This is a genomic window from Acinetobacter sp. 1130196, from assembly GCF_000588095.1.
Lineage (GTDB): Bacteria > Pseudomonadota > Gammaproteobacteria > Pseudomonadales > Moraxellaceae > Acinetobacter > Acinetobacter nosocomialis.
Map to the genome: position 1 here is coordinate 1 of NZ_JFWX01000016.1, position 57,671 is coordinate 57,671.

Sequence of the window (57,671 nt, forward strand, 5' to 3'; positions counted from 1 at the left end):
TCTATATTACAGGATATTAAAACTATTCATGAGCGCCCAGCCGAAGTTCAAGAAAGAAAAATACCGGGTCATTGGGAAGCTGATTTAATTAAAGGTAAAGACAATAAAAGTTCGATAGCAACACTTATTGAACGAAATACACGGCTCTGTATCTTGGCAACATTACCTGATGCAAAGGCAGAATCAGTGCGCAAGGCTTTAACTGAAGCTCTGAAATATTTACCTGCAGAACTGCGTAAAACGTTGACCTATGACCGTGGACGCGAGATGTCAGAACATAAAATACTCGAAGAAGATTTAGGCATAGATGTATATTTCTGTGACCCACATTCACCTTGGCAAAAAGGCACATGCGAAAATATGAATGGTTTAATTAGGCAATATTTACCTAAAGGGATTGATTTAAATCAGGCAGATCAGCATTATTTAAATCAAGTTGCCATGTCACTGAATACTCGTCCTAGAAAGGCGTTAGATTGGCTTACACCATTAGAGAAATTTGCTCAGCTTGTTGATTATCATATGGCTTTTGAAACTGTCGCACCTCATGTTTGAATTCGCCAGATGAGGGGCGAACTCCTAAAGATGTTAATAATTCATGGTCTTTGTCACAATTATAAATTTTGAAAGAAAACGTCTTATCATCATCTAATACTTTGATAATTTTTTGAATTGTGACTTGATCTGATTCATCTACCATATCTAACAAGTGGTTAGAATGTGTGGTAAAAAAATAGTAATGCTGTGTTTCATTTAAGTAGAAATTCATTAACTGACGCACCATTCCTGCGTGCATGTGTAGTTCAGGTTCTTCTATAAAAAAAGCATGAGTCTTATCTTTTTTAATAAAAGCCTCATAGGTCATAATGATAGCTTGTTGTAAACCATCTCCTAATTTATAAATTGGAAATTGTTCTTCATCACCAATTTTAATATGGACTACGTCATTTTCATTTCCATTCTCATCTTTACCAAACATCGGAATTAATGTAACTACATCATTATCAAAAAAATATTGACTCAATTTTTCTTCATATTTTTTGATAAGTTCACGTTGTTCAGGTTTACCAAGTAAGTGAATTTTTAATTCATAGTATAAACATTCACCGGTAATTATATTTTCAGCATTAAACCTAGACTTATCTTGAAAGTAATCCTTTTGGGCACGTTCCAGATAAGGTTGTTTATTATTTATATCTGTTACAGGTCGCATACCTCTTAAAGTAGGGATATAAAATTTATCTTGAAAAAGATCATTTATCTTTTCTATATCATCTTGACTAAAATTAATATCTTGATAATTGGCTTCCGAGCGATAATTCGTTGGTAATCTGGAAAACATTTGATCTATTTTTGAAATATAATATATAAGTTGGTTGAAATTACCTATTTTAGAGTTTGTGAAAAAAGCATCATAATATCCTTTCATTTCTATTAATTTTTCACGATGTTGAGAAAAATCGTTAATTAACATAAAATTTTTCAATCTTTTGATATTTTTTAAAATTTCAATATGTCTAAAAAAATTGCTAGGATAATCGGAAATAAATAAATTTCTAAGAAAACGGCTTTTTCCAGAATTATTTTTACCGATAAAAAAATTTAGACGCTTTATTTCAATAATTTCGCCATAGTCTTCCACATTGTCAGAAGAATATTGATCTAAATCATGCCCCCAATAGTATAATTTTTTGTTCATTTGAAAACTCTGAAATTTATAGGCTAAGTTAATTAATCATATAAATTTAGTATATAAAACTATGAAAATATTAACAATGATGAGAAAATTGCTTAATTGAAAGTTGTCTTTTCTACACATGCTAAATCTAATTAAGGATTGCGAACCATCCTAATAAATTTTTTTCAAATAACTTTGAGAAGAAATATGAAAAATATTGAAATTTTAGAAATAAATGAAATTGGCGATTATGAAGAAGGCTTATCGCTACTGTTAGAAGATTCTATTAATAGCGGAGCTTCAATCGGTTTCTTAGCTCCCGTAGAAAAGGACGATGTTTTAAATTATTGGGGTGAGGTCAACCATAAATTAGCACAAGGTAGTAGCCGTCTATGGATTGCCATTCAACAAGGAAAAATCGTAGGTAGTGTCCAATTATCCTTAGTAAGTAAAAAGAACGGCGTTCATAGAGCCGAAGTTGAAAAACTCATGGTGCTCACATCTACAAGAAAACAAGGGATAGCAACATTACTAATGAATGAACTAGATGTTTAGTCCCAGATTTTAATGGTGCAATATTCTCAGATAAATGGAAGGAAGCACTATGGGACAAGTTCTACACAGCAGCGCCACAACGACACAGGCAGTGCGTCGAGCAATACAAAATAGTCAAGAGAGCTTAAGAACGCTAGCCAAGCGTTACGGCATCAATCAAAAGACCGTCGCAAAATGGAAGAAACGTACTTCAGTAGATGATCTTACAACCGGCCCAAAGAATCCTCGCTCAAGCGTGTTATCGCCTGAAGATGAGGCGGCAATTGTTGCTTTTCGAAAACGCACTTTGTTGCCGCTAGACGATTGCCTTTATGCATTGCAGCCGAGTATTCCTTATCTGACACGCTCGTCGTTACACCGCTGCTTACAGCGGCATGGTATTTCACGACTGCCTGAGGTACAAGGTGATCGCCCTGTCAGGAAGCGCTTCAAGAGCTACCCCATTGGTTACTTTCATATCGACATCGCTGAGATGCAAACAGCACAGGGTAAGCTTTATCTCTTCGTTGCCATTGATCGCACTTCCAAGTTTGCGTTCACTGAATTGCATACTAAAGCCAGTAAGATGGCAGCCGCGGAGTTCATGCGCAATCTGGTTAAGGCTGTGCCCTATAGAATCCATACGGTGCTAACAGATAACGGCATCCAGTTCACGAACCGCACCTGTGATCGCTACGCCTCTGAGCACATCTTTGATCGGGTTTGTACTGAATGTGGCATTGAACATCGTCTTACCAAGGTTAAGCATCCATGGACCAATGGACAGGTCGAGAGGATGAACCGAACGATTAAAGAAGCTACTGTCAAACGGTTCCATTACGACGATCACACTCAGCTATGCATTCACCTTGCTGATTTTATTGCTGCATACAACTTCGGCCGCAGACTCAAAACACTCAGGGGCCTGACTCCCTACGAATTCATCTGCAAACAGTGGACAGATGAACCTGAACTTTTTAAAATTGATCCGATCCATCAAATGCCGGGACTAAACAACTAGAAAATTTTGCACGAGAAAAGGGCTTGCGATTACTTGTTTTAGATACACGTGAAGGCGATGTGTCCGAACTTTTATATAGCAAAATTGGATTTGTTCGTGTAGGTGTAATTCCAAGTTTCGCATTAAGCTCAAACGGGAACTATGACGGCACAGCCATTTATTATAAGCAGCTTGTTTAGTTGCTATAAGTATCTATAGAGCAACTCATTGATCACTTAATTTTTATATTCAAAGTCTTTTCAAATAAATATTCAGTTAAAAATTTCTAGCTGAGAGGGGTATTATCTTCAATCTTTTGCGCTGATTTTAGAAAGGAAACAACTCTCAACTAGAAAATTTAGTCAGAAACTATCTGAGTTTATAAAGTGCTCATATCAATGACAAAACGATACCGCACGTCAGAACGTTCTAGGCGCTCAAATGCCTCATTAATTTGATCCATACGAATCATTTCACAGTCAGGTAAAATATTTTGACGGGCGCAGAAATTCAACATTTCCTGAGTTTCAGCGATACCGCCAATCATAGAGCCTGCAATTCGACGGCGGCCCATAATCATTGGAACGGTAAACGGCTCTTCAAGTAACCCTAATTGCCCAACCACTACAAAAGTTCCATCAATATCTAATAATGGAATATAAGGGTTAATATCATGTTTTACCGGCACTGTATCCAAAATCACATCAAAGCCATTCAATGCTTGTTGCATGGCAGCCTCATCTGAAGTATCTAACAAATGATGGGCACCCAATTGCAAAGCATCCGCTTCTTTATTTTTTGAACGGCTAAGTACCGTGACATCTGCACCTAGGCCTACAGCAAGTTTTACTGCCATATGACCCAAACCACCAAGCCCGATAATACCTACACGAGTACCGGGGCCAACATTCCAAGTACGTAGAGGAGAATAGGTAGTAATGCCTGCACATAGTAAAGGTGCTGCACGCGAAATATCTAAACGGTCCGGAATGCTTAAAACAAAATGCTCCTTCACGACAATATGTTTGGCGTATCCACCATAGGTATTTTCACCTGTGACACGATCCTGACCATTATAGGTTTCGGTCAGGATTTCACGGCACATGTGCTCTTCACCTTTTTGACATTGATCGCACGCCATACAACTATCAATAAAAGTTCCCACGGCGACATGATCACCAATTTTGAACTTGGTCACATCTCGACCAATGGCAATTACTTTGCCAACAATTTCATGACCGGGAACCAACGGGTAGACCGCGCGTCCCCAGTCGTTTTTTGCCATATGTAAATCTGAGTGGCAGACGCCTGAATATAAAATCTCGATTGTCACGTCATCGCCATTTGATTCGCGACGTTCAAATGTGAAAGGCACAAGGGACGTGCCTTGCTCTACAGCAGCATAGCCATAAGTTTTCATCTTTAAATCTCAACTTTTGAATTTATGAGCCAAGAACTACTCGAGGGTAAATAAGATCTTTGAGATCGAAGCCATTTTGCTCATTGACAATGCCAACCACTTTGTCGCTTTGATACAGTTGGTAGGCATAATCCGCTAATTGTTCAGCGCTAATAAATGCTTCTGGACTAAATAGGTGGTCGCCATCTATGCCGCCATTAACAGAAGCTTGGCCTACAAATTCGGTTGCCGTTGCACCCGGTGCCAAGACTTTAACTCGCATTTTTTTGCCTTGAGACTGCATAGCTAAAGCTAGACCTTCGGTAAACGAGGCAACATAAAACTTGGTGGCGCAGTAGGTGACTGCAATATCAAATTGGGCGTATCCACCAATTGAAGCGGTATTGATTAAGGTTGAATCTTTGTCTGCATAATCTTTTACATACAGCAAAGATAAATCCGTCAAAGCCTTAATATTCAGGTTGATCATATCGTTGGCTTTCTCTAGGTTAACATCCCATGGAAAGCCATAATCACCAAAGCCAGCATTGTTAATGAGGACATCAATCTGGAAAGAATTTAACTTTTCATAAAGTTGTTTTGCACTGCCATCTTTACTTAAGTCGGCAGTTTCAATATGTACTTTAATGGCAGGATATTTCGATTCAATATCTTGTTTGATTTGCTCAAGTGCCTCAATGCGGCGGGCAACAATAATTAAATTAAAACCTTCAGCCGCAAATTTATAGCTCAGCGCTTTACCGATACCCGAGCTGGCACCAGTGATAAGAACAGTTTTCATAGATATATTCAGCTTATAAAGAGAGGGTGAAACACGAGGTGAAGGGAGTGGAAAGTTTCCCTGCTTGAGAAACTTTCCAATTTATGAATTAAAGATGTTTTTGAAAAAATGGAATAATTTTTTCTAAGGCTTGAGCAACAGGTTCAGGTTGATCATATAAGTCATAATGACTTGCATCTTTAACCACAAAGAGGTTTTTATCTTTAGAAGCCGCTTTGCTATATAGCTCATAACCGTCACGATATGAACCGAAGCCTCCCGGAACTCCACCAATCACAATTTGTAAGGGTTGGGTGAGTAGGTGATCTGCCAAATGAAACGCATCAAACCCAACAGCAGCCGCTAAACCTGAAAAGCGAAGTTTATTTGGTGAACCTTCTGCCTGACCGCGCGGGGTTTTGTAGTAATCTACAGCTTCTTTAATATCAATATCATGAATGCCAGCTTGTTCACGCTCTTGTTGTGAGTTTGGAATGTACTGGGTAATAAATGGTTCGGCACCACGAGCTTCCGCAGTACGCTGTGCTGCAATGGCTTCTAAAGTTTTAATGGCAGCTTCAGGTGTTTGGTCGCCTTCACGCATTAAACGACCATAGTTTGCTGCAACCACAGTTGCGACTGCTTTAAAACGGCGTTCAGTCATAGCAGCATTAACAGCATAACCGCCACCACCACATACGCCTAATACACCAATACGGTTTTCATCGACATAAGCAAGCGTTGTTAAATAGTCGGCTGCACAGCGGAAATCTTCTACACGTGTTGCAGGGTCTTCAAGGAAACGTGGTTCGCCACCGCTAGCACCTTGATACGATGCATCAAATGCTAAAGTAATAAACCCAGCTTCAGTAAGTTTTTCACCATAGATTGCGCCGGCAGTTTGTTCTTTACAGCTACTAATTGGGTGGGCGCATACAATCGCTGCATATTTTTTGTTTTCATCAAAATCTTTTGGAAAACGTATGGTTGCAGAAACATCAATATCTTTATTTTTAAAAGTTACAGTTTTCATCATTTTTCTCCAAGAGAAGAACTATCTCGATGAAACCAATATACCCCTAGTGATTCATTATGATAATCCACTATAATGAGATAGCACTTATATTGAATACTTATAAATAATGAAAGAAAATCTGAATGATTTGCATACATTTATTGTGGTTGCACAGGAGCGAAGCTTCACTCGTGCGGCTGCAAAACTTAGAACTTCACAATCAGCCATTAGCCAAACGCTCCGTAATTTAGAGGACCGAATTGGTATAAAGCTATTATCAAGAACTACCAGAAGTGTCGCACCGACAGAAGCAGGTGAATATCTGCTTAGCTTGATTCAACCTGCCATCGAAGAAATAGAACATGGCATGAATCAGCTCAGTGCTTTAAAAAATGATCCGGCAGGAACATTACGTATTAGTGCCGATGAATATGGCATCCAGACTGTTTTATGGCCCGCCGTTGAAAAAGTTATACAACAATTTCGAAAAATCTCAGTCGAAATTACCTCTGATTATGGTCTGGTCGATATTGTAGATGGTCGTTTTGATGCAGGGCTTCGAAGAGGCGGTTTGGTTTCTAAAGACATGATCGCTTTACAAATTAGTGAACCTATACAAATGCTGACAGTGGCTACCAAAGAATATTTAGAACGTTATGGTCATCCTAAGCAGCCAAAAGATTTAGTTGAACATCAATGTATCAATTTAAGGTTACCCACACATGGTGAACTCTATCGTTGGCAATTTACCAAAGGAAATAAAACGCAGAGTGTTAACGTTAACGCTAAAATTGTTTTCACAACCTTATCTCCCGTGCTTCAAGCAGTAAGAAGTGGAGTAGGCATCGCTTATCTACCTATTGATATGGTTCAGCCTTATATTGAAAGTGGTGAACTGAAAGAAACGCTAAAGGACTGGCGACATAGCTATGAACCGTATCACCTGTATTATCCGCATAGACGTGAGCAAGCGCCTTTATTAAATATCTTAATCAATGCATTAAAAGAAAATTTTAATAAGGTATAGCGCTTAATCAGATTGATCTTCTTAAGCGCACTTATTTGAAATAATAAGTATTAATTCATTACTGTGGTAATCACGGACATTCCCGGACTTAAGCGATTTAAATCTTTTTGATTTGGATCAATCGCAATTCGCACCGCAATGCGCTGTACCACCTTGGTAAAGTTTCCTGTCGCATTATCCGGTTTAATAACACTAAATTCAGAGCCGGCAGCAGGTGAAATTTCTTCTACATGACCTGTGAATTTTTGATGGCCCAACGCATCGACCGTAAAAGTAGCTTTTTGGCCAATACGCATGTTTTTCATTTGGGTTTCTTTAAAATTGGCAATCACCCAAGTCTTTTGGGGAATTAAAAAAAGCAATTGAGAACCCACTGATACATATTGTCCAACACGTGGATTGACTTCACCCAACTGTCCATCCATAGGTGCATAAATCACACTATAATTTTTAGTTGTTTTTGCCTGATCCAGTTGAGCTTGGGCATTATTAACCTCAGCCTGTAAACCGACTTTAGCCACTTGCGCCGTTTTTAAAGCCTCCTTTGCAACCGACAAATTTGCTAAAGCTTGTTTAAGAAGTGCCAAATTATTTCTTTCATTGGCAAAAGCTTTATCTTGTTCGGATTGTGAGGCAGCACCAGAGCTTCCTAATTGTGAATAACGTTTTGACTCAGCCACAGAAAGATCATATTCAGCTTGAATCTGATCCACTTTTGCTTGCGCTGAGGCAATATCGGCCTGACGCTGTGCAATAGTCTGTTGTTGATTGGCCAAATTATTTTTTGCTTGTTCAACCATTGATTGTGCCTGAACTACTTTTTGATCATAGGTTTGAGCATCAATAATCAGGAGCGGTTGACCTTTTTTGACATGATCAAAATCTTTCACTAAAACACGTTTTACATAACCATTGATTTGTGAGGATAAAATCGTGGTTTGACCTTTAATATAGCTGTTATCGGTTTGTTCACTGTTTAGAGCAAATGGCGGTAAGTGCCATGCCCTGAAAATAAACAGTACTCCGACCAGTAGTACAATTGCCATAATAATAAGGGTCGATTGCTTCGGTTTAATTAATTTGGAACTAAACTGAGCTGAAGAACCCAGTGTTTGTGCTTGTTCAGCCATTTTAATTACTCACTCATGCTTGTTTGCGTGCGCTATAACGCGTCCATAACAATGAAGTCACGCCAAAGATAAATACGAGGGTTGCCAGTAGCGCATTGATTTTGATTACGTCATTAAATGCGAGAACTTGAGCTTCACGGGTAACAACTTGATTTAAAGATTTTTGTGCATAATTCTGCTGAAAATTGGGATCGGTACTGTTTTGTCGAGCCTGATTGCTATATATCTGAAGCCGAGACTCTACCGTAGCATTGGTTGTATCTAGATTTGTGTAGATCGCATTTTGATGTAGACGAGTTTGATGTTGCTGGTAGGTTGAAAAGAAAGACGTACCGATTAACCCACCTAAGTTTTGAGTAATTCCCAATAACACCGCAAAAGTCACCACACTCCATTGGCTGTGTTGTAGTACACGGAAGTAGCCAATCAATACGAGTGGTCCCATAAAAATACCGCCTGCGCAGCCAATCAAAAACTGCGAAAGGTAGAGATTATGAGGTCGAATATCATGCGTGAGGCCAAGATCTAAACCGCAACCGATCAGAATAAGCAGTTCTGCAACCAGTAATTGCTGCATTAATAGGTGTTGTTTAAACGTTAAGATACTTGCAACGCTTCCAACGAGAACACCCAGCCCAATCATGCCGTAGAGTCCTACTAATTGTTCGGGTAATAAGCCCATCGCTTGTAAAAAATGTCCGACCGCATAGTTTTGTTCTGACATGAGAATGCGAATTGAAAAGGCACCGATCATAAACGTAAGCGTCGATTTCATGACAAGCCATTGGGTCACGATGAGCGGATGTTGGCGATGATGTTCAATCACAAGACCAATGACTAAGAGGACAAAGCCCAAAGCAAGGGCATAAGCAATCCAAGTGTTGTTAAACCACCAAACAATAGGGCCTTGAACAAGTACTGCACTGAATAAAGCTATGGCAGGAAAGATAAAAAGAAGGGGAAAAATATCGGCTTTTTCTAATACGGCAGCTCGGATACTACGCGGTAATTTGAGGCTGACCACCATTGCTAAACAGCATAGATAAAGTCCAAGTTCAAAATAGGCTAAATCTGTCCATCCTTCACCGTGGGTAATGCCGGGTGAAATCATCCATGCCAAAGGTAAACCAAACTGTTGTAGGCCTAAAATGACATAAATACCTTTCAGTGCTGACGGTTTTTTAAAAGACTGAATAACATAGTGTGCGCTCATCGAAGTCAGAGGAGCTGCGACAATACCTGCAAAAAATCGAACCGCTAAAGCCATTTCATAGCTATTTACAAGTAAATGTAAACCAATACAGATACAGCATAAAACTAAACTGATTTCAGCAAATAAACGAAGTCCAAACTGTTGCCTAATTTTAATGACATATAAATTTGCAGCAGTGTTTCCAATAACGAAAGCTGCAGGTAGCCAAGCTGCTTCACTTGGGGTAAGGCCAAATTCACCTTGAAAGAGCAAAGCATTGGAAATAATTAAACCATTTCCTAGACTTGCCGAGAGTGCGATAAATACACCAATAAACAAGTAAGCCACTCTCAGGTGATTCGGATGCTCAATTGAGGCAGGTGAGCCAATCAATGCTGGACGTTCTGTCTCCGTCCAGTTAGGCATAGGCTCTAAATATTTTGGCGTTCTTTGCATAACTGAAGCCTCTGCTTCACAAATTTAAGGCGTAAAAATCTACCGACGCATTTAAAATGCAATCGTTTAGATAAGTGAGAACGTAAAAAAGAACGAGAGCTGGGTACGCTTCGTTCTTAAGAAATGAGCATATTTCTAGGCTTATTCGAGCTTATGAAAATTTGTATGAAATAGCGCATATAAATTTGTACGGAAAAGATTATTGATATTGATTGTCTCAATATTTTGTAGCATGCCGTTATATAAGACACCCATCCATGTGGGTGCAATGAGTAATAGAGAAAACTCTTTTGTATTTACAGGCGCAATTTCTTTGCGATCTATAGCAATTTGGATTAATTTTTCAAATTCAACCAAATATGGGGAAAGGATGCGTCGAAAGTAAATTTCCTTAATATTTGGAAAATTTTCACCTTCTTTTAAGACCAATCGTGAAATGCCATCTCGGCCAGATTTTTCAACAGTACCCACAATTTTATCTAGATGTTCTAGCAAAAAAGAATAAACAGTTTGATTTTCCTGTAAATCTGTAGCCCGAATTAAACGAAGATCTTGTTGTAAGATATCTTCAATCACACCTTCAAAAAGTTCTTCTTTGGTTTTGAAATAAGAATAAATCGTACCATTGGCAATGTTTGCTTTCTTTGCAATATCGCTAACTTTGGCTTTAGCAAAACCCACCTCTGCAAAATGGATACGTGCAGCTTGAAGAATAGCTTCTTTGGTTGCTTGTGTTTTTTCGAGGCTAGGGCTACGTTTACGTTTTACAAGCTGAGGCTCAGTCATAGTTAATAAAAGTGATTATTTATTCATTTTTATTGTATTTAAAAATGAATATTAAGTCAATTTTATAAATTTATAGCGCTTAATGGTGTTTGGCTTATGCAAACCGAAGTTTTTTTAAACTGCTACAGAACACGAAACCTCTTACTTAATAAAGAAAAAAATGTATAACATTAAATGTTAAAAGACTTATTACACATCGCATCTATGAAGAAAAATACAAAACTTGATCAAGATAAGTTGTTTATTAAATTACTATTTAAGTCCTCATCGGAAGTAACCGAAGACGAGGTTGAATACTATCGAAAATATCCCGATCAAATTGATCAAGTCACAGCACCTATAAACATTCATAAAGTATTTTTGTGGACGGGTGCTTTTTTAGGAATTGTGGTGGTCGCTATAGCGAAATTCTTCAAATTTTCTGGCACATTAGATTTTTTGTCTGAAGGCGTGCTCGAGTTTGTGATAGATATTATTTATGAAACCGGCATTGCCTTAATTGGGGCAGCAGTCACAGCTTATGTGTTAGGTGTACTCTTAAACAAACAACAGGAAAACGCCACAAAGTGGCGAGAAGAAATTCGTAGAAAAATAAATGAGAGTGAAGAGTTGTAACGCTAAGGTTTTTCTCGCTAACCCATAGAAATTTTTATGGTAAAAATACTTTTTGGACCCTGACTACTGTATTCAATAGTACCTTTCATTGCCACAATAATTGCGTGTACAACAGCAAGTCCTAAGCCTGTACCACCAAACTCTTTATTTCTTGATTCTTCTAATCTAAAAAAAGGTTTAAACAAATCATCTCGGAATTCGGTTGCAATTCCCGGGCCTTCATCTTCAATTTTCAATGTCCAGTTTTGTGAATCAACTACTGAAGAAATTTTAAGTTTACCTGCATTTGAATAACGAATAGCATTGTCAATTAAAGCAATTAAAACTTGCTCTATACGACGGCGGTCACTAAAAACAGGAGTCGTTGTCAGATCTAGTTCTGGCACTAGCTTCGCTTGTTGCAAGCGATCTTCAAATGCATTGAGAACCTTTTCAAGTACCGACTTAAAGTCAAACAATTCATAATTTAATCTGAGTTGCTGGTTTTCGACCAAACTTAAAGTCCGTAGGTCTTCGACTAAGTGTGATAATCCTTCAACTTGGTTTAAAAGGCTTTTAAAAAGAACTTCATCAGGTTTAAAAACACCATCAATAATTCCCTGTAATCGACCTTGTAAAATGGTTATGGGAGTTCTTAGCTCATGGGCTATGGCAGCATTCCAAACTTGCGCATTTTTAACAGAAACTTCTAGCTTTTGAGCCATATTATTAAAGTTATATAAAAGTTCTGACATTTCAGCAGAATGAACTCGATTGTCATAAGCTCTAGCAGAGAGATCGCCTTGACTAATTTTTTTGGCTGCTTCTGCTAAGAAATTAATCGGTATAATGAAACGCTTCGCAAGATGCATACCGATCACTAAGGAAATCATACTGCCACAGAAGATTACAGTACATAACCAGATCCAATCTACGAGGTGGAAGCTTGTCCAGTCTTCTTGAATTGAGCTTAAAGTAATCCAGCCTTTTTCAAGCGCATAATTATAAACCAGATACCCCATTAAAATAGAAAATAGGGTAACACTTAAGTTAACGATACTTAATGCGATAAAAAGCTGTTTGCTAATTCCTAACTTATATTTCATAACATATTCTCTAGCTATATTTTTATATTATTTAGACATCATCTTTCACAGCTAGTGGATTATCCAGTCTATATCCCACGCCACGTACATTAATGAACATTTGAAGGATTCCTTGTTCTTCTAATTTTTTTCTCAGTTTACTGACATGGCTATCTACGGTTCGTTCTAGGGCATCGCTATCATTCATACAATGATTCATGAGTTCACCACGTGTAAAGACTTTATGTGGTTGGTCAATCATGAAGGAAATAATTTTATATTCGGTCAGCGTTAAATTAAGCAAGATTTTCTTATTCTCAGAGTGTATATAAACACTATGAGTGTCAGTATCAATTTCAATATTTTTATAGATCTTATTTTTATTAGAAGCTTTATTTGCAAATTGAGTTCTTCTTAATACTGCCTGAACTCTAGCGACCACTTCATTTGGGTTAAATGGCTTAACCACAAAGTCATCTGCACCTATGCGTAGTGCCATCACCTTATCAATATCTTGATCGAGCGCCGTTAGCATAATCACGGGAGTTTGAGCTTTTTGACGTATTTTATTTAGCACTTCCCAGCCATTTAGCTCGGGTAATTTAATATCAAGTAAAATTAAATCAATAGGTTGGCTAGCGTGCAATTCAATGGCCTGTTTTCCATTCATGGCACGAATCACACTCATTCCTTCACGTCTTAAATAATTTTCAATAATGTCGCCAATATCGTAGTCGTCTTCTACCACAAGAATAACTTTATCTTGGCAATCAAAAGAAAAAGAATGATCGAACATAGAAAATCTATCTATTAAAGCGCTTCAATCCATCATACGCTAAATTATCCGTGTTTCTCCACACTTCCTCCACACTTTAGCGATTATCCCTACACACTCATCAAAAATAATACGACCATCAAAAAACTCCCTAGGTTCGGACAGTATGCAAAAGCATCTTTTACTTCCTTTATTTTTATCTATTGGGCTTATATTACAGGGGTGTGATTCAAAAGAAGCAACTCAACCTGAGCCACCGCCGGCTAAAGTCAGTGTATTAAGTATTCAACCGCAATCGGTAAACTTTAGTGAAAATCTTCCTGCACGGGTACATGCGTTCCGTACGGCTGAGATCCGTCCACAAGTGGGAGGCATCATTGAAAAGGTTTTATTTAAACAGGGTAGTGAAGTTAGAGCAGGGCAAGCTTTATATAAAATTAATTCAGAAACTTTTGAGGCAGATGTAAATAGTAATCGGGCTTCGTTAAATAAGGCTGAAGCAGAGGTTGCGAGGCTCAAAGTTCAGCTAGAACGTTATGAGCAGCTCTTACCAAGTAATGCAATTAGTAAGCAAGAAGTAAGTAATGCCCAAGCTCAATATCGTCAAGCTTTAGCTGATGTCGCTCAAATGAAAGCAGTATTGACTCGACAAAACTTGAATCTGCAATATGCAACAGTTCGAGCGCCTATTTCCGGCCGGATTGGACAATCTTTTGTTACTGAAGGTGCATTGGTTGGTCAAGGTGATACCAATACCATGGCAACCATCCAGCAAATTGATAAAGTCTATGTTGATGTAAAGCAATCAATTAGTGAATATGAGCGTTTACAAGCTGCTTTGCAAAGCGGTGAGCTATCAGCAAATAGTGACAAAACCGTTCGTATTACTAACAGTCATGGGCAGCCTTATAACGTAACAGCAAAGATATTATTTGAAGATATTAATGTTGATCCTGAAACGGGCGATGTTACGTTCCGTATAGAGGTAAATAATACTGAACGAAAATTACTTCCTGGCATGTATGTGCGCGTCAATATTGACCGTGCTTCTATTCCTCAAGCGTTATTGGTTCCGGCACAAGCGATCCAACGTAATATTAATGGTGAGCCGCAGGTATATGTTATTAACGCTAAAGGCACAGCGGAAATTCGTCCTATCGAAATTGGACAACAATATGAGCAATATTACATTGCCAACAAAGGCTTGAAAATTGGCGATAAAGTTGTTGTTGAAGGCATTGAACGCATTAAGCCAAATCAAAAATTGGCAATGGCTGTATGGAAAGCCCCAGCCGTTGTAAATGACGCTCCAAGTATAGAAAAGAAAGCTTCTACAACTGAAGGAGCTCAATCATGATGTCACAATTTTTTATTCGTCGTCCTGTTTTTGCATGGGTTATCGCGATCTTTATTATTATATTTGGATTGCTAAGTATTCCTAAATTACCAATCGCGCGCTTTCCAAGTGTAGCTCCGCCACAAGTAAATATTAGTGCGGTTTATCCGGGTGCTACAGCTAAAACTATTAACGATAGTGTCGTCACCTTAATTGAGCGCGAATTATCGGGTGTAAAAAATCTACTCTACTATAGTGCGACAACAGATACCTCCGGTACAGCAGAGATTACTGCTACGTTTAAACCGGGCACGGATGTCGAGATGGCTCAGGTCGACGTTCAAAATAAAATCAAGGCTGTAGAAGCTCGTTTACCGCAGATTGTGCGTCAGCAAGGTTTACAGGTGGAAGCTTCATCGTCCGGATTTTTAATGCTGGTCGGGATTAACTCTCCAAATAATCAATATTCCGAAGTTGATTTAAGTGATTACCTTGTTCGTAATGTTGTAGAAGAGCTAAAACGTGTCGAAGGTGTAGGGAAGGTTCAATCTTTTGGTGCCGAGAAAGCTATGCGTATTTGGGTCGACCCAAATAAGTTAGTTTCTTACGGTTTATCAATTAGTGATGTGAATAATGCAATTCGAGAAAACAACGTCGAAATTGCACCCGGTCGACTTGGTGATTTACCCGCTGAGAAAGGGCAACTCATTACTATTCCACTGTCTGCACAAGGGCAATTGTCTAGTGTCGAGCAATTTAAAAATATCAGTTTAAAAAGTAAAACTAACGGTAGCGTTATCAAGTTATCTGATGTTGCAAATGTTGAAATCGGTTCCCAAGCCTACAACTTTGCTATTTTGGAAAATGGTAAACCTGCGACTGCGGCAGCAATTCAGTTAAGTCCCGGTGCGAATGCCGTGAAAACTGCCGAAGGTGTTCGAGCAAAAATTGAAGAGCTAAAGTTAAATTTACCAGAAGGCATGGAGTTTAGTATTCCTTACGACACCGCGCCGTTTGTTAAAATTTCAATTGAGAAAGTAATTCATACATTACTTGAAGCCATGGTTCTGGTTTTCATTGTGATGTATTTATTTTTGCACAATGTCCGCTATACGCTTATTCCAGCAATTGTGGCACCTATTGCCTTACTCGGTACTTTTACCGTAATGCTACTTGCCGGTTTTTCAATTAACGTACTCACCATGTTCGGTATGGTGCTTGCCATCGGGATTATTGTCGACGATGCGATTGTCGTGGTTGAAAACGTAGAAAGGATTATGGCGACTGAGGGATTAAATCCTAAAGAAGCAACATCTAAAGCAATGAAAGAGATTACCAGCCCGATTATTGGTATTACACTGGTATTGGCAGCAGTATTTTTACCAATGGCATTTGCGAGTGGTTCTGTAGGGGTTATCTATAAACAGTTTACCTTGACCATGTCGGTGTCTATTTTATTTTCAGCGCTATTGGCACTCATTTTAACACCGGCACTTTGCGCTACGATTCTAAAACCAATTGATGGGCATCATCAGAAGAAAGGCTTCTTTGCATGGTTTGACCGCAGCTTCGATAAAGTCACTAAAAAGTATGAGTTGATGCTGCTTAAAATCATCAAACATACTGTGCCAATGATGGTGATCTTTTTAGTGATTACCGGTATTACCTTTGCCGGAATGAAATATTGGCCAACTGCATTTATGCCAGAGGAAGATCAGGGCTGGTTCATGACTTCATTTCAATTACCTTCAGATGCAACTACGGAACGTACCCGAAATGTAGTCAATCAATTTGAATATAATTTGAAAGATAACCCCGATGTAAAAAGTAATACCACTATTTTAGGTTGGGGCTTTAGTGGTGCAGGACAAAACGTAGCGGTGGCTTTTACTACCCTTAAAGACTTTAAAGAACGAACTGGTACGGCATCAGAAATGACGAACGCCGTGAATACCTCGATGGCAAATAGTACGGAAGGTGAGACCATGGCTGTATTGCCACCTGCTATTGATGAGTTAGGTACTTTTTCTGGTTTCAGTTTACGTTTACAAGACCGTGCTAACTTAGGTATGCCAGCTTTATTGGCTGCTCAAGATGAACTTATGGCAATGGCAGCCAAGAATAAAAAGTTCTATATGGTTTGGAATGAGGGGTTGCCACAAGGTGACAATATTTCTTTAAAAATTGACCGTGAAAAGCTGAGTGCACTTGGTGTTAAGTTTTCTGATGTTTCAGACATCATTTCTACATCAATGGGTTCAATGTATATCAATGACTTTCCTAATCAAGGACGCATGCAACAAGTCATTGTACAAGTTGAGGCCAAATCACGTATGCAATTGAAAGATATATTGAATCTGAAAGTCATGGGTTCAAGCGGTCAATTAGTATCTTTATCTGAAGTTGTGACGCCACAATGGAATAAAGCACCGCAACAATATAACCGTTACAACGGACGTCCATCTTTGAGTATTGCCGGTATTCCGAACTTCGATACTTCATCGGGTGAGGCAATGCGTGAAATGGAACAATTGATTGCGAAATTACCGAAAGGTATTGGTTATGAATGGACGGGTATTTCTTTACAGGAAAAACAGTCTGAATCTCAAATGGCCTTTTTACTTGGTTTATCCATGTTAGTTGTTTTCCTTGTATTGGCTGCACTCTATGAGAGCTGGGCAATTCCACTTTCTGTGATGCTGGTTGTGCCACTCGGTATTTTCGGCGCAATTATTGCCATTATGTCTAGAGGCTTAATGAATGATGTGTTCTTCAAAATTGGACTCATTACCATTATTGGTTTATCGGCAAAAAATGCAATTTTGATTGTTGAATTTGCAAAAATGCTGAAAGAAGAAGGCATGAGTTTGATTGAAGCCACTGTTGCAGCAGCTAAACTTCGATTACGTCCAATTTTGATGACTTCTCTTGCGTTTACCTGTGGTGTAATTCCTTTGGTGATTGCTTCTGGTGCAAGTTCGGAAACTCAACATGCTTTGGGTACAGGAGTTTTTGGCGGCATGATTTCAGCAACCATTCTGGCTATTTTCTTTGTTCCCGTATTCTTTATCTTCATTCTGGGTGCAGTAGAAAAGCTATTTTCCTCTAAGAAAAAAATCTCTTCCTAAATTCAATGCATCAGAGGGAATACTAAATTTCCTCTGATCTACACAGCTACTCAACTCATTTTGTTATTTGGAGAATACTATGTCGAAATCGGCAACTGTATCTCGTGGACTCGTTATTTCTACACTCTCAATTGCACTCGTTGCATGTGTCAATATGCAAGCTCCACAACCTGCAATTACATCTCATATTCCACACAACTTTTCTCAAAATACTTCTGGAAAAACGATTGCTGAACAAAGTTATAAAGAGTTTATTTCTAATCCGAAATTAGCACAGGTTATTGAAATAACTTTAAATAACAACCGTGATTTACGTACTGCCACATTCAATATTGAACGTGTACAGCAAGAATACCAAATCACAAAAAATAGCCAGTTACCCACCATTGGTGTAATGGGAGGTGCAGCAAGACAAGTTGATCCGTCTATTAATCCTAATAACCCAGCTTCTACATTTCAGGTTGGTTTAGGAATGACCGCATATGAACTAGACTTTTGGGGACGTGTGCAAAATTTAAAAGATGCGGCATTAAATAATTATCTAGCAACACAAAGTGCTAAAGAAGCAGTTCAAATTAGTTTAATCAGCAATGTCACGCAAGCTTGGTTAAACTATGCTTTTGCTCAAGCTAATTTAAATCTTGCAGAGCAGACTCTAAAAACACAACTCGATTCTTATCATCTTAATAAAAAGCGTTTTGAAGTTGGTATTGATAGTGAAGTTCCGTTAAAACAGGCACAAATTTCGGTTGAAACAGCACGAAATGATGTGGCCACGTATAAGACTCAGATTCAACAGGCAAAAAATTTACTGGATTTGCTAGCAGGTCATCCTGTTCCGCAAAATTTACTTCCTGATCATACAATTCAAAATATTACCTTTGAGAAAACCTTTGCAGCCGGTTTACCAAGTGATTTATTAAATCATCGTCCAGATCTTAAAGCTGCCGAATATGAGTTACGTGCTGCCGGAGCGAATATTGGTGCTGCCAAGGCACGCATGTTCCCGACCATCAGCCTGACAGGTTCGACGGGTTATGCATCGTCTGAACTGAAAGATTTATTTAAAACAGGCAATTTTGCATGGTCGATTGGACCTAGTGTTGATCTACCAATTTTTGATTGGGGAACACGAAAAGCTAATATTAAAATTGCAGAAACTGACCAGAAAATTGCATTGGCTAAATATGAAAAAGCTATTCAATCGGCATTCCGTGAAGTCAATGATGCTTTGGCTACGCATGCACATATCGGAGAAAGGTTAGATGCACAACGTCGCTTAGTCTCTGCGACTGATGCAACCTATAAACTCTCCATGGCACGTTATAGAGCAGGCGTTGATAGCTATTTTACGGTTTTAGATGCGCAGCGTTCTGCCTATGCAGCACAACAAGGCTTACTTGCGCTTGAACAGATGAAATTCAATAACCAAATCGAAATATATAAAGCTTTAGGAGGAGGAATATCTAAAAGCTAACTAGTTGTGGTCTAAAAAATAAGCTGATATAGAGATTCCTGATCAGCTTATTTTTACTTTAGATGATTAAATTTTGCTATGACATCATATATTCAGCGCTTAAGTTCATATGAACTATTAGGTTAAATTTAAGCAATAGCTGTACACACGTACTATATCAGTTTTTCCAGGCGTGTAAAGAGATTTTTAAAAATTTATTATTAAATTTCAATGTAGTACAAAGATTTAGTATTTTAAGCTTTAGCGTGGGCAGGCTAAGAATTTTGAGACTAAAAGGTGATTTAGAAAAAGAAATTTGTATAGCAGCCAGTAGCCATAATACGGCTCGTAAATTTAGAATTTAGTAAGGTAGCTCGGCTCACTAGGGGAAATATAAAAGTGTAATTACATTTTGTAGAAAGCTGCCAGAACTATTTTGGCTAAGATTAGAAATAGGGTTAGCCAGTTTAAGTCTTTAAGAGTGGCACGGCTTGGTAAGTTGCTTGAGCAACAGATACCAAGCTAAAAATTTACTGTAGTAAAGAATAAACGGCGTAGCAGTAATGTAGAGTAGCCAGAGTCATATATATGGTAGGTTTTCAGATATTCTATTTAACATAATATACATTATACGAACTGTTGTGTAATTTACACCTAGGTCTTTGATCCTCCTTATTTTTATACACTGGTGCTGTGCTTTGCTTAGCCAACAATGAAATTTTTGGCTAAAGTCTGATAAAAATATTATGTCTTATCTTTCACGCTCCATTTTAGCTATTGCACTACATCCTAGAAAGCATGGCATTTTTATAAATTATTTCTTTACTTTTTTAAGCTTCATTGTGCATTAACGCCAAAACTGTGATTTAACTAAAAATTCAAAATTTGAATTAAATTACAGATATGAAACTTAATTGTTAATTGAATAACCAAATTTAGGCAGCTTTCTTCTCTACAACTGTAAAATAATTTTCTTATATCTAAATGCTACTTATTTAAAATTAAATTACCTAGATTTCAGCAAAGTTACAACTTGCCTCATACAATGAGAGTTTATTTAATTGTGCTAAACAACTCTACTTACTGTTTAAAATGTATTCAATATTGTTCTTATTAACTTAAAGCTTTTATATTTTAATTTATATAAATCACCACAAATTAGAGTTAAAGATCTAATTACATAATTGTTTTTTAGTAAAATATATTATTTTATTAAATAATATAAATTTTTAAATCATCGAGTTTTTTAATTTTTTTAAAAAAATAAGAATATTTTAAATTAAAGCATTCATTATCAGTAATTTAATTTTATACAAACTAAGATTCATTATTTGTTTAAAATGTGATTTTATTATCATTTTTAGCAAAATAGCTATAAAGCAATAACTATTTATATAAATAAAATAATTAGTGAGATATGCGTCACATGTTATTTATTATTTTTTTATTAAAATGAATTTTCATATTGTTTTTAAATAAAAATTATTGTATCTCTTATATTAACTATTTAATAAATAGGTATATATAAAATGAAAAATAATATATTTAAAATTGTAGTTTTGGCGGTACTTTCCACTTCCCCACTATTTTGTTATGCGAATAACACAATAATGATTAAAGGAAATATTGTTGAAGATACTTGTTCTACAGTAAATATTGAAAAAGAATGCGCTCAAATCAATTCTTTGAATACAACTATTGATACTCAATATTTAAACAAAGATAATGTATTCAACTTAGCGCGACATACTGAAAAAATGGATACGAGTATTGAAACTATAAGTGCTAATAAAAAAGTAGTGCTTGTTAACTATCATTGAAATGAACGAGCTTTCAACATCAACTCAGTCTTAACTCTTTACGGTTACTTGAGTATGAATGGCCTTATAAGAGTGAATTTTTGACTTTATAGTGCAATACTTAGCTAGAGTTAACAATTCGCTCTTATTTGCTTAATAAATGATAAATTTTTCACGTTTTTTCATGCATAAAGATAAATTGTTCTATATAATTACTTCATTAAATTTTTCTTAAAATAATTTTCTTTAATTGTATTTTTCTTTTGCAATTATTCTTAATAGAACTTCTATCAAATATTTCATATTTAAAAACAAAATCTTAACTCAAAAAGAGCATTTGTCATGTTTACTCTAAATTCATGGTATTTTTTCTTATTCTTTAAAAAATATGTGATCTAGTTTGCATTTTGTTTAAAAAAATGTTAGTATCGCCGCATTACTTTTCAAGATGTCAACCTCTGGAAAAGTAACAGATTAAACTTTTATCCAGACTTTTTGAGAAAACACTATGAAAAAACTTGCTTTTATCGCTGCTCTTTCAGTTGTAGGGATTGCGAACGCTCAAGCTGCTGATGGTACAATTACAATTAATGGTTTAGTTACAGACAAAACTTGTGACATCGTTACACCTGCTGGTAAAGATTTCACAGTTACTCTTCCAACTGTTTCTAAACAAACTTTAGCAGCTGCTGGTAACGTTGCTGGTCGTACTCCTTTCCAGATCAAATTAGCTAACTGTTCAGAAGGTAAAGTTGCGACTTACTTCGAACCAGGTGCAACGGTTGACTTCAATACTGGTCGTTTACTTAACCAAGACGCTACTGGTGCTAAAAACGTTAACGTTCAACTTTTAGGTAGCAACAACCAAGTAATTCCAGTTCTTGCTGCTGGTGCAAATGGCGCTCAAGCAAACTCTCAATGGGTTGACGTTGCAGCAGCTGGTAGTGCAGACCTTAACTACTATGCTGAATACTATGCAACTGGCGCTTCTACTGCTGGTAAAGTCAACACTTCTGTTCAATACACAATTATCTATCAATAATTGATGGATGATAGGGTTTCTATATCCGTATAGAAGCCCTATTTTGTGTAACGCTTTCCCGAACTTCCTTGGCTGAGAATCCTGAAATGAAATTGAACAGTTATAATTTTTTGTTAGGTTTGGCATTTGCTTCAGCGGTAGCCGCCCCTGCCTCTCATGCAGAAATTGTAATTCATGGCACTCGTGTAATTTATCCATCAGATGCCCGAGAAGTTACGCTACAAGTTAGCAATAACGGTTCAAAACCAGCACTTGTCCAAGCTTGGATTGATGAAGGCGACCCAAAAAGTACTCCGGATCAATCAAAAGTTCCTTTTATGATTGCTCCTCCAATTTCTCGTGTTGAAGCAACAAAAAGTCAGACTTTTCGTATTACTGCTCTACCCACTGCTTCTCAGTTAAATCAGAAGCAAGAAACTGTCTTATGGTTAAATGTTTTGGATATTCCTCCAAGACCTACCTCAAAGGGCTCAGATGCGACACCTGATAATTTTCTGCAATTAGCAATTCGTTCACGTATTAAATTCTTCTATCGTCCAGCTTCGATTAAAGATGATGCGAACTTAGCGGCAGATAAGCTTCAATGGGTTAAATCTGGTCAAAACTTAACGGTAAAAAATCCAACACCTTTTCATATCACCATGACTTCTGTTTATCAGAAAGTCGGCGATAAAAAAGTAGATTTATTACCTGAAGGGCTAATGGTTAAGCCTTTTTCTGATGCATCCATTCAGCTTAAGAATGGCAATCTTCAGGATATGAGTTTTATTAATGTGAATGACTACGGTGGCCGAGTCGAACACTCAATAAAACTTCAATAATCAGATTTATATTTTTTAATAAATTTTAAGCACCTATTATGTGAGTAGGCGGACTTAGCTATGCCAAAAAAACGGCAAGAATCTTATAAATTATTAAAACGCCATATTTGTTATTACTTGGCTTCCGGTGTTGTTACCATGACAATGCCTGTATTCGTGCACGCTGAAGAAACAGCTGCGAGTGCTCCTGTCGAAGCTGAGTTTGATTCTGCTTTCTTAATTGGCGATGCAAAAAAAGTTGATATTTCTCGCTTTAAATATGGCAACCCTGTTTTACCTGGCGAATATAACGTTGACGTATATGTAAATGGTCAATGGTTTGGTAAACGTCGTATGGTGTTTAAGGCGGTAGACCCAACACAAAATGCGGTCACTTGCTTTACAGGAATGAATCTTCTTGAATACGGCGTAAAACAAGAGGTTTTGTCTAAGCATGCTCCCCTTCAAAAAGAAAATAATAGTTGCTACAAAATAGAAGAATGGGTTGAAAATGCATTTTACGAGTTTGATAACTCTCGTTTACGTGTCGATATTTCAATCCCTCAAGTCGCATTACAAAAAAATGCGCAAGGTTATGTCGATCCGAGCGTATGGGATCGCGGTATTAATGCAGGCTTTTTATCTTATAACGGTAGTGCTTATAAAACGTTCACTCAATCGAATGATAGAAGTGAAACCTCAAATGCGTTTATGGGTATCACAGCCGGACTAAATTTAGGTGGTTGGCAGCTACGTCACAATGGTCAGTGGCAATGGCAAGATACACCTGCTGAAAATCAATCTAAGTCAAGTTACGAAGAAACAAGTACTTATTTACAGCGAGCATTCCCGAAATATCGTGGTGTTTTAACACTTGGTGATAGTTTTACAAACGGCGAAGTATTTGACTCTTATGGCTATCGTGGTATTGATTTCTCAAGTGACGATCGAATGCTGCCGAATAGTATGCTTGGTTATGCCCCACGTATTCGTGGTAATGCTAAAACTAATGCAAAAATTGAAGTACGTCAGCAAGGCCAACTTATCTATCAAACAACGGTAGCACCGGGTAACTTCGAAATTAATGACCTGTACCCTACTGGATTTGGTGGCGAGATTGAAGTTACCGTTATTGAGGCGAATGGGGAAATACAAAAATTTTCTGTGCCTTATGCATCTGTTGTTCAGATGTTACGTCCGGGTGTAAACCGTTACTCACTCACTGTAGGTCAATTCCGTGATCGTGATATTGATCTTAATCCTTGGGTGGTTCAGGGTAAATATCAACAAGGTATTAATAACTATTTAACGGGTTATACCGGAATTCAGGCTTCTGAAAATTATACAGCTTTATTGCTGGGTGCTGCTTTTGCAACACCTATTGGTGCTGTTGCATTTGACGTTACGCATTCTGAGGCGGACTTTGAAAAACAAGCTTCGCAGTCTGGTCAAAGTTTCCGTTTAAGCTACAGTAAATTAATTTCACCAACCAATACGAACTTAACACTTGCAGCTTATCGTTATTCAACAGAAAACTTCTATAAATTGCGTGATGCCCTTCTTATTCGTGATTTAGAAGAAAAAGGTATCAATACTTACGCTGCGGGTCGCCAACGTAGTGAATTCCAGATTACCTTGAACCAAGGACTCCCTGAGGGTTGGGGTAACTTCTATATGGTAGGTTCATGGGTCGATTATTGGAACCGTAGTGAAACAACTAAACAGTATCAGATTGGTTATAGCAATAATTACCATGGCTTAACTTATGGTTTGTCTGCGATCAATCGTAAAGTTGAATACGGCGCAAGTAACCAATCACGTGATACTGAATACTTAATGACATTGTCTTTCCCAATGAACTTCAAGAAGAACTCAGTTAATGTCAACATTACTGCATCTGAAGATAGTCGTACAGTGGGTGCAAGTGGAATGGTGGGTGATCGCTTTAGTTATGGTGCTTCTATGTCGCATCAGGACTATGCAAACCCAACATTTAACGTAAATGGTCGTTATCGTACTAACTATACAACTGTTGGCGGTTCTTATAGTGTGGCTGATTCTTATCAACAAGCTATGGTGAGCTTAAGCGGTAGTATCGTTGCTCACTCAAAAGGTGTGTTATTTGGACCTGAACAAGGTCAAACAATGGTACTTGTACATGCACCTGATGCAGCTGGCGCAAAAGTAAGTAATACCGTTGGTCTAAGCATTAATAAAGCAGGTTATGCCGTAGTTCCATATGTTACTCCATACCGTCTTAATGACATTACCCTTGACCCTCAAGAAATGTCTAGCAAAGTAGAACTTGAAGAAACAAGTCAACGTATTGCACCGTTTGCTGGTGCAATTGCTAAAGTAGATTTTGCGACTAAGACAGGTTATGCAGTTTATATTAATAGTAAGACTGCAGATGGCAACAGCTTACCTTTTGCAGCACAAGTCTTTAATCAAAAAGACGAAGCTGTAGGTATTGTTGCACAAGGTAGTATGATTTACTTACGTACCCCACTTGCTCAAGATCGTCTGTATGTAAAATGGGGAGACGAAAGCAATGAGCGTTGTTCGGTTGAGTACAATGTTGGTAATCAGTTGCAAAACAAGCAACAAAGCGTGGTAATGACGGAGGCTGTCTGCAAATGAAAAGAATATTATTAACGGGTGCTCTATTTACCGCGGGCTTAGGTGTGTATGGTGAAGCTAATGCTGCATGCTATATAGTCAATTATGAAGCAAATGATGTTCTTATGGCGGTGGGACGTGTTGTCGTACGTCCTAGTGATCAAGTAGGTGCGATTTTAAGAAAAGCGACTTTTCCTATTACCCGGACTAGAACACAAGCAAATAATTGTGATAGCCGCGATGTTGCCGTTGCGGAATTAACACAGGCTTATCCGTTAAGCTCCTTAGGCAATAGCATCTATACAACCAATATTCCTGGTATTGGTATTCGCCTATACCGTGAAGCAGATAATAATACCAATTTTTCTGGTTATTACCCTTATCAACGTGGTGGAATCTCAGGTAATCGTTACTTAGCAGATGGCTATTTTGTTGTGGAAATAATTAAAATTGCCTCACAAACAGGTTCTGGGACTTTAGTTCCTGGTAGATATAGTAGTTATTATATCCGTGGTTTTCCAGATAAGCCTTTCTTAACAAGTACTGTTAATGCCAATGCGATTACCATTGCATCTTCTTCATGTGAAATTCAAGGTAATATCAATAAAGTTGTACAACTACCAACAGTTACTAAAGCTGGCTTTAAAGGTGTTGGTTCAACTCAAGGTGAACAAACTTTTGATATGAACATCCTATGTAATGGTGGTATTAACCCTACTGGCTATGAAGAGAAAAATCTTATTAGTTTGACCTATGACTTTACTCAAGATGGTACAAACAATCAGGTTTTAGCGAATACAGCTGCAGCTTCTGAAAAAGCAAACGGTGTAGGCGTTCAGTTACTTTGGAATTATCAAAATAAAAATCAGGTTATCAAAAAAGGTGACAAGCTGGCTTTAGGTACATTGTCTTCTAACCAGACACTTCAATATAACGTACCGATGACTGCCCGCTACTATCAAACAGCAACGAATGTTACACCGGGTAAAGTTCGTGCTATGGCAACTGTAACTATTGAATATGATTAATCATATTCAATAGTTTTTAAATTTAACAATATCAAATATTTAAGAATTAATAATAACTTTTTCTTTATCCATACTTTCTAAGAATTTACTTAACTTTATAGGAACATCTATGAAAAAAATAGGCATAGTTGCTGTTAGTGCAATTACCTTATGCTGGGCCATGTATGAGGTATCATCTGATAATACCAATACAGCATTACGTAATGAATCTAACCAAAAAGTCGCATCTAAAAGAATTTCATCAACTACAAAGAATGAAAAATTGGCATCTCAACCCCTTTTGACTCAAATGAATTCCCCTAATTCTTCTACCCCAATCTGCCAATATCATTTTGATGCAACTCAAGAAGATTATGACCTATGGAATAATGAACATCCTGATTATTTTCCTATGAAAATATTTCCAATAATAAGTGGGCAAAAATTTAGCCTTAAAGTAGATCCTATACTAGAAAATGAATATGGCAATATAGATTATATAGCGAGAAGTAAAGCAGGTCTCAACTCGACTAATGATATTGGCGATTTCTCTATACCTAATAAGGGCATTATTGCCTTTGAAATGGAACTAAAAATTCCAACTGTAGCCGTTGGTAACTCTTCTTATATCTCTAATATTGATTTTACTGGCGTAACAAATAATGGATATACCGTTAGATCAAACTACGGGTTTCATACAGGGACTTATGACCCAGATTTTGGCGAGAATCCTCCAACTTTAAATTACTCTTTAGCATATCGAGTTAGTGATAATAGCGGACCTGATCATCCTTACTTCAAAAGTCAAAATATGACAAATAATATGAATGGATACCAACGCTTGGGTATATATATTAATCAGAACACGAAGCAAGTAGGCTTTATTTTAAATGGAGTTGATCAGGGGTATCAATCTAATTTGCCAGCTCCGCTTGCGAATATACGTTTTTCTATTATGAATGGTATAGCAATATATTCTGAACAATTATTTGGACAAGAGTTATCTAGTGAACTTATAACTGATCGAGATGATCTTCAATTTATTTACCCACCAGATACAACTGATATTTGTGGTAATACCATTTAAAATATAAAACTATGAAGCGTAAAAAAGGGCTAAATCATAGCCCTTTTTATTTCCTTTAAAAATGAATGACAGTACGAATTGATTTACCTTCATGCATTAAATCAAAAGCAGTATTAATGTCTTGTAAAGGCATGGTATGAGTAACAAAAGGTTCAAGTTGAATATCACCTTTCATAGCATCTTCGACCATTTTAGGAAGTTGTGAGCGCCCTTTCACACCACCAAATGCTGTACCCAACCATTTACGGCCAGTAACTAACTGGAACGGACGAGTTGAAATTTCTTGGCCTGCACCCGCTACACCAATAATGACAGATTGTCCCCAACCACGATGTGCACACTCTAGAGCTGAGCGCATAACATTGACGTTTCCAATACATTCAAATGAATGATCTACGCCCCAGCCTGTCATTTCTACAATGACTTGCTGAATAGGTTGGTCATAATCTTTAGGATTTAAGAAATCTGTAGCGCCAAACTGTTTTGCCAGCTCAAATTTATCTGGATTTGTATCTACGACAATAATGCGCCCTGCTTTTGCTTGACGTGCTCCTTGTACAACGGCTAAACCGATACCACCTAAGCCAAATACAGCAACAGAGTCGCCCTCTTGTACTTTCGCTGTGTTATGCACGGCACCAATACCTGTAGTTACCCCACAACCTAATAAACATACTTGCTCGTGATTCGCCTCAGGATTAATCTTAGCTAAAGATACTTCGGCTACTACCGTATATTCACTAAAGGTTGAACAGCCCATGTAGTGGTAAATTGGTTCGCCCTTATATGAAAAACGTGTAGTACCATCTGGCATAACGCCTTTACCTTGAGTTGCACGTACAGCAACACAAAGATTGGTTTTTCCAGATTTACAAAATAAGCATTCTTTACATTCTGCCGTATAAAGCGGAATAACATGATCACCCGGCTGAACGCTTGTTACCCCCTCACCAACTTCAATTACTACCCCCGCGCCTTCATGACCTAAGATTGCCGGGAAAACACCTTCCGGATCATCGCCAGATAAGGTAAATGCATCGGTGTGACATACTCCAGTATGGGTAATCTTGATTAAAACCTCTCCCGCTTTGGGTGGTGCAACATCAATTTCAACAATTTCTAAAGGTTTTCCTGGAGCAAAGGCGACAGCTGCACGAGATTTCATCTTTGGGTTTCCTTTATATCATTCGGTATTTATAGTCGAGCAAAATAGATAATGTAATGCTAATACAAGAGCTTAATTTTGCTTAAATCAAAATTGGCTTTCATAGCAATCCATTACAGCATAGCCAGTCACATACGTCTAAGCAAGCCTACATTTAAAAAACGAGAAAACCCCTTACTTGAAGAGGTTTCTTATCAAATCATTATCTTGTAACCAGCTTATTTTTACTTATAGGTAAATATCCGGTGGGTATGGCGTGTTATCACTAATAGGTGTATAGAGCGTATTTTCAACAAAGAAGCCATTTGGAGCTTGAGTAGTATCGATTGTAATCGAGTCAAACATAACTTGTGGATATGCCCAGATAAATTGCTTCATAAGCCCTAGAGATACATTATTTTGCATATCTCCAAAAATACGTTGCCAGATAGGTGTTCGATATGGTTTGTTTTTGTCGAATCCATAGATATAAGCAATAGATGCATCTGGTACAAACCCTGATAAATAAGCAACTTTACTGGCAGGATAGCCTAAATCTTGAGTTGGTATTTGTGAAACAGCTTGATGGGCTAAATCTAATTTCGCTTCTAAAAGCCAATCATAGGCTTCAGTCATAATGTAATCAAAATGAGGGTATGAATAATGCTCACTTGGATAATTAATATAAGTTGCTAGGGTTTGTATTGGTGAGCGAATAGATGGGAAAAAGATTAATGGGCACACTTGGGCATTTGCATATTTTGTTTTAATTGCTGTTCTAATATCTTGGCAGGTCTGCCCTAACTTATTTCTTAACCATGTTTTAAATTCATCATACGGCGTTCCTGTTTTATTCATCGCCTCATAAATTGTTCCTAAGTCTGGTGCATATAAACCTGTATCTGCATTAAAAGCTAACTTGGTTGGATAGTCATAGACACATGGTAAGTTCGTATCTGTGTTATACCACCACCAAGGCTCACCAATTTGCATGTTGACATCACACCCACCCGTCACCATGGTATCTGCAAACTCAATAAAAACTTTATGTAAATATGCCAAAGCATTTTGATCACTTAAACTGAAGAAATAACTTGGTGGCTGGTAGCCTGTTTTACCCAAATTACTATTCCAGTCTCGCTGTGCCCAAAATTCATTTGCGCCTAGCGAGTACATTTCAAAACTTACCCCAAAAACGGGTTGCATATTTGCATTATGCAGAGCTTGGGCATATTTCTCATGCCATTTACGGGTACATGGGTTAATAACATCCTGTCCTGTAACGAGTGTGTCAGGAATCTGGAATCTATTAATATCACTTCTCCAGATTATTTCAGGATAATGTGACATACCACAGTAATGATTAATGAAACCGTGATAACCCAAAGCAGCCATGTTATCTACTATACGCTGCGGGTTCAGGTCGTAATGATCGTCATAGCTGGTACATAAGCCATAGTTATGCTGTGGTACAACCACTCGGCTTAGATTTAGTTTTGCATTTGCACCTGTCACGACTGAATTAGTAATGCGAATATAACCATCTTCAGCCTGACTTAAGGGCAATGATGAGTGTGGGTTATAACTACTTGTAAAAGCCGAAAATGTAATTTGCTGAATATTGGTAACTGGAAAACTGTCTGTAGCTGAAAAACCTGCTTTGACCGTATCCCAGTTGATATGAATATGGGCAGACCTTGAAGATGGAGTATTTGCATAGTTGAACAAGACGATATATGCAATTTTATCTACTCCATTGTCGTTATAATAAACCGTTAAAGTTGGAGTTAGCGACTCATTATTTAGAACTGGCATAGATGGTGATAGTTCAATATCAAAGTCCCATACCACACCTGAATAGCTATATTTAGTTTCATAAGCTAAAAATTTATGGTCTTTAGAGTCGTAAGAGTCCCAACTAATACCAGCCAAGTCTGTAGTCATGCGTGAGCGGAAAGACGCCTCAAAACCGTTGCCATAATTGGTAATCGCAAAAGACATGGTTTGTGGACCATCTATTCTCCAATAAGTTGGGTTGAACCTATCAATAAGTATATTTTGAGTAATGGGTTGAGGTGAAACAGTCGAATTATTTTGTACATTTTCTGAATTATTTATCATGTCATATTGCTCTTAATAGTTTTAAGAAGCTTTATATTAAATAATAATTTTATTTATATTGTTCAGATAAGTAACAATTTAGTCTAATCTATTAACAGTAGATAATGGTTGGAATCATTAAAATAATGTAAAGCTAACATATTATTTTAATTCTAAAGTGGACTTTGCAATAAGGAGCAATGAATGCCAAACTTTTCTCATTTAAGCCACTTTAGACTACTCGTTATTTTTACTCCAGTTCTTTCATTATTAAGTGGCTGTAGTGATCCAATATTTTATAAAAATACTAAAGCTTCTGCTATTTCTACTTCTACCTATACAACTAATTATCCAATCCCTGATGAATATTTAAATGAAAAGCTCCAACCAAATGAAAAAAAACTGGCTCAAGAAATCTCTACCGTTATTGAAGAATCAATACGTAAAGAGTATGCACCTGGTAAAGCCTTAAGAGATGCACATCCTAAAGCACATGGATGTGTGCGTGCCGAGTTCCATGTACTTAAAAATATTCCAACTCAACTTGCAAAAGGTATATTTGTTCCTGATAAGAGCTATCAAGCCTGGATTCGATTTTCGAATGCATCTAACGATGCATCTCAAGCAGACATTGAAAAAGATGCTCGCGGCATAGCCATAAAAGTCTTAGGCGTACCGGGTCAGAAAATTTTAGAAAGTGAAAAAGAAGCGACAACTCAAGATTTTATTATGATCAATCATCCTGTCTTTTTCGTAAATGATGGGCAAAGATATCTTTCTTTTATGCAGGATGTTAACAGCAAAAGTACTCTCAGAAAGCTTCATATTCCGTTTGCTTTAGGGCTTAAAGGAACAATCAATGCTTTAGGAGCGCATAATTCTAAAATTTCTAATCCATTATATGTACGTTACTGGTCTATGGTGCCCTATCAATTAGGATTAGATAATGACCGTCAAGCTGTTAAGTACTCCGTAAGAAATTGTTCTAAGGTGTCTACATCTCTACCTGACCATCCAAACCATAATTTTTTAAGAGCTGCACTACAAGATACGCTGCAAAAACAAGACGCTTGTATGGAGTTTCTTATACAGCCAAGAACTTCAACCCAAATGCAAGTTGAAGATGCAATGACAGAATGGAAAGAAGCAGAAGCACCTTTTTATCAGGTTGCAACTATTCGTATTCCAAAGCAAAGCTTTGATACACCGGAACAGAATCAATTTTGTGAAAATCTCTCCTTTACGCCGTGGCATGCTTTACCTGAGCACAAACCTTTAGGTGCAATAAACAGATTACGTAAAATTATTTATGAAAATATAAGTAAAGTGAGACACGATATGAACTCGGCCCCTCGACAAGAGCCTTAAAAATGAGTTCGTCATACTTTACATATAAAAGAACTACCGATAAAAAAGATAGTTCTATATCAATGGACCTTTAAAAAAATGGCTATACTAAGCTAAAGCCTATAGATCAATTTTCTCAACAATAGAGTGTAGGATGGCTAACTTCTTTTTTATTGAATAATCTCCTTTACTTGTGTCGATAGTGATTCGATCAATGAAATCTGCTAACCAAAAAATAAAGTCTTCTTCACTTTTATAGATGGGAATCAAGCTAATATCTAACTTGAAAGGTAACTCATCCTGAAGATTAAGAAGTGTGCCTCCGAAATCAAAAAAATTATATAAAAACTTTAATTCTGTACCATTAATTGCTTTTTTGATTTCCATAATTAAATTATTTAGGTTTTTTAGATGATTATTGGTATGTTCTTTTTTTATATTTTTTGAAATTTTTTCTGCTAATAGTAAATATTTTGGCATTTCTATCTCCTTATTAATTTATTGTAAAATATAAGTATAAGATTAAAGTTATAAATTTAAGTTTTTAGTTTTTATTGAAGTGTTATTTGTTTTTTAAATTTAATATAAATTTATGTAAATTGAAACCTTTTATAATTTAAAAATGTGATCTAATTTGAATTATATTCTGAGTAAATTAATAGGTTTTTTATTATTCATAAATAAGCCCAATACTTTTAAATTATTGGGCTTATTTTGTTAATATGCTTAAAATCACTTTCTTTAATCTTAAGTCATTTTATGGGAACTCTTCACTTTATGAATTTTCCCACATTTTCTACATTCTCTTATCTCATCATGAGAAATATCAAAATCATATTCCCAGATGTGCATGCAGAAAAACTGTCTAAAATTATGGAGCATAGACACCTCCTTTAAAAAACTAACAAACATGAAAGTTCTTTATAGATTCAGAATACATCTAGACTAAATTGTCTACAAGGAAGCAATTTAACTCTCTTTTAAAATTTCTATATCTCCTTAAATCATGAAGATAATAAAAAGCTAACATTGATTTCTGTATCCATTTTTATAGCGAACAAGTGAGTTATGTTCATAGTGAAAACTTATGTGAAGACATCAACATAACAAGGAATTTTGCTAATTCCATAAAAAAACCGCCCCAGAAGGCGGTCGCTGAATTTTGACAGCGATATAGAAGTGTGGTGGAAACACTTCTATTCTTTAAATTATTTTTCTTCTTTTATAATTTTCATGAAGGGCTCTGATTTAAAGTAATTAATGATAAGTTCCCCCTCATCATGTCTCTGTACTTCTACTGGCTGAGTATGACCACTATCAAATTCACAGTTAAATTTAAAGTCTGGTGGAATAAATTTTGAAATAGGAGGAAGATGAGTCTCCCCACCTGTCGTCATTCTTTCTATAAATCCCGCTAACCATAAAATATATTCGTCTTTATTTTTATGGCTTGGCATTAGGCTAATATCAATCTTAACGGCGCATTCATCCAGTGGCTTTGTTAAACATTCTTCAAAGTCAATAAAGTTATATTTAAGCTTAAATTTTGTACCTTTAATCTCTTTACGGATTACGCCTATCAAGTTATTCAAATGTTCAGTCGGAGTATCAGAAAAAAGATTATTTTCTTCAATTTTTTTATATACCTTTTCAGCAATCATTAAATATTGTGGCATTTCCTATCTCCTTCCTTCTACCTTCCATTGTTTGGTAGGTTGCTTATGCAGCTTTTTAAGGAAGTATGATAGAAATCATGTGTTTTAATGTAGTAGTTAGTGTCCTCATTGTAAGTAATGTGAACTTGTGAAATTAGGGCGCATGTTAAAACACAACTTATAAAAATAAGGAGTAATATGTCACAGTTTTATAAGTGAAATTCATAAATTATCGAAATAATTTCTTGCAGTAAAATACAGCTCACACAATCAAAATGATTATTTAACACGCCGCTAGTAAAATTTTAATCTCTACTAATACATTGTTTTCATTATATTTTAATTTTATAGTTTTTTAGAGTACAACAAAATCATACAGTTATTGAGGTTTTTGACATATAAATTGAATATAAGAATGCTCTGATAGATCTAACTTGGATGCAAATTAAATGCTTACATGATCAATCAGCTATATGAGCAGTATAGTACTATGGCCTTAAGTGCTTGGGGTTTTACTGATTTACCTTCTTATACAGATACATACGATCCTAATGAGAAAGATATAGTGATAAAGACAAATAATTGGTTGAATGATGAGGCAGCAGAAGAAAAAACACGTCAGGGTCTTACCGCTTTTGTAGCCCTCGATGATGCATTTATGAGTATCGCTTCACGTATTTATTTAATTAGAAATGCCAAAGAAACCATAGATCTACAATATTACATTTGGACTAATGATTTTGTGGGTAATCTGATCTTGCATGAATTACTGAAGGCGGCAGATCGAGGCATAAAAGTCAGACTGTTAATTGATGATCAAAACGGTATAAAACTCGATGGCATATTAAGAAGCCTTTTACAGCATTCCAATTTTGAAATTAGGTTATTTAATCCTTATAAATTTAGATATTTAAGAATATTCGACTATATTTTTCGCTTCAAAAAAGTGAATCACCGTATGCATAACAAGCTCATAATTGCAGATGCTTCAATTGCAGTAACCGGTGGTAGGAATATCAGTAGTGAATATTTTGAAGCAAGCAGTAAGTTTCAATTTACAGATTTAGATATTTTGTTTTATGGAGATGCTGTACGGCATGCCCAAGCTGTATTTGCTGACTTTTGGGAAAGTACCTTAAGTGTAGACGCGACTAAAGTGATTGGTACTTGTGCTGAGCATCATTTAAAAGCACTAAGAGAGCATTACGAACAATTACACCATGAAAACCATAGTCTGACTGAAGATAAACTTTATGATGCTCAGTCTTATCTAAAAGAGCTTTTAGAGCACAACCCTATACAATGGTCTAAAGCACACTTTGTAGCAGACTCTCCCAAGAAAATTTTAGGTACCGCAGCTGAACATGAAATGCTGTATGGGCAAGTCATGTCTATTATGGGTAAACCCAAGCAGCACTTAGAATTAGCTTCTGCTTATTTTGTACCCACTCAACAAGGTACGTATTATTTGAAACAACTGCGAGTTGAAGGAATTAAAGTTCGTGCTTTAACTAACTCTTTTGCTGCGAATGATGTTGCGATCGTACATGCTTTTTATAGTCAATACCGTGTAGAAATGCTTAAAAATGGTATTGAGCTTTATGAGTTTAAACCTGTTTTAGAACGGCGACGTAGAACTTGGTACGAAATCGTAACGGGTAGCGTTATACCGGCAAAAGGTAAAAATAAATCAAGTTTGCATGCGAAATTTTTTGATGTAGATGGCAAAGTATTTATTGGTTCTTTTAATTTTGACCCTCGCTCTACTTATTTAAATACCGAAGTAGGTTTAGTCATTGAATCTAGCCAATTACAAACTCAGATTTCCGTTATGTTAGATCAACATTTACCTCAAGTGGCCTATCAGTTAAAACTAAATAGCCAAGGTGAAATTACTTGGCTAGATTACCAGTCGAATGGGCAAGTCATTGAATACGATAAAGACCCGGGAACCAGCCGTTTTCAACGAACAATGATTAAAGCTGTTTCTTACCTGCCTATTGAGTGGATGATGTAAGTTTGAATATTACAAGAAACCTATTTCATTAAAGAATTTTTGATAGGCTTCTGCTTTCTTCTCAAGCGCTAGTGGATATGCTCTAGAAGATGACGGTAACCGATATAAATGAATATTGCGGTCGGCAAAATAAGTTGTTGTCGATGTTCCAATTAAAGGTTTTTCAGTGTTCTCAGGTAAAACTGAAATTAAGGTATCAGTTGCTTTGTCCCCTGTAGTCATAATAGTTTGGCATAAAGGGATTTTTTGAAGCAAAGCCGCCAAGTCTGTGGGTGTGACAATTTCCAGAAATTTGTCGGAAGCATTACCTTTGAGGCGTTTAATTTGATAAGCCGTATCGAAAATGGCAATACCTGTTTCAGTTAAGAAGTTTCGGATACGTTCTTCATTAAATGTTTTCTGATTTTCGCTTAAAAAATAGGTCTTGTCTTGGAAAAAGATTAAGCCAAAAATTCTCCACATGTCATTTTGAAAGTTTGGATAATAAAAGTCCATCTTCCATTTATTACGAGGAGGTGGGAAACTCCCTAGCATTAATAAACGGGCATTTTCAGGTAAAAATGGTTGTAGTGGATGGGTTTCTATCTCAATTATCATAAAAAATCAGTATTTACTTCAAAAATTATAAGTAACTTAACGCATTTTTAGGTTAATCACGAGTCAAGAAATGCAAATTCACTTAATTAAATGATTGAGGCGAAACATTTTGTTGTTTCGCCTCAATCATTTCGTTTATATGCATGTTAGTAACCAAACTGCTTAAGAGTTTAAAATTTTAAAGACTTTACCTGTTCTTGGATGGGCAAAGGTATTGTCTTGATCTAAATTGATAACTTTGTCTGAAATGACAATCTTCGAAAGTGGTAACCAGTTTTGCTCTACTTCGGTTGAAGCTAAATTTTTTTCCAACGCATTTTCAAAAATTTGCTCTACCACAATTTCCATACCACACATACTTTTTGCATTAACTTCTTTTAAAATATGACGTTTAGACATTTTAGTCTCCATTTTTTATTCTTAACGTTAAAGATAATAAAGGGAGTTTTGCTACAACATGTAAAATTTAGCATTTGAAGTGTTTTTTTTGTTTTAAACATATTTATTTAATAATTAAATGAATAGTGAAATAATTATTTAAAATAAAAATTAATATTAGATGAACTTGTAAAAAAGTTTATTATTTTAAATAAATTTAATTTATAGAAAATAATATTTAAAGGGCCCACGTATGAACCCCTTTATTTACTTTTAAACCTGTACAGCATTATCTAGAGAACTATCATCTTTGTTTTTATTATTATCTTTACTAATCAATGTGTCAGTATCGCTATCGGTACTAAAACTCTTACTATTTTTTTGCTTCTTCTTGTATACGCACATGCCAATGGCAATACCTGTTCCTAGTACTAAAATTGATTTTAACATTTTGCACCTCTTCAGTTGACGGAGAAACTTTTGAGAAATTAACTTAAATTAATAGCACATTATTTGTTATTTAAGGGCTTTGATTTGAGTCGCTTTTGTAAGGTATTTAATTTTTATGTTAATTGAAGAGTATAGTAGTTTCAAAAATAAATTTTGATACAAAGCAAAAAGCCTATTCTAAAAATGGAATAGGCTTTTTACTGTATTTCAGGATTAAGCAGTATTATTAATTGCTTTAAGCAATCTTATTTATCTTTAAATACAGTTCCAATGTATTTAATGCTGAACTTTTAGTCAAGATGGGAAAGGGACCATTTGCAATTAATTGGTCATTCTTGTGATGAAATTCTCATTTTTAAAATAAGCAATAAAAAACGCCCATTTCTACTTCTCAAAAAGAAATGGGCGCATGTGAAAACCACTAAAGACCTGAAATACCAAATGTTCTTACATTCAGTAATATTGATTCTAATTAATTTACCGAATGGTTGACAATTAAACCATTTGTACTTTTTTTAGTCATTTCGGCCAATAAAAAATGCAAAATAATTCGCTATTTTCAATATGTTTAGCAATAAATTATTTATCTAGAATGCGATTGAGTACGGTTAACCAGTTAGAAAAACAAATTTTTTCTATACTTTCATTGGAATAATGTCGCTTTTGCATTGCTTCAATAAGTAGGTGTAGTCCCCTTACATCTTCAATTTCATCGCTAATAAGTGCTCCATCAAAGTCGGAACCAAAACCGACATAATCTTCTCCCATTTGATCTATTAAATATTCAAGATGCTCTAAAAGTACATCAATAGATGTGTTGGCATCGCGCTGCCCGTCTTTACGTAAAAATGCAACGTCAAAATTTACCCCGACTATGCCTTTAGAGTCCCTGATCGCCCTAAGTTGGTCATCTGTTAGATTTCTGGCTTGTGGACATAAGGCATGTACATTCGAATGGGTCGCGACTATGGGCTGTTGAAGAATGTTAGCGGTATCCCAAAAAGCTCGTTCATTCATATGGGAAACATCAATCACCATTTTTTTATCAGTACAGCGTTTTATAAATGCTTTCCCCTCGTGTGTAAGGCCGGCTCCCGTATCTGGTGAATGGGGAAACTTAGCATTTAAACCATGTCCAAAACGACTGGGTCTATTCCAAAGCGGCCCAATGCTACGAAGCCCTGCATCATAAAATACATCGAGTAAATCTGGATTGTGCTGTAGTGCTTCGGCGCCTTCCATATGCAATACAATGGCTAACTTTTGTTTTGCTAAACAGTGCTGAATATGCTGAACAGTTGTGCAAATTTGAATATCGTTAGAATACTCGGCAAGTTGTTTTGCTAAATCGAGTTGTGCCAGACAAATTTGCTCAATTTGCTGTTGGGTAAAGTCAGACGCGTTTTGGTCAAATAGTTTGTTGGGATGATGCTGCTTAACATAATGAAAAGGCGGCAAGAAAATAGCAAACATCCCACCGACAAAACCCGCTTCTTGACAGCGTTTTAAATCGAGATGCCCTGCTAAACGTTCCTGAATAAAAGCCTGAGCAGGATTGCTATGATCACTTAACCACAAACGGGTTAATATATCATTATGGCCATCAAAAACAGGCAATATGCCATGGTTCATATCGGTTTTCTCATAGCTAATCATCTACAATATTTTGAACCGGAATGTTTTGTTGAACCGTAAATTGCTTTGAATTTTTAGTGTTACGGAATACCAGTTTTTCTAGAGTTGCATCGAATTCGCTCTCGGCACGTGCCTGTTCAATGAGCTGATGATACGGCGATTTACTACAAACAGGATCTGCATTACTTGCATCGCCTGTTAACATATAAGCTTGACAACGACAGCCACCAAAGTCGCGGTCTTTATCTGGACAACTACGGCATCCTGCTGGCATCCATGCATCACCACGGAAGTGGTTAAAACCGGTAGACTCATACCAGATTTTTGATAGGCTTTGTTCACGAACATTTGGGAAAGAAATCGGTAATTGTCTTGCTGCGTGACAAGGCAGAGCCATACCATCTGGAGCAACTGTAAAGAAAATTTTACCCCAGCCATTCATACAGGCTTTTGGTCTTTCTTCATAATAATCAGGCACTACAAAAATAAGTTTGCAAGGATGATTTTGCGCTTTTAACTTTTCCCGATATTCATTGGTAATACGTTCAGCACGTATGAGTTGTTCTTGTGTCGGTAATAAACCCTGACGGTTTAAAAATGCCCAACCATAAAACTGACAAATTGCTAGTTCGACTGTATCTGCATTGAGTTCAAGGCAAAGCTCAATAATTTTATCGATCTGGTCAATGTTATGCCGATGAATTACAAAATTGAGGACCATCGGATAATCATATTTCTTAACAAGTCGGCACATTTCATACTTTTGTTCAAAAGCATGTTTCGACCCAGCTAAAGCATCATTAACGACCGGATCACTCGCTTGAAAGCTGATTTGAATATGGTCTAGGCCAGCTTGCTTTAAATGCGAAATACGCTGTTCGGTAAGTCCCATGCCTGAGGTAATCAGGTTGGTGTAGAAGCCTAGTTGGTGTGCATGCGCCACAAGCTGTTCCAGATCTTGACGCACCAAAGGTTCGCCACCGGAAAAACCGAGTTGTACTGCCCCCATTTGACGCGCTTGATCAAAAACATCAAACCACTCTTGTGTGGTCAGTTCATTTTTATGCTGCGCGTAGTCTAAAGGGTTTGAGCAATATGGACATTGTAGCGGGCAACGATAAGTTAACTCCGCTAATAACCATAAAGGTAGGCCAACACCTTCTGTCATACTAAATCAATCCAGTGTTGTTGCTGGGCAACTAACATGTAATCAATAACATCGTTGTCAATTTCGGCTATATCGCCAAATTGTTGCTTGAGCTGGAAAATAATGGCAGAGACATTATTTTTCCCATCAATATACTGTCCAATGGCCCCTGCACTTTCATTTAATTTAATCATGCCTTCAGGATATAAAATGACAAAACTATTTTGAGCAGGCTCAAATTGAAAGCGATAACCTTGTCGCCATGTAGGCACAAGATTTACATCAAATTGTTCTTTATTCATTTAAATAGTCCTTTGTGCCATACCCGTTCTTGAGTCACGCTATGATATGGTGCTTCATTGTGTACGTATGCCAGTGTTAAGGCATCTAAAATGCTCCATAAAATATCCAGTTTAAACTGCAATATTTCCAGCATTCTTTGTTGTTGCTCATGAGTGGTAAATGAATCAAGCGTAATTGTTAAACCATGTTCAACATCACGGCGTGCTTGACTTAAACGAGAGCGGAAATATTCATAGCCCTTGTCATCAATCCAAGGGTAATGTTGTGGCCATGATTCAAGGCGAGATTGATGAATCTGCGGTGCAAATAATTCAGTTAAAGAGCTGCTTGCGGCTTCACGCCATGATGCACGACGTGCAAAATTTACATAGGCATCTACAGCAAAGCGAACACCCGGCAAAACCAATTCTTCGGAAATCACTTGTTCACGACTCAAACCTACAGCTTCGGCTAATCGTAACCATGCTTCTCGTCCACCACCGTCAGGATATTCACCATCTTGGTCAATCATGCGCTGAATCCATTCCTGACGTACGCGTTGGTCTGGGCAATTTGCCATGATCGCGGCATCTTTGAGTGGAATATTGATTTGATAATAATAGCGATTTGCAACCCAAGCCTGAATTTGTTGTTGAGTGGCTTTACCTTCATACATCATCACATGAAATGGATGATAGATATGATAATACTGACCTTTATCAATAATGGCCTGTTTAAATTGTTCGGTTGTTAAAGCTTCAGGTGTTTGAGTCATGTTTCACCTTAGAGTTCGATCTGCATGCCATCATAGGCAACTTCTACACCATGTGCTTTTAGTTCAGCAAATTGAGCAGAGTCTTCATTTAAAATCGGATTGGTATTGTTAATATGAATCAGCACTTTTTTGGGTGTATTGAGTTGGTTCAAATAAGACAGTGAACCGCCTTCCCCACTAATATATAAATGTCCCATTTCACGGCCAGTTTTTTTACCTACACCCGTTTGCTGCATTTCATCATCGGTCCAGAGTGTGCCATCAATCATGACGCAGTCAGAATTTTGCATAATCTGCATGATTTGATCATCAATCTTTCCAAGCCCTGGTGCATAAAACAACTGTTTTTGTGTTTTACGATCTTTGATGATTAAGGCAATATTGTCGCCCTCATGCGGGTCATGGCGATGTGGTGAATATGGCGGTGCCGCGCTTTGAATAATTAAAGGTAAAAATTCTAAATTTTCAAAACCATCAATTTTAAAAGCTTGTTTAGGATTAATTTCATTGTATTGAAGACCGCCATTCCAGTGCTTCAACATATTAAAGACTGGAAAACCTGTGGTCAGGTCTTGATAGACCATTTCTGTACACCACACATTCATTGGACAGCCTTCACGTAAAGTTAACAGTCCAGTGGTATGGTCAAGTTGGCTATCCATCAAAATAACGTTGGTAATGCCCGTGTCACGTAATTTACGTGCAGGTTGAGCTGTTTTAAAGTCAAATAATTGCTGACGGATATCTGGTGATGCGTTTAATAAAATCCAGTCTACGCCGTTTTCTGAAACCGCAATTGAAGATTGAGTTCGTACTTTGGCATTAATTTTACCTGTACGAACACCATGACAATTAGGACAATTACAGTTCCACTGAGGGAAGCCGCCTCCAGCCGCTGAACCTAAAATATAAATATACATAAAATTAATATCTTATTAGAAAGACATAAGCCCTAGAACAAAACTAGGGCTTATGTCAGATTTGAATAGAAATAATTAACGTGCTTCAAAGTACATTGTTACTTCAAAACCAATACGTAAATCAGTGAAAGCTGGTTTTGTCCATTGCATAAATTTTTCTCCAGTCAGGATTAATCTTGCGAAATGAATCACTTGATTAAATCTTATAAAGCAATTAAAAATTTATTCTAATTAAAAATGCCACGTTTGTAGATAAGGTTGATACAAGATATTGTTCGATAATTGTGTTTTTTGTCCAAATTTTAATAACTCCTTATCAATCAAAGGTGATTAAAAGGTCATAACAGACAAATATTCTGCTATGACCGAACTTTTACACGGCTAAGTTCATTAAGTATTGCTGTGCAATATAAAGATCTTGCTCTGGTTTAGGCTGACATTGCACCCAAGTTCCATCGGCTTGTAGTTCCCATGCTTGACGATTATCTTTTAGATAATTGTTTAGCCCATCTTCAATCACTTGTTTCTTTAATTTTTTACTTTCGATTGGGAAGCAGGTTTCGATACGAGAGAACAAATTACGTTCCATCCAGTCTGCACTAGCGCAAAACACTTTTGTATCACCATCATTATAAAAATAGTAAACTCGAGTATGTTCTAAATAGCGTCCAACAATTGAACGTACTCGAATATTATCGGACAACCCTGTAACTTGTGGTATTAAACAGCAAATTGAGCGAATAATTAAATCAATTTGTACACCCGCTTGAGAAGCTTTATAAAGCGCGCTGATGAGCTGTGGTTCAGTAAGCGCATTCACTTTAATGATGATGTGTGCTTTTTTGCCAGCAAGGCTATTTTTAATTTCTTGTTCAATAAGCTCTAGCAACTGAGAGTGCAAGGTAAAAGGTGCATGAAAAAGTTTCTTAAGCTTTGCCATTTTGCCCATACCGGTCAGTTCTTGGAAAATCTTATGTACGTCTTCACAAATTTCAGCATCACTCGTAAGCAGGCCAAAATCGGTATAAATTTTGGCATTCACCGCATGATAGTTGCCTGTACCTAAGTGGACATATCTTTTAATTTTGTCTTGTTCACGGCGAACAACTAAAATCATTTTAGCGTGAGTTTTATAGCCAACAATGCCATAAACGACAACTGCACCTGCTTCTTGCAATACGTTAGCTACTTCAATATTGGACTCTTCGTCAAAACGTGCTCGTAACTCAATAACAGCAGTGACCTCTTTACCGTTACGCGCCGCTTCTGCAAGAAGTTGAACGATTTCCGAGTTGGCACCACTACGGTATAAGGTTTGTTTAATTGCCAAGACATTTGGGTCTTGAGCAGCTTCCCGAAGAAACTTAATAACGGGTGCAAAAGAATCAAATGGATGATGAAGTAAAACATCCCCTGCTTTTAACACATCAAAAATTGGCTTTTTGCTATAGAGAAGTTTTGGTAAAACCTGTTGATACGGTTTATAGCGCAACTCTGGCAAATCAAAGTTGGAAATAAAACGGGCTAAATTGACAGGACCATCGACGTAATAAAGATGTTCTGCATCTAAATCAAATTGCTCTAATAAATAGTTCGCAATTTCTTCAGGACATTTTTTTGCTACTTCCAAACGAACTGCTTGACCAAAACGGCGTGAAGATAATTCACCTTTTAAAGCTGCCGCCAAGTCTTCTACATCTTCAGAAACGGTTAAATCAGCATTTCGGGTCACACGAAATTGATGACAGCCTGTCGCTTTCATACCCGGAAATAAATCCGAAATATGCTGGTGAATAATGGCAGAGAGCAGAATGTAATGTTCTGCACCACCGGAAATATGCTCCGGAATTTTAACAAGTCTTGGTAAAGAACGCGGTGCCGGCACAATAGCTAAATCAATCTGACGTCCGAAAGCATCTTTGCCTTCCAAAGTCACAATGAAGTTAAGACTTTTATTAACTAACCGTGGAAATGGGTGTGCAGGATCAAGACTAATTGGTGTAACTACAGGTTGTACTTCTTTAAAAAAGTACTCTTTAATCCATTCTTTATGTTTTTCTAATATATCGCCGTGCTGAATAAAGTGGACGCCATAGCCTTGCAACTGTGGCAACAACGTATAATTTAAAATCTTATATTGCTCTTCAACGGCTTCATGAGCATTTTTCGAAATTTGCTTTAATACTTCTGGTAATGGCAGACCTTCTGGTCCAGTCGCTTGTGTCATTAGGCTAATTTTCTGGATTAAACTTGCCACACGAATTTCAAAAAATTCATCCAGATTACGTGAAAAAATAATTAAAAAATTTAAACGTTCAAGTAATGGGTGTTCAATATCTTTGGCCTGAGCGAGCACACGCTTATGAAACTCTAATAAAGAGAGTTCTCTATTGATATATGTCTCTAAATTATGCTGGTTTGAGCTAGATAATGTAGGTAATGATGTCATTCTTGACTCTTATAATGGATAAAAAGTGAACATGAATAAAAAAGATTAATTTAAAAATATATAACCGATTTTATTCACTGAACATTTTGTAACTGTTTTATTGCAAATTCATGAATTTTTTATGAAAAACTTAAAAATTAACATCTATTTATGTGTCTTAAATATTTCCTTTTATTAGTTTACCTCTAATATTATCTTAGCATTAATTTTTTAAAGATCATCTGATTTTGATTAAGATTTAGTTTTCATCAAATATTCACACAGTATGCGTATTTTTTATGCATCTTAATTCACCAATTGATAAAAAATGACAACTTTAAATATATTATTTAAGACAACATCTTTATGTCTGGCGATGGCTTTATTAGCCGGTTGTAATGATAACAATGACAGTGATTCAAATACATCTGCGCCCCGAAGTAACCAGATTGTCGATATTTTAGCTTTTAATGACTTTCACGGAAATCTAGAGCCACCTAAACGCTACGTTGATGCCGCTAACCCTAATGACGCGTCTCGAACAGTTCGTATTCCAGTTGGTGGTGTGAGTTACCTTGCAGACGCAATTAAAAAACTTAGAGCTCAAAATCCAAATAATGCTGTTGTTTCAGCGGGTGATTTAATTAGTGCTTCGCCACTCACTTCTTCATTATTTTTAGATGAGCCAACCATTGACGTCATGAATGATATTCAAATTGACTTTAATGCAGTCGGTAACCATGAGTTTGACCGAGGTACAGATGAGTTACGCCGTTTGCAAAATGGTGGATGTCAACAATATACAAGTACAGTACCCTGCCAAATTAATAAAAACTTTAGTGGGGCGAAATTTAATTTCCTTGCAGCTAACGTCGCAATGAAAAACGATGCAAGTAAAACTATTTTTCCAGCTTATAAAGTCAAAATGTATGGCGGAATTCCAGTAGCATTTATTGGTTTAACGCTTAAAGCGACTCCAAGTATTGTTTCTGCAGCCGGCATTAAAGATGTTGAATTTCGTGATGAAGCGGATACGGTCAATGCGCTAATTCCTGAACTACAAAAACAAGGAATTCAGGCAATTGTTGTAGTTGTTCACGAAGGTGCTGCACCAAGTACTAAACTTAATGAAAAAACTTGTGATGGCTTAAGTGGACCTATTTTAGGTATTTTAGATCGCTTAAATCCGGCAGTTGATATTGTTGTTTCAGGGCATACGCATCAATCTTATATTTGTGACTATGCAACTAAAAATCCAGCTAAGCCATTCTTACTGACTTCAGCTGGCCAATACGGCACACTTATTACCGATATTAAGATTGAGCTAGACGGTAAAACTGGCGATATCATTAAAAAAGATGCTAAACAAATTCCGATTCAAAGTGAGGCCTATACTTCAGGCACAATGACCGTAAGCCTTACAGATCTTTATCAAAAATTTAGTAAGACACCAAGTATTGAAGCGATTTTAGATAAATACCGTCAGGCGGTAACAACCATTTCTGGACGCGTAGTTGGAACTTCTACTGCCGTTGTGAGCCGTACTCAAGTCGAAAGTGGTGAAAGTCCGTTAGGTGATATGATTGCCGACGCACAACAAGCCTCTGCTCTTAAAGCAAGCGATCAAGGTTCAGACTTTACACTCATGAACCCAGGTGGTGTACGTGCCGACCTCTTAATTAATAACAATAACCAAATTACTTTTGGTGATATTTTTGCGGTTCAGCCTTTTGGTAACTCTATTGTGACACTGAGTTTAACCGGTAAACAAATTCGAGATGTGCTTGAGCAGCAATGGTCTGGTGGAAATGCAAGTTCTCCTAAAATTTTACAGCCGTCTAAAGAGTTAAGTTATCAATATTCAGCAAACACAACCGTTTCACCACGAGCAAGCAATATTATGGTTGCTGGTTCCCCATTGGTTGATACGAAGGTGTACCGTGTAACGGTAAATAGTTTCTTAGCAGATGGTGGTGACAACTTCACTGTATTAAAAGATGGCCAGAACCGCGTTGGTGGTGGTCAAGATATTGATGCCTTTGAAAGCTATGTTGCTAAAAATTCACCACTCATTATTCCGTCTACAACTCGAATTAAAGTCATCAAATAATTTCATTTAATGAAGTATAAAGGACAGTACGAAGCTGTCCTTTATTTTTATATGAAAATTTAAACGAAATTTTTATTCAGTATAGAGGTTAAGTTCTACACTGCTGATGTCTGTTCCAGTATTTGCAAAAATAATATCTATAACTTCGTGTAATAGTTCCTTCACTTTTTCATGTTCAAAGCTTGAAGTTTCGGCTGTTTTTAAGCAAATCAGATTACAACTCATTTTGTCTTTTCTGAGTTTATAAATACTTTTACTTTTTCCCAAAAACACTCTTTTGACGAGTTTACGATTTTCAAATTCAGATAAAATTCGGTAAATAGTTCCTAGCGTAATTTTATATTCATTTTTAAGTTGTGCATAAATACTATCCGCACTTAAGCCATGTGGGTTCTGATTTAAAATTTCAAAAACCTGTATTCTCGATTTTTTTATCGGTAGTCCATTTAATAATGATTTTGATATTGTCGTCATGTTAATTAACCTGAATGTTTAGAAATATAGGAATTTTTAAAAATTATTTTGTCTATATTTACTTGAAATCATGGGTGTTTTACTAAAAATCTCAAAGCCTATTCCCCTATGAATAAGCTTTGAGTCTAGATTTAGCTTAGAAACTATAAGTCGCTTTTAAGAAGTAATTGCGGCCATAAAGTTTGGTATTAAAGGTTTTGTTTTTATCCTCCAAATCAACATCGGTCAGGTTTTTTACACCATAGTCCAGTGTTAAACGTGGCGTAATAGGAGAAGTAAATGTCACGTCATAGGTGGTATAAGCTGGCAACTCTTTAGTTGCAGAGTACATTTGTTTGCCTACATAACTCACGCCTGCATTTACACGAAAGTCTTGAACTGGTGCCCAGGAAATAGAGCCATTGGCAAGCCATTCTGGTCGTTCGGTTAAGTCTTTACCTGTGGTTTTATTTTTTGCGTCGAGATAAGTTGCGTTTGCCTTAACACCTAAATTGTCAGTGAAATCATATCCACCTGTAAGCTCAACACCTTTGAGTTCTGCGCGACTCACATTGGTCCAGATTTTTCTAAAATCACCTACTAAACGCGGGTCACCATCACTCAAGGTAATTGCTTCAATCAAGTTCTTCACATCGTTTTGGAAAACTGTAACGCCAGCATTCCAGTTTGGACGGGTCACAATTAAGGATGCTTCATAGTTTGTACTTTCTTCGGGTGCTAGGTTTGGATTACCTCGAATGTGACAACTACCTCCACATGAAATCATCGAGTAGTTAATGTCTAACTGAGCAGGAGCCGGAACTTTATAAGCTTGTCCCACGCCACCTTTAAGTATGACTCCTTCAGCGAGTTGATATGCTAAATAGGCTTTACCTGTGGTTTTACCATCAAAGTCATCAAAATCGTCATAACGACCACCTAATGTTAAGGTAAGTGCGTCATTAATATGGGTATCGTTTTGAACAAATATACCGTAGCTCTTTTGCTGATTCTTTCCAGTGCCGATATAACTTACGACATCTGTAATTTTCTGATCTTTATAATCAAAACCACTGGTCGTATTATTCATGAGCCAGTCAAAGTTGGCAAAAGCACGGCCAATTAAATTTTCTTGTTTATAGTGACGGCTTTGAGGCGCATCGTATTCACTGTCATAGTCATAAATTTTGGCGGTTTCTTTACCGATATAAGCTTCTGTTTTACCCCAAGCCCATTTACCACGGTGAGCAATCCCCACATTGGTACGTTTCATTTCTGATTCTTGAATGGAGGTAGCTGCATCTTGAGTTAGCGGGCGTTTATCGTTGTTATAGCCCAAATCTAGATCTAAGGTTTGCTGGTCATTAATATTCCAGCTTAAAGTACCATTTACGTTTTTGGTGTCTTTTTCTACAAAATATGCACCATCTGGATCTGGCTGGCCCTTTCTATACCATGCATCGCGGTTATAAGCATCACCTGCCAGAGTGAAACTTAAATTATCGGTTAAACCACCGTATAGATTAAACCCGTAACGGTACTGGTTTTTACCATCACCACGGTCTGCTCGGTTATATTGACCAAAAATAGAACCGTGTAATTGTCCATCTTCTGCTTTTTTGGTAATAATGTTAATAACACCGCCCATCGCATCTGCACCATAGAGAGATGACATTGGCCCACGAATCACCTCAACACGCTCAATACTATTTAAAGGAATCGCACTCCAGTCAAAGTCATTGCCTCGCCACATGGCGCCATTAGATGACATGCGTTTACCGTTTAAAAGAATTAAGGTGTAGTTCCCTGAGGTATTCAGCATTCCCCGTATAACGATTTTATCTTGACCACTGTTATAGTTATAAACCCCAGCTTGTTTTTGTAAAACATCGGCAAGGCTGAGTGCCGCGCTACGTTCAATATCTTCACTTGTGATTACACTAATCGATGCAGGTGCTTTATCTACATCTTGTTCTTTTAAAGCAGCAGAAACCACAATAGTTTTAAGTTTTTGAACAGGTTCATTTGTGCCTTGTTGGTCAATATCGGTATTTGCTTGGACTGCAAATGGAAGCAGTGTTGAGAGGGCGACCACCAGCGCCTTTTTTGTTAACGTCATTTCTCGGTCCTTATATTTTATAACGATTACCATATGATAATTGTTATCATTTATGATGTGCCGAGCATGATAGCCCCATGACTTTTATTGTTCAAGATAAAAGTAATTATTATTTATATAATGATAATCATTATTGTTTGTTTGGTTTAAAAAAGTTAATATTGCAATTTGGTGTGCCTAAAAACCTATTGAAAACAAGCTTAAAGTAGACATAACAATGCTCTCTCGATTTTTTATTTATCACCCTATTTTTGTATCTGTCATTGCCATCACTATTCTTATTTTTGGTTTTTTTTCTATTCGTGCAATGCCGGTTGAGCGTTATCCAAACCTAGCTCCTCCAAGTGTCACAGTGATTGCTAATTACCGAGGTGCGTCTGCTGAAACTGTTGAAGAAAGCGTAACTCAGATTTTAGAACAACAAATTAAAGGACTAGATAACTTACTTTATTTCACATCAAATAGTGAATCGTCAGGAACGACCAGTATTGATATTCATTTTAAAATTGGTACAGATATCGATAAGGCACAATTACAAGTACAAAATCGCATTAACAGTGCATTAAACCGTCTACCTGAACAGGTCCAACGACAAGGGGTAAATATTTGGAAAACCACAGGTGATATGCTGTTAATTGTGGGGCTATACGATGAAACAGGAAAAGCCAGCAATATCGAATTATCGGACTATATGGTCAATCACTTTGAACAACCACTCTCACAATTGCAAGGAATTGGTGAAGTGGATGTGTTTGGTTCAAGTTATGCAATGCGTATTTGGTTAAATCCAAATCAACTTAGAAATTATCAACTTATGCCGAGTGATGTTGAACAGGCACTTGAAGATTACAATACTCAAATAGCTGCTGGCTCAATTGGTGCTATGCCTTCTGCTTCTGATCAGAATATTTATGCCAAAGTTACTGCTGGTTCTCGATTAAAAACAGTCGATGATTTTAAATCGGTTGTCGTTAAAGCTAATGTAGATGGCAGTCTGGTTTATTTAAAAGATGTGGCGAGAGTTGAATTAGGCGCCGAAAACTATGAAAGTATCAATACGCTAAACGGCTACCCTTCCGCTGGTTTAGGTATTTCACTCAGTCCTGATGCGAACGCGATTGAAACCTCTGGTCTAATTAAAGCAAAAATTGAACAGCTCAAGCAGCATCTACCTACTGGATATAAAATTGTTTATCCACGTGACAATACACCGTTTATTGAAGAGTCCATTAAACAAGTCATCATTACTCTGCTTGAAGCTGTGGTGTTGGTCGTCATTGTCATGTATCTCTTTTTACAAAATTGGCGCGCTACACTTATTCCAACCATTACTGTACCTATTGTGATTTGCGGTACCTTTGTTGTGTTGTATTTGACTGGTATGAGTATTAACACTCTTACCCTGTTTGCACTGGTTTTAGCGATTGGATTATTAGTCGATGACACGATTGTAGTGGTTGAAAATGTTGAACGGCTTATGCATGAACAACATTTAAGTGTTCGGGATGCATGCTTAGCATCGATGCAGGAAATTACTGGTGCATTGATTGGTATTACCTTGGTACTAACCGCCGTATTTATCCCGATGGCTTTTTTTAGTGGTTCAACGGGTATGATTTACCGCCAGTTTTCAATTACCCTAGCGGCTGCGATGTTGTTATCTTTATTGGTAGCCATGTTTATTACGCCAGCTTTGTGTGCTGTCTTACTAAAAAAACAAACTCAAAAACCTAAATGGGGACAAAAACTTGAGACTTTGCTTGAAAAAGTTAAAGTTGGTTTTAGTTTTTTAGCAACAAGTTTAATCAAATTTAAAGCACTTTCATGTCTTGTCGTGTTGGCTTTAGTTGCTGTTTTAATTGTGATTTATCGTAGTTTGCCGACGAGCTTTATTCCAAATGAAGATCAAGGTTTGTTGGCTGTGCCTTATAGTTTGCATAACAGTGCTTCTATGAGCCAAACACAAGAAGTAGGTAAACTGGTCAATAACTATTTCTTTGAACATGAAGCTAAAAATATTAATACCGTACTAGTAGTTAATGGACAAAACTTTTCAGGAAGTGGTCCAAATTTAGGCATGGCCTTTGTTTCCTTAAAGCATTGGAATGAACGTAAAGGTGAAGCTAATACTGCAAGTGCTATTCGTGAACGTGCGCAAAATTACTTGCAAAAAAACTTACCAGCTAAAGTTATGGTGGGTATGCCTGCAAGTGTTTCTGGTTTGGGCCAATCTGATGCTCTAGAACTTTGGCTCAGAGATGTAAATGGTCAAGGACGCAATGAACTCATTAAACAATATAAAGCTTTAGAAAATGAATCTCGCAATTATCCTGCTTTTGAAAATTTAAGCCCGCTTGTAAGTGAGAATAAGGCTGAGGTTTTCATTCAGCTCGATCAGAATAAAGCCAAAATATTAGGGATTGATCAACAAGCGATTCGCTCAACCCTATCAACTGCTTGGGGTGGAAACTATGTGGGTGATTTTGTTGAAAGAGGCAAAATTAAACGAATTATTATGCAAGGTGATGCTGAATTTCGTTCTAAACCTGAAGATTTAGCTTATTGGCACGTCCGTAATAATACAGGTGGAATGCTTTCTCTTGCACATTTTGGTCGAAGCGAATGGATTGGTGGCCCAGAGACCTTAACGCGATTTATGGGGCTTGCTGCCATACAACTTGAAGCAAATGTCAGTTCTGGCTTTAGTTCAGGTCAGGCGATGCAACAGTTAAGTGATATGGTGAGCAAACAGTCTGGTGTAGATGTCGCATGGAGTGGCCTCTCTTTACAAGAGCAGCAATCGAGCCAACAAGCCTTATTTTTATACATTATCTCTATTTTATTTATTTTTTTATGTTTAGCCGCTTTATATGAAAGCTGGAAAGTACCTCTTATTATTTTACTAGGACTTCCACTAGGAATTACTGGAACTCTTGTATTTGCTCAAATCTTTAGCTTACCAAACGATGTGTATTTCCAAATCGCGTTACTAACGGGTATTGGTTTGTCTTGTAAAAATGCGATTTTAATTGTGGAGTTCGCAACTAAAGCCATAAAACAAGGTAAAGGCTATGTTACTGCTGCGTGTGAGGCTTTAGCTTTACGCTTACGTCCAATTTTAATGACGTCTTTAGCTTTTGGTGCAGGTGTTATTCCCCTTGTCGTTGCTACAGGTGCTGGTGCCGTGAGTCGCCATGAAATTGGTATGAGTGTATTTGGCAGTGTAGTTATAGGAACTTTACTGGTGCCTGTATTTACGGTCTTTTTCTTTGTTTTGGTACATAGTTTACCGGTTTTAAAATGGTCGCTTGGCCGTGTATTTAGATATAGAAAAGACCATTCATCTTTATAAAATAAAAAAAGCAGATCAATGATCTGCTTTTTTTATCATTTGAATTTAAGCGACTAGTTTCTCAATCCATACTTCTAATGTAGGTTGTTCTGCCAAATCTTCAAAGCTTACCTGAGCACCATAAGCCTGCCATTTACCCACTAAAGTCATTAAGCGAACTGAATCAAGCCCAAGCATGAGTAAATCATCATTTAACTGAATGTCTGAAGCTGGAATTTGTAATTGTTCACTTACCGCGAGAACAATTCCTTCTGGGGTTAATGGCGAGGTTGCTTGTTCGAGTTCCCAAGCACGAGTCACTTGTTGAGTTGTCATCACCTGAGCACAACGTGTACTCGCATATTTTAATGCCATATCGTGCTCTTCGCGACTAAAGTCAGCGAGTGCATCTCCACATAAAAATGGTTGTATGTTTAGCATAAATGCTTCTGCGGCACTCATGAGACAGCCAATATGGGCATAAACACCACAAATAATAAGTTGATCACGGCCCGACTCACGCATGAGTTGTTCAAGTGGGGAAAACTTAAATGCGCTATAACGCCATTTTGTTAAAACAGTATCATTTTTCTGAGGCGAGATTTCCGGCAAAATCTGAGTAATATACGGATCATCTTTTAACCCGGTTCCCCAAAAATCGGTCAATAGTTGACGGTGTTCAGGCGTCTGATTACCGGGCTGTGCAGTATAAACCACTGGAATATTAAATTTACGTGCGGTTTTAATCAGTTCTTTGGTATTTCTAATGAGCTCTGGAATAGGTGCTTGAGTTTGGTCATAAAAATCTAAAAAATACTGCTGCATGTCATGGACCAGTAACACGGCGCGATTGGTATGTAACTGCCAATGGGTTTTATTGGGCGTAAACTCATGGGCTTGAGGCATACTGTAGCTAGCAATTTTGGGAATACTCATTAAATTTTCCTTTTTTATCTTTAGGCAAGAACATTGGTTTTAGTTTCAAGTTGTTGACGTAATCTTTTTTTGTTGATTTTTCCAAAAGCTGTATATGGAAACTGCTCGATAAATTCGACACGATCAGGAATTTTGTAGGTAGCAAGCCCATAGTCTTTCAGATGTTGTCGAACTGACATCGCAAGGCGAATTGGACTTGGATCATCAGGTTGTGATTGCCATGCCACGAAAGCACAACTTTTTTCACCCATAACTTCATCGGGCATAGCAACCAGCGCTGCCAAGCGGATTTGTGGATGAGTTAATAACGCTTGTTCCACTTCTTCAGTCGCAATTTTTTCACCAGCACGATTAATTTGTTCTTTTGAACGCCCTTCCACAACAATGCAGCCATCTTCACGGATACGGACTAAATCGCCTGTGCGATAAAAACCGTCTGGTGTAAAAGAACGAGCATTATGCTCCGGTGCTTGGTAATAGCCGCGAATGGTATAGGGGCCACGAGTGAGCAAATGCCCTACCTGTCCAGCTTCTACGGGTTGGTCATGATCATCTAGTACTAAAATTTCGTCATCTGGCGAGATTTTTAAACCTTGGGTATGAATAATTTGTTCTTTTGACATGCCAAAACGGGTGTAGTTCACAAGCCCTTCAGCCATTCCAAAGACTTGTTGCAAACTAACCTTAAACTCATCAATTAAACGTAAGGCAGCAGCATCGGGTAAGCGTGCTCCACCGACTTGCAAGCAACGTAGAGTTGATAATATTGAATCTTGATCTTTGGCTGCTTTATCCATCCACGGTCGAACCAAGGCAGGAACCAAACAAGCATCTGTCACACCGTGTTTTTTAATAAGTGGGAATGCAGTTTCAGGGCTTGGATCTGTACCTAAAACCACCGCGCCGCCAGCATAAAAAATGCCTAAAGAACCAGCCGAGCTCATTGAAAAGTTATGTGCCGCAGGTAAAACCATCAATAAACGTGAAGTCTGATTGAGTTCGCAAATTTTGGCACTTTCACGCACACTGTATAGATAATCATCATGAGTACGTGGAATCAGTTTTGGAACACCTGTGCTACCCCCCGAAAGCTGTAAAAAAGCCACTTGATCTGCTGTAGTTGGCGAGATTGCTTCCGCTAGAATTTCTGTTTCTTTTAATAGATTTTCGATAGCAACAAAATTGCCAGCATCTCCAAGTACAAATACATACTCTAAGCAAGCTGCTGTTTGCTGAAGCTTTCCGGCAAGCTCTCGGTAGTCAAATTTTTGTGCACCAAAATCAGAACAGAAATAAGCTTTTGCTTGCGTTTGTTTAAAAAAGCTACTGAGTTCAGCATATCGATGGGCAGGCAATGACATGATAGGTAAAGCACCTAATCGAATCAGGGCGAAAAATAGAACATAGAACTGATAGTGGTTTGGCATTTGTACGACGGCTTTATCACCCGCGCGTAAGCCATATTGATATAAATGGCTTGCACAACAGTCAACTAAGTTGTCAAATTTTTCATAGCTAACAGCTTTATCTCCATCATAAATTGCAATATTTTTCGCATACTTTTGAGCACTTTCCCGTAAAAAGTCACTCAGATTTTGCCCAATCCAATAGCCTTTTTTACGGTAAGCCATGGCAAATTCTTCTGGATATGGTACAGCGCCCTCTAAATACTTTATTGTTGTCATCTGTATATTCCTTATCGTGGTAATTGGTCTGGTGAAATGTGCAGGCCATCAAGTACAGTACGGAACTTTGCAGCAGTTTCAGCATGTTCAGCTTGTGGACGTGAGGCTTCCACAATTCCTGCACCGGCAAATAAACGGGCAATATTTTGATAAATACGAGCACAGCGCACGGTCACAGACCATTCACCATTACCTTCGGCATCGGCCCAACCCATGGTTCCGGCGAATAGTTCACGGTTAAATGGTTCAAGTTGCTGAATCAAATTTTTTGCTACGGAACTTGGCTCACCACAAATTGCAGGTGTTGGATGTAGACGTTCAATTAAGTCAAAAACATGAGTATCGGCTTGCTTAAGCTCGCCCGTAATGTGTGAGGCCAAGTGCCAAAGACGTTTGGTGCGAATAAGTGAAGGTTGTTTGGGCACATGTAGTTGCTTGCAGAAAGGAGTGAGTTCATCGGCAATCATTTCGATGACAAGAGCATGCTCATGTTGATCTTTTTGTGAAGCCAGTAAAGCTCTTGCATTATTTTGGTCAACAATTGGGTCATCATCGCGTGCTAATGTGCCCGCAACAGGTTTACTCCAGATTTTATTATTTTGCTTTGCAATTAATAGTTCAGGACTTGCACCAACAAACCAACCTTCGCTTTGAGGGTGTCTTGCGACTGCATAGTTATATCCTTCAGGATTATGCTTGGCCAAGTTATAAAATACATCTGAGACTGGAAGATTCTCTTCAAATTCAAGTTGTAAAATACGTGCAAGTACTGCTTTATCTAGCTTTTGTGCCCGCATTTGTTGTACTAAATATTCAACCTGTTGTTTATAGTGTTCACCTGAAGGTAAATAATCGGCCTGCTTTAAGATTAAGTCATCAAGATTAATATCAGTTTGTGAAAATAAAGCTTTCTGGTAAACCTTGGCATCTAGCATTAGCATTAAATTGACATCTGCCGATGAACTAAATGGCAACCCACCCATAACCTTGGCATCGCTATAACCATCTGCAATTGCTTGTTGTAATTGTAGACGGGCTTCGTTTAGCCACTCTTTTAGCTGAGTGTCTTTTGTAACCTCAATATCTTTAAGTTTTTGATGACTCGATATGATGTATTCAGGAGTCGTAAATATAAAACCAGCGTTATCAGTGCAATTTAAAACTTCTTTTGCGAGTGTAATTCTGCTTTCAGTAAAATTTTCTCGTTGGATAAAATACGGATGCTGTACCGACATCTCGCAACTCCTTATAAAATTATTTTGTTGTGATGAATTAATATTTAAACGCCTAATGTGGCTCCCCCATCGACCACAATTTCTTGCATAGTAATTTGTGCTGCTTGGTCTGAAAGTAAAAAGCTAACGGTATTAGCGATATCTTCAGGCTGGGCAAGTTTTCTAAGTGGAATGCCAGTGCGGTACTGGTTTAAGTCGCCATCAATAACAGCAGGTGGAGGCGAATTGTCTGTCCAAAGCTGTTGTTGCATTTGCGTTAAAGTAGAACCTGGCGAAACGATATTGAGTCTGACTTGATGAGGTGCGATTTCAAGTGCAAGATTACGGCAGTAATGACTCAGTGCCGCTTTACTCGTTGCATACATGCCGAGCTGCATACGTGGCATACGTGCACTATTTGAGCTAATAGTGACAATACTTCCCTGTTTTTTTTCACAAAAGTGCTTGGCAAGTTGTTGACTAATTGCGATGGGTGCCATGACATTCACCGCAAAAAGTGTTTGCCAATCTTCCGGTTTTGCTTCAAGCATAGAACGCATAATTAATACGCCCGCTGCATTTACTAATCCTGTAATGTTGTGCTTTTCCAAAAGCTCTGCAATTAAATTTTGAGTAGTTTGTTGCTGTGTAATGTCTTGTGAAATTCCTTGCCAACGTGATATTTCATGGTTTTCTAGCTTTTGAATGATTTCCCATTGTTCTGGGTTTTCCTGTTGATCAATACCAATCACTTGATGCCCTTGCTGCAATAATTTTTTTGCAATAGCAGCTCCAATACCTCTTGCAGCACCTGTGACCACGATGGTAGAGCTCATATTTAACTCCTATTTGAAGCGATATTAAATTGCGCAACATAATTGCAAATAATTATCATTATTATCAAGTGCAATAAATATCAAACATATGATTACAATCTAAATCCAGCTATTTATTAACCATAATTTTAAATTAAGTTATTGTTTTTAATTAATATTATAAAAATAAGCATTTCTTTATTGATTATAATGATAATTGTTTTCATTTACTAATGAGAATCATTTTGATAATTTGACCGCGCTTTCTTGTCAAGATGGACTCAAAATGAAGCCATTTTCTCATCCTTTACATCCCCTATTTCAACAACTCAATGTTGGGAGTGAACTCTGGTGGAATACCATTAAAAAAGTAGGTAGCCCACTCGTTAACCTACAAAAAAATAAAG

At 37.2% G+C, this 57,671-nt stretch carries 45 protein-coding genes and 5 pseudogenes (1 of these 50 running past the window's edge); 20 read left to right on the forward strand and 30 right to left on the reverse strand.

The annotated features are described in order from the left end of the window. A pseudogene (locus J671_RS0104535) lies at window positions 1–555 on the forward strand (IS30-like element ISAba125 family transposase); the annotation flags it as partial. 7 nt (window positions 556–562) lie between these two features. Here the strand turns inward: J671_RS0104535 and J671_RS0104540 are convergent. Continuing rightward, a pseudogene (locus tag J671_RS0104540) lies at window positions 563–1,699 on the reverse strand (AAA family ATPase); the annotation flags it as partial. A 186-nt stretch (window positions 1,700–1,885) separates the two neighbouring features. Between J671_RS0104540 and J671_RS13820 the strand changes: the two are divergent. The 3 genes and pseudogenes from J671_RS13820 to J671_RS25115 all read left to right on the forward strand — a co-directional run. Further along, window positions 1,886–2,227: pseudogene (locus tag J671_RS13820) on the forward strand (GNAT family N-acetyltransferase); the annotation flags it as partial. 55 nt (window positions 2,228–2,282) lie between these two features. After that, entirely contained in the window at window positions 2,283–3,233 is a 951-nt protein-coding gene (locus J671_RS13825; RefSeq protein ID WP_031952559.1) for an IS481 family transposase, read from the forward strand. Next, window positions 3,227–3,412, forward strand: a pseudogene (locus tag J671_RS25115) (GNAT family N-acetyltransferase); the annotation flags it as partial. The gene J671_RS13825 and the pseudogene J671_RS25115, both read left to right, overlap by 7 nt. 179 nt (window positions 3,413–3,591) lie before the next feature. Here the strand turns inward: J671_RS25115 and J671_RS13830 are convergent. The 3 genes from J671_RS13830 to J671_RS13840 all read right to left on the reverse strand — a co-directional run bounded on the left by J671_RS13830 (window position 3,592) and on the right by J671_RS13840 (window position 6,425). Beyond that, on the reverse strand, window positions 3,592–4,632 hold the full coding sequence (locus J671_RS13830) for an NAD(P)-dependent alcohol dehydrogenase (protein ID WP_004887186.1): 1,041 nt from the start codon (window positions 4,630–4,632) through the stop codon (window positions 3,592–3,594). A 22-nt stretch (window positions 4,633–4,654) separates the two neighbouring features. Next, window positions 4,655–5,413 (reverse strand): SDR family NAD(P)-dependent oxidoreductase, encoded by a 759-nt coding sequence (locus J671_RS13835; RefSeq protein ID WP_004887188.1) that lies wholly within the window; start codon window positions 5,411–5,413, stop codon window positions 4,655–4,657. Window positions 5,414–5,501: 88 nt separating this feature from the next. Next, entirely contained in the window at window positions 5,502–6,425 is a 924-nt protein-coding gene (locus tag J671_RS13840) for an alpha/beta hydrolase (RefSeq protein ID WP_004887191.1), read from the reverse strand. Between the two features lie 109 nt (window positions 6,426–6,534). On the opposite strand from J671_RS13840, the gene J671_RS13845 reads away from it, so the two are divergent. Then, window positions 6,535–7,434 (forward strand): LysR family transcriptional regulator, encoded by a 900-nt coding sequence (locus J671_RS13845; protein WP_004887193.1) that lies wholly within the window; start codon window positions 6,535–6,537, stop codon window positions 7,432–7,434. 50 nt (window positions 7,435–7,484) lie between these two features. Here J671_RS13845 and J671_RS13850 read toward each other — a convergent pair whose 3' ends face one another. From J671_RS13850 to J671_RS13860, 3 genes are all read right to left on the reverse strand, one after another. Further along, a complete protein-coding gene (locus J671_RS13850) occupies window positions 7,485–8,564 on the reverse strand; it encodes an HlyD family secretion protein (RefSeq protein ID WP_004887196.1) in 1,080 nt (359 codons plus the stop codon). A gap of 13 nt (window positions 8,565–8,577) precedes the next feature. After that, the gene (locus tag J671_RS13855; RefSeq protein ID WP_004887198.1) at window positions 8,578–10,212 is read right to left on the reverse strand and encodes an MFS transporter; all 1,635 of its coding nucleotides are present in this window, start codon (window positions 10,210–10,212) and stop codon (window positions 8,578–8,580) included. Between the two features lie 141 nt (window positions 10,213–10,353). After that, window positions 10,354–10,998, reverse strand: a complete 645-nt coding sequence (locus J671_RS13860) for a TetR/AcrR family transcriptional regulator (protein ID WP_004708743.1) — start codon at window positions 10,996–10,998, stop codon at window positions 10,354–10,356. Window positions 10,999–11,202: 204 nt separating this feature from the next. Here J671_RS13860 and J671_RS13865 point away from each other — a divergent pair, with 204 nt between their 5' ends. Then, complete coding sequence (locus J671_RS13865) at window positions 11,203–11,613, forward strand: hypothetical protein (protein ID WP_006580906.1); 411 nt, start codon at window positions 11,203–11,205, stop codon at window positions 11,611–11,613. Window positions 11,614–11,630: 17 nt separating this feature from the next. Here the strand turns inward: J671_RS13865 and adeS are convergent, their stop codons facing one another. Both adeS and adeR read right to left on the reverse strand, forming a co-directional pair. Then, a complete protein-coding gene (gene adeS, locus J671_RS13870) occupies window positions 11,631–12,698 on the reverse strand; it encodes a two-component sensor histidine kinase AdeS (RefSeq protein WP_004887202.1) in 1,068 nt (355 codons plus the stop codon). A gap of 31 nt (window positions 12,699–12,729) precedes the next feature. Continuing rightward, on the reverse strand, window positions 12,730–13,473 hold the full coding sequence (gene adeR, locus J671_RS13875; protein WP_004887203.1) for an efflux system response regulator transcription factor AdeR: 744 nt from the start codon (window positions 13,471–13,473) through the stop codon (window positions 12,730–12,732). A 145-nt stretch (window positions 13,474–13,618) separates the two neighbouring features. Between adeR and adeA the strand changes: the two genes are divergently transcribed. From adeA to J671_RS13915, 9 genes are all read left to right on the forward strand, one after another. Continuing rightward, window positions 13,619–14,809, forward strand: a complete 1,191-nt coding sequence (gene adeA, locus J671_RS13880; protein WP_004887204.1) for a multidrug efflux RND transporter periplasmic adaptor subunit AdeA — start codon at window positions 13,619–13,621, stop codon at window positions 14,807–14,809. Beyond that, window positions 14,806–17,916: a multidrug efflux RND transporter permease subunit AdeB gene (gene adeB / locus J671_RS13885; protein WP_004887205.1), complete on the forward strand. Its 3,111-nt coding sequence runs from the start codon at window positions 14,806–14,808 to the stop codon at window positions 17,914–17,916. The genes adeA and adeB overlap by 4 nt, the downstream gene beginning before the upstream one ends. Before the next feature lie 79 nt (window positions 17,917–17,995). Continuing rightward, window positions 17,996–19,393: a multidrug efflux RND transporter AdeABC outer membrane channel subunit AdeC gene (gene adeC, locus J671_RS13890; protein ID WP_004887206.1), complete on the forward strand. Its 1,398-nt coding sequence runs from the start codon at window positions 17,996–17,998 to the stop codon at window positions 19,391–19,393. Window positions 19,394–20,901: 1,508 nt separating this feature from the next. Further along, window positions 20,902–21,192 carry a hypothetical protein gene (locus J671_RS0104545; protein ID WP_004887207.1) on the forward strand — a complete coding sequence of 97 codons (291 nt, stop codon included), beginning with the start codon at window positions 20,902–20,904 and terminating at the stop codon, window positions 21,190–21,192. A 487-nt stretch (window positions 21,193–21,679) separates the two neighbouring features. Then, window positions 21,680–22,213: a fimbrial protein gene (locus J671_RS13895; RefSeq protein ID WP_031982638.1), complete on the forward strand. Its 534-nt coding sequence runs from the start codon at window positions 21,680–21,682 to the stop codon at window positions 22,211–22,213. 86 nt (window positions 22,214–22,299) lie between these two features. Then, window positions 22,300–23,034: a molecular chaperone gene (locus J671_RS13900; protein ID WP_000774082.1), complete on the forward strand. Its 735-nt coding sequence runs from the start codon at window positions 22,300–22,302 to the stop codon at window positions 23,032–23,034. Between the two features lie 60 nt (window positions 23,035–23,094). After that, window positions 23,095–25,653, forward strand: coding sequence for a fimbria/pilus outer membrane usher protein (locus tag J671_RS13905; protein ID WP_004887210.1), 2,559 nt, complete (start codon window positions 23,095–23,097; stop codon window positions 25,651–25,653). Beyond that, window positions 25,650–26,660 carry a fimbrial protein gene (locus J671_RS13910; RefSeq protein ID WP_002049906.1) on the forward strand — a complete coding sequence of 337 codons (1,011 nt, stop codon included), beginning with the start codon at window positions 25,650–25,652 and terminating at the stop codon, window positions 26,658–26,660. The genes J671_RS13905 and J671_RS13910 overlap by 4 nt, the downstream gene beginning before the upstream one ends. Window positions 26,661–26,769: 109 nt before the next feature. After that, window positions 26,770–27,726, forward strand: a complete 957-nt coding sequence (locus J671_RS13915) for a DUF4882 domain-containing protein (protein WP_004887213.1) — start codon at window positions 26,770–26,772, stop codon at window positions 27,724–27,726. Between the two features lie 55 nt (window positions 27,727–27,781). Here the strand turns inward: J671_RS13915 and J671_RS13920 are convergent, their stop codons facing one another. Both J671_RS13920 and J671_RS13925 read right to left on the reverse strand, forming a co-directional pair. Further along, the gene (locus J671_RS13920; RefSeq protein WP_004887215.1) at window positions 27,782–28,891 is read right to left on the reverse strand and encodes an S-(hydroxymethyl)glutathione dehydrogenase/class III alcohol dehydrogenase; all 1,110 of its coding nucleotides are present in this window, start codon (window positions 28,889–28,891) and stop codon (window positions 27,782–27,784) included. Between the two features lie 228 nt (window positions 28,892–29,119). After that, a complete protein-coding gene (locus J671_RS13925; RefSeq protein ID WP_004887218.1) occupies window positions 29,120–30,991 on the reverse strand; it encodes a hypothetical protein in 1,872 nt (623 codons plus the stop codon). Between the two features lie 183 nt (window positions 30,992–31,174). Here J671_RS13925 and J671_RS13930 point away from each other — a divergent pair, with 183 nt between their 5' ends. Then, window positions 31,175–32,338 carry a catalase family protein gene (locus J671_RS13930; RefSeq protein ID WP_004887221.1) on the forward strand — a complete coding sequence of 388 codons (1,164 nt, stop codon included), beginning with the start codon at window positions 31,175–31,177 and terminating at the stop codon, window positions 32,336–32,338. A 99-nt stretch (window positions 32,339–32,437) separates the two neighbouring features. On the opposite strand, the gene J671_RS13935 is transcribed toward J671_RS13930, so the two are convergent. Together J671_RS13935 and J671_RS13940 are read right to left on the reverse strand one after the other, a co-directional pair. After that, window positions 32,438–32,797 (reverse strand): hypothetical protein, encoded by a 360-nt coding sequence (locus J671_RS13935; RefSeq protein WP_004887222.1) that lies wholly within the window; start codon window positions 32,795–32,797, stop codon window positions 32,438–32,440. A gap of 728 nt (window positions 32,798–33,525) precedes the next feature. Then, window positions 33,526–33,993 carry a hypothetical protein gene (locus J671_RS13940; RefSeq protein ID WP_006580909.1) on the reverse strand — a complete coding sequence of 156 codons (468 nt, stop codon included), beginning with the start codon at window positions 33,991–33,993 and terminating at the stop codon, window positions 33,526–33,528. Between the two features lie 436 nt (window positions 33,994–34,429). Between J671_RS13940 and J671_RS13945 the strand changes: the two genes are divergently transcribed. Continuing rightward, the gene (locus J671_RS13945) at window positions 34,430–35,989 is read left to right on the forward strand and encodes a phospholipase D family protein (protein WP_002084057.1); all 1,560 of its coding nucleotides are present in this window, start codon (window positions 34,430–34,432) and stop codon (window positions 35,987–35,989) included. Between the two features lie 9 nt (window positions 35,990–35,998). Here J671_RS13945 and J671_RS13950 read toward each other — a convergent pair whose 3' ends face one another. From J671_RS13950 to ppk1, 10 genes are all read right to left on the reverse strand, one after another. Next, window positions 35,999–36,586 carry a uracil-DNA glycosylase family protein gene (locus J671_RS13950; protein WP_000582748.1) on the reverse strand — a complete coding sequence of 196 codons (588 nt, stop codon included), beginning with the start codon at window positions 36,584–36,586 and terminating at the stop codon, window positions 35,999–36,001. Between the two features lie 162 nt (window positions 36,587–36,748). Then, complete coding sequence (locus J671_RS13955; protein WP_000044007.1) at window positions 36,749–36,985, reverse strand: hypothetical protein; 237 nt, start codon at window positions 36,983–36,985, stop codon at window positions 36,749–36,751. 252 nt (window positions 36,986–37,237) lie between these two features. Beyond that, window positions 37,238–37,414 (reverse strand): hypothetical protein, encoded by a 177-nt coding sequence (locus J671_RS25120; protein ID WP_000920232.1) that lies wholly within the window; start codon window positions 37,412–37,414, stop codon window positions 37,238–37,240. Window positions 37,415–37,993: 579 nt separating this feature from the next. Further along, window positions 37,994–39,046: a dipeptidase gene (locus tag J671_RS13965; RefSeq protein WP_004887232.1), complete on the reverse strand. Its 1,053-nt coding sequence runs from the start codon at window positions 39,044–39,046 to the stop codon at window positions 37,994–37,996. A gap of 16 nt (window positions 39,047–39,062) precedes the next feature. Further along, window positions 39,063–40,217 carry a pyrroloquinoline quinone biosynthesis protein PqqE gene (pqqE, locus tag J671_RS13970; RefSeq protein ID WP_004887235.1) on the reverse strand — a complete coding sequence of 385 codons (1,155 nt, stop codon included), beginning with the start codon at window positions 40,215–40,217 and terminating at the stop codon, window positions 39,063–39,065. Continuing rightward, window positions 40,214–40,498 carry a pyrroloquinoline quinone biosynthesis peptide chaperone PqqD gene (gene pqqD / locus J671_RS13975; protein WP_004887236.1) on the reverse strand — a complete coding sequence of 95 codons (285 nt, stop codon included), beginning with the start codon at window positions 40,496–40,498 and terminating at the stop codon, window positions 40,214–40,216. Before pqqD ends, pqqE begins: the two co-directional genes overlap by 4 nt. Continuing rightward, on the reverse strand, window positions 40,495–41,253 hold the full coding sequence (gene pqqC, locus J671_RS13980; protein ID WP_000195110.1) for a pyrroloquinoline-quinone synthase PqqC: 759 nt from the start codon (window positions 41,251–41,253) through the stop codon (window positions 40,495–40,497). Before pqqC ends, pqqD begins: the two co-directional genes overlap by 4 nt. Window positions 41,254–41,261: 8 nt before the next feature. Further along, complete coding sequence (gene pqqB, locus J671_RS13985) at window positions 41,262–42,173, reverse strand: pyrroloquinoline quinone biosynthesis protein PqqB (protein ID WP_004887239.1); 912 nt, start codon at window positions 42,171–42,173, stop codon at window positions 41,262–41,264. A 75-nt stretch (window positions 42,174–42,248) separates the two neighbouring features. After that, window positions 42,249–42,323 carry a pyrroloquinoline quinone precursor peptide PqqA gene (gene pqqA / locus J671_RS0104550; RefSeq protein ID WP_001982218.1) on the reverse strand — a complete coding sequence of 25 codons (75 nt, stop codon included), beginning with the start codon at window positions 42,321–42,323 and terminating at the stop codon, window positions 42,249–42,251. Window positions 42,324–42,546: 223 nt separating this feature from the next. Next, on the reverse strand, window positions 42,547–44,622 hold the full coding sequence (gene ppk1, locus J671_RS13990) for a polyphosphate kinase 1 (RefSeq protein WP_004887241.1): 2,076 nt from the start codon (window positions 44,620–44,622) through the stop codon (window positions 42,547–42,549). Window positions 44,623–44,929: 307 nt separating this feature from the next. Between ppk1 and J671_RS13995 the strand changes: the two genes are divergently transcribed. Next, a complete protein-coding gene (locus J671_RS13995; protein WP_006580913.1) occupies window positions 44,930–46,711 on the forward strand; it encodes a bifunctional metallophosphatase/5'-nucleotidase in 1,782 nt (593 codons plus the stop codon). Window positions 46,712–46,783: 72 nt separating this feature from the next. Here J671_RS13995 and J671_RS14000 read toward each other — a convergent pair whose 3' ends face one another. Together J671_RS14000 and J671_RS14005 are read right to left on the reverse strand one after the other, a co-directional pair. Further along, complete coding sequence (locus J671_RS14000) at window positions 46,784–47,185, reverse strand: Fur family transcriptional regulator (RefSeq protein ID WP_004887245.1); 402 nt, start codon at window positions 47,183–47,185, stop codon at window positions 46,784–46,786. Between the two features lie 136 nt (window positions 47,186–47,321). After that, window positions 47,322–49,283, reverse strand: a complete 1,962-nt coding sequence (locus J671_RS14005; protein WP_004887246.1) for a TonB-dependent receptor plug domain-containing protein — start codon at window positions 49,281–49,283, stop codon at window positions 47,322–47,324. 217 nt (window positions 49,284–49,500) lie between these two features. Between J671_RS14005 and J671_RS14010 the strand changes: the two genes are divergently transcribed. Further along, a complete protein-coding gene (locus J671_RS14010; RefSeq protein ID WP_004887247.1) occupies window positions 49,501–52,635 on the forward strand; it encodes a multidrug efflux RND transporter permease subunit in 3,135 nt (1,044 codons plus the stop codon). Window positions 52,636–52,680: 45 nt separating this feature from the next. Here the strand turns inward: J671_RS14010 and J671_RS26140 are convergent, their stop codons facing one another. From J671_RS26140 to J671_RS14030, 5 genes and pseudogenes are all read right to left on the reverse strand, one after another. Beyond that, window positions 52,681–52,881, reverse strand: a complete 201-nt coding sequence (locus tag J671_RS26140; RefSeq protein ID WP_371508613.1) for a phosphopantetheine-binding protein — start codon at window positions 52,879–52,881, stop codon at window positions 52,681–52,683. Window positions 52,882–52,899: 18 nt separating this feature from the next. Then, window positions 52,900–53,550, reverse strand: a pseudogene (locus J671_RS14015) (isochorismatase family protein); the annotation flags it as partial. Between the two features lie 20 nt (window positions 53,551–53,570). Further along, window positions 53,571–55,235: a (2,3-dihydroxybenzoyl)adenylate synthase gene (locus tag J671_RS14020; protein WP_004887249.1), complete on the reverse strand. Its 1,665-nt coding sequence runs from the start codon at window positions 55,233–55,235 to the stop codon at window positions 53,571–53,573. Window positions 55,236–55,246: 11 nt separating this feature from the next. Next, window positions 55,247–56,470 (reverse strand): isochorismate synthase, encoded by a 1,224-nt coding sequence (locus J671_RS14025; protein WP_004887250.1) that lies wholly within the window; start codon window positions 56,468–56,470, stop codon window positions 55,247–55,249. A 44-nt stretch (window positions 56,471–56,514) separates the two neighbouring features. Then, entirely contained in the window at window positions 56,515–57,285 is a 771-nt protein-coding gene (locus tag J671_RS14030) for an SDR family oxidoreductase (RefSeq protein ID WP_004887251.1), read from the reverse strand. 265 nt (window positions 57,286–57,550) lie between these two features. Here J671_RS14030 and fes point away from each other — a divergent pair, with 265 nt between their 5' ends. After that, window positions 57,551–57,671, forward strand: partial view of an enterochelin esterase gene (fes, locus tag J671_RS14035; protein ID WP_004887252.1) — the beginning only. The gene runs 1,079 nt beyond the window's last position; 121 of the gene's 1,200 nt are visible here — the first part of the coding sequence; its start codon is at window positions 57,551–57,553; its stop codon lies beyond the right edge, outside the window.

Excerpts from the sequence above, each read along its gene's own strand:
- J671_RS14000 (WP_004887245.1), bottom strand. The coding sequence starts at position 47,185 with ATGACGACAATATCAAAATCATTATTAAATGGACTACCGATAAAAAAA.
- J671_RS13845 (WP_004887193.1), top strand. The coding sequence starts at position 6,535 with ATGAAAGAAAATCTGAATGATTTGCATACATTTATTGTGGTTGCACAG.
- J671_RS14025 (WP_004887250.1), bottom strand. The coding sequence starts at position 56,470 with ATGTCGGTACAGCATCCGTATTTTATCCAACGAGAAAATTTTACTGAA.
- J671_RS13865 (WP_006580906.1), top strand. The coding sequence starts at position 11,203 with ATGAAGAAAAATACAAAACTTGATCAAGATAAGTTGTTTATTAAATTA.
- pqqD (WP_004887236.1), bottom strand. The coding sequence starts at position 40,498 with ATGAATAAAGAACAATTTGATGTAAATCTTGTGCCTACATGGCGACAA.
- adeA (WP_004887204.1), top strand. The coding sequence starts at position 13,619 with ATGCAAAAGCATCTTTTACTTCCTTTATTTTTATCTATTGGGCTTATA.
- J671_RS13850 (WP_004887196.1), bottom strand. The coding sequence starts at position 8,564 with ATGGCTGAACAAGCACAAACACTGGGTTCTTCAGCTCAGTTTAGTTCC.
- pqqE (WP_004887235.1), bottom strand. The coding sequence starts at position 40,217 with ATGACAGAAGGTGTTGGCCTACCTTTATGGTTATTAGCGGAGTTAACT.
- adeR (WP_004887203.1), bottom strand. The coding sequence starts at position 13,473 with ATGTTCGATCATTCTTTTTCTTTTGATTGCCAAGATAAAGTTATTCTT.
- J671_RS13860 (WP_004708743.1), bottom strand. The coding sequence starts at position 10,998 with ATGACTGAGCCTCAGCTTGTAAAACGTAAACGTAGCCCTAGCCTCGAA.
- J671_RS0104545 (WP_004887207.1), top strand. The coding sequence starts at position 20,902 with ATGAAAAATAATATATTTAAAATTGTAGTTTTGGCGGTACTTTCCACT.
- J671_RS14030 (WP_004887251.1), bottom strand. The coding sequence starts at position 57,285 with ATGAGCTCTACCATCGTGGTCACAGGTGCTGCAAGAGGTATTGGAGCT.
- J671_RS13950 (WP_000582748.1), bottom strand. The coding sequence starts at position 36,586 with ATGATAATTGAGATAGAAACCCATCCACTACAACCATTTTTACCTGAA.
- adeS (WP_004887202.1), bottom strand. The coding sequence starts at position 12,698 with ATGAAATATAAGTTAGGAATTAGCAAACAGCTTTTTATCGCATTAAGT.
- J671_RS13835 (WP_004887188.1), bottom strand. The coding sequence starts at position 5,413 with ATGAAAACTGTTCTTATCACTGGTGCCAGCTCGGGTATCGGTAAAGCG.
- J671_RS13940 (WP_006580909.1), bottom strand. The coding sequence starts at position 33,993 with ATGCCACAATATTTAATGATTGCTGAAAAGGTATATAAAAAAATTGAA.
- adeC (WP_004887206.1), top strand. The coding sequence starts at position 17,996 with ATGTCGAAATCGGCAACTGTATCTCGTGGACTCGTTATTTCTACACTC.
- J671_RS14005 (WP_004887246.1), bottom strand. The coding sequence starts at position 49,283 with ATGACGTTAACAAAAAAGGCGCTGGTGGTCGCCCTCTCAACACTGCTT.
- J671_RS13965 (WP_004887232.1), bottom strand. The coding sequence starts at position 39,046 with ATGAACCATGGCATATTGCCTGTTTTTGATGGCCATAATGATATATTA.
- J671_RS13830 (WP_004887186.1), bottom strand. The coding sequence starts at position 4,632 with ATGAAAACTTATGGCTATGCTGCTGTAGAGCAAGGCACGTCCCTTGTG.
- J671_RS13855 (WP_004887198.1), bottom strand. The coding sequence starts at position 10,212 with ATGCAAAGAACGCCAAAATATTTAGAGCCTATGCCTAACTGGACGGAG.
- J671_RS13825 (WP_031952559.1), top strand. The coding sequence starts at position 2,283 with ATGGGACAAGTTCTACACAGCAGCGCCACAACGACACAGGCAGTGCGT.
- J671_RS13935 (WP_004887222.1), bottom strand. The coding sequence starts at position 32,797 with ATGCCAAAATATTTACTATTAGCAGAAAAAATTTCAAAAAATATAAAA.
- J671_RS25120 (WP_000920232.1), bottom strand. The coding sequence starts at position 37,414 with ATGTTAAAATCAATTTTAGTACTAGGAACAGGTATTGCCATTGGCATG.
- J671_RS13925 (WP_004887218.1), bottom strand. The coding sequence starts at position 30,991 with ATGATAAATAATTCAGAAAATGTACAAAATAATTCGACTGTTTCACCT.
- J671_RS13955 (WP_000044007.1), bottom strand. The coding sequence starts at position 36,985 with ATGTCTAAACGTCATATTTTAAAAGAAGTTAATGCAAAAAGTATGTGT.
- J671_RS13920 (WP_004887215.1), bottom strand. The coding sequence starts at position 28,891 with ATGAAATCTCGTGCAGCTGTCGCCTTTGCTCCAGGAAAACCTTTAGAA.
- adeB (WP_004887205.1), top strand. The coding sequence starts at position 14,806 with ATGATGTCACAATTTTTTATTCGTCGTCCTGTTTTTGCATGGGTTATC.
- pqqC (WP_000195110.1), bottom strand. The coding sequence starts at position 41,253 with ATGACTCAAACACCTGAAGCTTTAACAACCGAACAATTTAAACAGGCC.
- pqqB (WP_004887239.1), bottom strand. The coding sequence starts at position 42,173 with ATGTATATTTATATTTTAGGTTCAGCGGCTGGAGGCGGCTTCCCTCAG.
- J671_RS14010 (WP_004887247.1), top strand. The coding sequence starts at position 49,501 with ATGCTCTCTCGATTTTTTATTTATCACCCTATTTTTGTATCTGTCATT.
- J671_RS13930 (WP_004887221.1), top strand. The coding sequence starts at position 31,175 with ATGCCAAACTTTTCTCATTTAAGCCACTTTAGACTACTCGTTATTTTT.
- J671_RS13895 (WP_031982638.1), top strand. The coding sequence starts at position 21,680 with ATGAAAAAACTTGCTTTTATCGCTGCTCTTTCAGTTGTAGGGATTGCG.
- J671_RS13915 (WP_004887213.1), top strand. The coding sequence starts at position 26,770 with ATGAAAAAAATAGGCATAGTTGCTGTTAGTGCAATTACCTTATGCTGG.
- J671_RS13900 (WP_000774082.1), top strand. The coding sequence starts at position 22,300 with ATGAAATTGAACAGTTATAATTTTTTGTTAGGTTTGGCATTTGCTTCA.
- J671_RS13910 (WP_002049906.1), top strand. The coding sequence starts at position 25,650 with ATGAAAAGAATATTATTAACGGGTGCTCTATTTACCGCGGGCTTAGGT.
- ppk1 (WP_004887241.1), bottom strand. The coding sequence starts at position 44,622 with ATGACATCATTACCTACATTATCTAGCTCAAACCAGCATAATTTAGAG.
- J671_RS13995 (WP_006580913.1), top strand. The coding sequence starts at position 44,930 with ATGACAACTTTAAATATATTATTTAAGACAACATCTTTATGTCTGGCG.
- J671_RS13905 (WP_004887210.1), top strand. The coding sequence starts at position 23,095 with ATGCCAAAAAAACGGCAAGAATCTTATAAATTATTAAAACGCCATATT.
- J671_RS13945 (WP_002084057.1), top strand. The coding sequence starts at position 34,430 with ATGATCAATCAGCTATATGAGCAGTATAGTACTATGGCCTTAAGTGCT.
- J671_RS14020 (WP_004887249.1), bottom strand. The coding sequence starts at position 55,235 with ATGACAACAATAAAGTATTTAGAGGGCGCTGTACCATATCCAGAAGAA.
- J671_RS13840 (WP_004887191.1), bottom strand. The coding sequence starts at position 6,425 with ATGAAAACTGTAACTTTTAAAAATAAAGATATTGATGTTTCTGCAACC.